The sequence below is a fragment of the Acetobacter sp. genome, from assembly GCF_047723915.1.
Classification (GTDB): Bacteria; Pseudomonadota; Alphaproteobacteria; order Acetobacterales; family Acetobacteraceae; genus Acetobacter.
In genome coordinates this window covers 1-57,671 of sequence record NZ_JBDOBQ010000012.1, presented here as the reverse complement: position 1 = coordinate 57,671, position 57,671 = coordinate 1, and the positions used below count along the sequence as shown (strand labels likewise).

General features: G+C 59.1%; 45 protein-coding genes, 1 tRNA gene and 1 pseudogene (1 of these 47 running past the window's edge). 19 read left to right on the top strand and 28 right to left on the bottom strand.

Going from position 1 to position 57,671, the window contains the following annotated elements:
- On the top strand, nucleotides 1–49 hold the end of the coding sequence (locus ABF990_RS08465; protein WP_415491625.1) for a DUF3311 domain-containing protein. 131 nt of this gene lie to the left of the window's left edge; 49 of the gene's 180 nt are visible here — the last part of the coding sequence; its start codon lies off the left edge, out of view; it ends in the stop codon at nucleotides 47–49.
- Nucleotides 46–1,521, top strand: coding sequence for a sodium:solute symporter family protein (locus tag ABF990_RS08460; protein ID WP_415491624.1), 1,476 nt, complete (start codon nucleotides 46–48; stop codon nucleotides 1,519–1,521). Before ABF990_RS08465 ends, ABF990_RS08460 begins: the two co-directional genes overlap by 4 nt.
- Before the next feature lie 80 nt (nucleotides 1,522–1,601).
- Here ABF990_RS08460 and ABF990_RS08455 read toward each other — a convergent pair whose 3' ends face one another.
- On the bottom strand, nucleotides 1,602–2,003 hold the full coding sequence (locus ABF990_RS08455) for a toxin-antitoxin system protein HicB (RefSeq protein ID WP_415491623.1): 402 nt from the start codon (nucleotides 2,001–2,003) through the stop codon (nucleotides 1,602–1,604).
- Between the two features lie 417 nt (nucleotides 2,004–2,420).
- Here ABF990_RS08455 and alkB point away from each other — a divergent pair, with 417 nt between their 5' ends.
- Together alkB and ABF990_RS08445 are read left to right on the top strand one after the other, a co-directional pair.
- Nucleotides 2,421–3,074, top strand: a complete 654-nt coding sequence (gene alkB, locus ABF990_RS08450) for a DNA oxidative demethylase AlkB (protein WP_415500801.1) — start codon at nucleotides 2,421–2,423, stop codon at nucleotides 3,072–3,074.
- A 201-nt stretch (nucleotides 3,075–3,275) separates the two neighbouring features.
- The gene (locus ABF990_RS08445) at nucleotides 3,276–4,436 is read left to right on the top strand and encodes a serine hydrolase domain-containing protein (RefSeq protein ID WP_415500802.1); all 1,161 of its coding nucleotides are present in this window, start codon (nucleotides 3,276–3,278) and stop codon (nucleotides 4,434–4,436) included.
- 27 nt (nucleotides 4,437–4,463) lie between these two features.
- Here ABF990_RS08445 and ABF990_RS08440 read toward each other — a convergent pair whose 3' ends face one another.
- The 5 genes from ABF990_RS08440 to ABF990_RS08420 form a co-directional block, all read right to left on the bottom strand.
- Nucleotides 4,464–5,927, bottom strand: coding sequence for a mannose-1-phosphate guanylyltransferase/mannose-6-phosphate isomerase (locus ABF990_RS08440; RefSeq protein WP_415500788.1), 1,464 nt, complete (start codon nucleotides 5,925–5,927; stop codon nucleotides 4,464–4,466).
- 193 nt (nucleotides 5,928–6,120) lie between these two features.
- Nucleotides 6,121–7,338 (bottom strand): acetate/propionate family kinase, encoded by a 1,218-nt coding sequence (locus ABF990_RS08435; protein WP_415500789.1) that lies wholly within the window; start codon nucleotides 7,336–7,338, stop codon nucleotides 6,121–6,123.
- A gap of 98 nt (nucleotides 7,339–7,436) precedes the next feature.
- Entirely contained in the window at nucleotides 7,437–8,567 is a 1,131-nt protein-coding gene (locus ABF990_RS08430; protein ID WP_415500790.1) for a phosphate acetyltransferase, read from the bottom strand.
- A gap of 93 nt (nucleotides 8,568–8,660) precedes the next feature.
- Nucleotides 8,661–9,308: an urea amidolyase associated protein UAAP2 gene (locus ABF990_RS08425; RefSeq protein WP_415500791.1), complete on the bottom strand. Its 648-nt coding sequence runs from the start codon at nucleotides 9,306–9,308 to the stop codon at nucleotides 8,661–8,663.
- A 16-nt stretch (nucleotides 9,309–9,324) separates the two neighbouring features.
- Complete coding sequence (locus ABF990_RS08420; protein WP_415500792.1) at nucleotides 9,325–10,128, bottom strand: urea amidolyase associated protein UAAP1; 804 nt, start codon at nucleotides 10,126–10,128, stop codon at nucleotides 9,325–9,327.
- A gap of 222 nt (nucleotides 10,129–10,350) precedes the next feature.
- Here ABF990_RS08420 and ABF990_RS08415 point away from each other — a divergent pair, with 222 nt between their 5' ends.
- Nucleotides 10,351–11,160, top strand: a complete 810-nt coding sequence (locus ABF990_RS08415; RefSeq protein ID WP_415500793.1) for a class I SAM-dependent methyltransferase — start codon at nucleotides 10,351–10,353, stop codon at nucleotides 11,158–11,160.
- Between the two features lie 234 nt (nucleotides 11,161–11,394).
- Here the strand turns inward: ABF990_RS08415 and ABF990_RS08410 are convergent, their stop codons facing one another.
- The 6 genes from ABF990_RS08410 to ABF990_RS08385 form a co-directional block, all read right to left on the bottom strand.
- Nucleotides 11,395–12,213, bottom strand: coding sequence for a GntR family transcriptional regulator (locus tag ABF990_RS08410; protein WP_415500794.1), 819 nt, complete (start codon nucleotides 12,211–12,213; stop codon nucleotides 11,395–11,397).
- Between the two features lie 124 nt (nucleotides 12,214–12,337).
- On the bottom strand, nucleotides 12,338–12,808 hold the full coding sequence (locus ABF990_RS08405) for a flavin reductase family protein (protein ID WP_415500795.1): 471 nt from the start codon (nucleotides 12,806–12,808) through the stop codon (nucleotides 12,338–12,340).
- 52 nt (nucleotides 12,809–12,860) lie between these two features.
- On the bottom strand, nucleotides 12,861–14,036 hold the full coding sequence (locus ABF990_RS08400; RefSeq protein ID WP_415500796.1) for a pyridoxal-phosphate-dependent aminotransferase family protein: 1,176 nt from the start codon (nucleotides 14,034–14,036) through the stop codon (nucleotides 12,861–12,863).
- A 107-nt stretch (nucleotides 14,037–14,143) separates the two neighbouring features.
- Complete coding sequence (locus ABF990_RS08395; protein WP_415500797.1) at nucleotides 14,144–15,520, bottom strand: purine-cytosine permease family protein; 1,377 nt, start codon at nucleotides 15,518–15,520, stop codon at nucleotides 14,144–14,146.
- Between the two features lie 48 nt (nucleotides 15,521–15,568).
- Nucleotides 15,569–16,264 carry an isochorismatase family protein gene (locus ABF990_RS08390; RefSeq protein WP_415500798.1) on the bottom strand — a complete coding sequence of 232 codons (696 nt, stop codon included), beginning with the start codon at nucleotides 16,262–16,264 and terminating at the stop codon, nucleotides 15,569–15,571.
- A 63-nt stretch (nucleotides 16,265–16,327) separates the two neighbouring features.
- Nucleotides 16,328–18,457 (bottom strand): TonB-dependent receptor, encoded by a 2,130-nt coding sequence (locus ABF990_RS08385; protein ID WP_415500799.1) that lies wholly within the window; start codon nucleotides 18,455–18,457, stop codon nucleotides 16,328–16,330.
- 1,059 nt (nucleotides 18,458–19,516) lie between these two features.
- On the opposite strand from ABF990_RS08385, the gene ABF990_RS08380 reads away from it, so the two are divergent.
- The 7 genes from ABF990_RS08380 (at nucleotide 19,517) to ABF990_RS08350 (ending at nucleotide 29,287) form a co-directional block, all read left to right on the top strand.
- Entirely contained in the window at nucleotides 19,517–21,007 is a 1,491-nt protein-coding gene (locus ABF990_RS08380) for a 4-hydroxyphenylacetate 3-hydroxylase N-terminal domain-containing protein (protein ID WP_415500528.1), read from the top strand.
- Between the two features lie 32 nt (nucleotides 21,008–21,039).
- Nucleotides 21,040–22,074 carry a leucyl aminopeptidase gene (locus ABF990_RS08375; protein ID WP_415500527.1) on the top strand — a complete coding sequence of 345 codons (1,035 nt, stop codon included), beginning with the start codon at nucleotides 21,040–21,042 and terminating at the stop codon, nucleotides 22,072–22,074.
- A gap of 288 nt (nucleotides 22,075–22,362) precedes the next feature.
- A complete protein-coding gene (locus tag ABF990_RS08370) occupies nucleotides 22,363–23,421 on the top strand; it encodes an AbrB family transcriptional regulator (RefSeq protein ID WP_415500526.1) in 1,059 nt (352 codons plus the stop codon).
- 204 nt (nucleotides 23,422–23,625) lie between these two features.
- Nucleotides 23,626–25,062 carry a purine-cytosine permease family protein gene (locus ABF990_RS08365; RefSeq protein ID WP_415500525.1) on the top strand — a complete coding sequence of 479 codons (1,437 nt, stop codon included), beginning with the start codon at nucleotides 23,626–23,628 and terminating at the stop codon, nucleotides 25,060–25,062.
- Between the two features lie 12 nt (nucleotides 25,063–25,074).
- The gene (locus ABF990_RS08360) at nucleotides 25,075–26,604 is read left to right on the top strand and encodes a 4-hydroxyphenylacetate 3-hydroxylase N-terminal domain-containing protein (RefSeq protein ID WP_415506543.1); all 1,530 of its coding nucleotides are present in this window, start codon (nucleotides 25,075–25,077) and stop codon (nucleotides 26,602–26,604) included.
- On the top strand, nucleotides 26,601–28,037 hold the full coding sequence (locus tag ABF990_RS08355) for an amidase (RefSeq protein ID WP_415500524.1): 1,437 nt from the start codon (nucleotides 26,601–26,603) through the stop codon (nucleotides 28,035–28,037). Before ABF990_RS08360 ends, ABF990_RS08355 begins: the two co-directional genes overlap by 4 nt.
- Nucleotides 28,034–29,287: an amidase gene (locus ABF990_RS08350; protein WP_415500523.1), complete on the top strand. Its 1,254-nt coding sequence runs from the start codon at nucleotides 28,034–28,036 to the stop codon at nucleotides 29,285–29,287. Before ABF990_RS08355 ends, ABF990_RS08350 begins: the two co-directional genes overlap by 4 nt.
- Nucleotides 29,288–29,611: 324 nt before the next feature.
- Here ABF990_RS08350 and ABF990_RS08345 read toward each other — a convergent pair whose 3' ends face one another.
- The 6 genes from ABF990_RS08345 to ABF990_RS08320 all read right to left on the bottom strand — a co-directional run bounded on the left by ABF990_RS08345 (nucleotide 29,612) and on the right by ABF990_RS08320 (nucleotide 36,662).
- Nucleotides 29,612–30,577 (bottom strand): LysR substrate-binding domain-containing protein, encoded by a 966-nt coding sequence (locus ABF990_RS08345; RefSeq protein WP_415500522.1) that lies wholly within the window; start codon nucleotides 30,575–30,577, stop codon nucleotides 29,612–29,614.
- 154 nt (nucleotides 30,578–30,731) lie between these two features.
- Nucleotides 30,732–32,030 (bottom strand): NAD(P)/FAD-dependent oxidoreductase, encoded by a 1,299-nt coding sequence (locus ABF990_RS08340; RefSeq protein ID WP_415500521.1) that lies wholly within the window; start codon nucleotides 32,028–32,030, stop codon nucleotides 30,732–30,734.
- A 148-nt stretch (nucleotides 32,031–32,178) separates the two neighbouring features.
- Complete coding sequence (locus tag ABF990_RS08335) at nucleotides 32,179–33,150, bottom strand: D-2-hydroxyacid dehydrogenase (protein ID WP_415500520.1); 972 nt, start codon at nucleotides 33,148–33,150, stop codon at nucleotides 32,179–32,181.
- Nucleotides 33,151–33,300: 150 nt separating this feature from the next.
- Nucleotides 33,301–34,080, bottom strand: coding sequence for an SDR family oxidoreductase (locus ABF990_RS08330; RefSeq protein WP_415500519.1), 780 nt, complete (start codon nucleotides 34,078–34,080; stop codon nucleotides 33,301–33,303).
- 129 nt (nucleotides 34,081–34,209) lie between these two features.
- Nucleotides 34,210–35,442 carry a pyridoxal phosphate-dependent aminotransferase gene (locus ABF990_RS08325; protein WP_415500517.1) on the bottom strand — a complete coding sequence of 411 codons (1,233 nt, stop codon included), beginning with the start codon at nucleotides 35,440–35,442 and terminating at the stop codon, nucleotides 34,210–34,212.
- A 119-nt stretch (nucleotides 35,443–35,561) separates the two neighbouring features.
- Complete coding sequence (locus ABF990_RS08320) at nucleotides 35,562–36,662, bottom strand: saccharopine dehydrogenase C-terminal domain-containing protein (RefSeq protein WP_415500516.1); 1,101 nt, start codon at nucleotides 36,660–36,662, stop codon at nucleotides 35,562–35,564.
- 123 nt (nucleotides 36,663–36,785) lie between these two features.
- Here ABF990_RS08320 and ABF990_RS08315 point away from each other — a divergent pair, with 123 nt between their 5' ends.
- Nucleotides 36,786–37,220, top strand: coding sequence for an Lrp/AsnC family transcriptional regulator (locus tag ABF990_RS08315; RefSeq protein ID WP_415500515.1), 435 nt, complete (start codon nucleotides 36,786–36,788; stop codon nucleotides 37,218–37,220).
- Nucleotides 37,221–37,258: 38 nt separating this feature from the next.
- Here ABF990_RS08315 and ABF990_RS08310 read toward each other — a convergent pair whose 3' ends face one another.
- The 8 genes from ABF990_RS08310 to cobU form a co-directional block, all read right to left on the bottom strand.
- Entirely contained in the window at nucleotides 37,259–38,716 is a 1,458-nt protein-coding gene (locus tag ABF990_RS08310; RefSeq protein WP_415500514.1) for a M81 family metallopeptidase, read from the bottom strand.
- Nucleotides 38,717–38,722: 6 nt separating this feature from the next.
- Nucleotides 38,723–40,192 carry an amidase gene (locus tag ABF990_RS08305; protein WP_415500513.1) on the bottom strand — a complete coding sequence of 490 codons (1,470 nt, stop codon included), beginning with the start codon at nucleotides 40,190–40,192 and terminating at the stop codon, nucleotides 38,723–38,725.
- Nucleotides 40,189–41,457, bottom strand: coding sequence for an MFS transporter (locus tag ABF990_RS08300; protein WP_415500512.1), 1,269 nt, complete (start codon nucleotides 41,455–41,457; stop codon nucleotides 40,189–40,191). The genes ABF990_RS08305 and ABF990_RS08300 overlap by 4 nt, the downstream gene beginning before the upstream one ends.
- Complete coding sequence (locus ABF990_RS08295) at nucleotides 41,444–42,850, bottom strand: purine-cytosine permease family protein (RefSeq protein WP_415500511.1); 1,407 nt, start codon at nucleotides 42,848–42,850, stop codon at nucleotides 41,444–41,446. Before ABF990_RS08295 ends, ABF990_RS08300 begins: the two co-directional genes overlap by 14 nt.
- Before the next feature lie 41 nt (nucleotides 42,851–42,891).
- Nucleotides 42,892–45,237: a TonB-dependent receptor gene (locus ABF990_RS08290; RefSeq protein WP_415500510.1), complete on the bottom strand. Its 2,346-nt coding sequence runs from the start codon at nucleotides 45,235–45,237 to the stop codon at nucleotides 42,892–42,894.
- Between the two features lie 1,071 nt (nucleotides 45,238–46,308).
- Nucleotides 46,309–46,384, bottom strand: a tRNA-Glu gene (locus tag ABF990_RS08285).
- Nucleotides 46,385–46,811: 427 nt separating this feature from the next.
- Nucleotides 46,812–48,251 (bottom strand): NAD-dependent succinate-semialdehyde dehydrogenase, encoded by a 1,440-nt coding sequence (locus ABF990_RS08280; protein WP_415500509.1) that lies wholly within the window; start codon nucleotides 48,249–48,251, stop codon nucleotides 46,812–46,814.
- Nucleotides 48,252–48,637: 386 nt separating this feature from the next.
- Nucleotides 48,638–49,195 (bottom strand): bifunctional adenosylcobinamide kinase/adenosylcobinamide-phosphate guanylyltransferase, encoded by a 558-nt coding sequence (cobU, locus tag ABF990_RS08275; RefSeq protein ID WP_415500508.1) that lies wholly within the window; start codon nucleotides 49,193–49,195, stop codon nucleotides 48,638–48,640.
- A 139-nt stretch (nucleotides 49,196–49,334) separates the two neighbouring features.
- Between cobU and ABF990_RS08270 the strand changes: the two genes are divergently transcribed.
- Genes ABF990_RS08270 through bluB form a run of 3 tightly spaced genes read left to right on the top strand, consistent with a single transcriptional unit; the run spans nucleotide 49,335 to nucleotide 51,989 of the window.
- Complete coding sequence (locus ABF990_RS08270) at nucleotides 49,335–50,417, top strand: nicotinate-nucleotide--dimethylbenzimidazole phosphoribosyltransferase (protein WP_415500529.1); 1,083 nt, start codon at nucleotides 49,335–49,337, stop codon at nucleotides 50,415–50,417.
- Nucleotides 50,414–51,280 (top strand): adenosylcobinamide-GDP ribazoletransferase, encoded by an 867-nt coding sequence (locus tag ABF990_RS08265; protein WP_415506542.1) that lies wholly within the window; start codon nucleotides 50,414–50,416, stop codon nucleotides 51,278–51,280. Before ABF990_RS08270 ends, ABF990_RS08265 begins: the two co-directional genes overlap by 4 nt.
- Before the next feature lie 55 nt (nucleotides 51,281–51,335).
- Nucleotides 51,336–51,989 carry a 5,6-dimethylbenzimidazole synthase gene (bluB, locus tag ABF990_RS08260; protein WP_415506541.1) on the top strand — a complete coding sequence of 218 codons (654 nt, stop codon included), beginning with the start codon at nucleotides 51,336–51,338 and terminating at the stop codon, nucleotides 51,987–51,989.
- Between the two features lie 166 nt (nucleotides 51,990–52,155).
- On the opposite strand, the gene ABF990_RS08255 is transcribed toward bluB, so the two are convergent.
- Entirely contained in the window at nucleotides 52,156–52,740 is a 585-nt protein-coding gene (locus ABF990_RS08255; protein WP_415492470.1) for a histidine phosphatase family protein, read from the bottom strand.
- Nucleotides 52,741–53,081: 341 nt separating this feature from the next.
- Between ABF990_RS08255 and ABF990_RS08250 the strand changes: the two are divergent.
- The 3 genes and pseudogenes from ABF990_RS08250 to ABF990_RS08240 all read left to right on the top strand — a co-directional run.
- Nucleotides 53,082–53,460, top strand: a pseudogene (locus ABF990_RS08250) (MarR family winged helix-turn-helix transcriptional regulator); the annotation flags it as partial.
- Nucleotides 53,461–53,697: 237 nt separating this feature from the next.
- A complete protein-coding gene (locus tag ABF990_RS08245; RefSeq protein WP_415492471.1) occupies nucleotides 53,698–56,001 on the top strand; it encodes an FUSC family protein in 2,304 nt (767 codons plus the stop codon).
- Between the two features lie 211 nt (nucleotides 56,002–56,212).
- Complete coding sequence (locus ABF990_RS08240) at nucleotides 56,213–56,842, top strand: acetate uptake transporter (RefSeq protein ID WP_415492472.1); 630 nt, start codon at nucleotides 56,213–56,215, stop codon at nucleotides 56,840–56,842.
- Nucleotides 56,843–56,994: 152 nt separating this feature from the next.
- Here ABF990_RS08240 and ABF990_RS08235 read toward each other — a convergent pair.
- Nucleotides 56,995–57,671, bottom strand: a 677-nt coding sequence (locus ABF990_RS08235; RefSeq protein ID WP_415492473.1) for an enoyl-CoA hydratase/isomerase family protein, incomplete at its 5' end; no start/stop codon positions are given.

The window sequence follows — 57,671 nt, the reverse complement described above, 5'->3', positions numbered from 1 at the left end:
GACCTCGCTTTTGATCTGGATTGTCTGGAAAAAGGGACGTGACGCATGAACACCATCGATCCGTGGGCGCTTGGCGTCTTCATCTTCTTTTTTGCAACCACCATTGTCATCGGCTCATCCATCCAGTGGATTCGGCGCCTGACGCGCGGCCACGGCAAAAACGCCAACGCACAGGAGGAATGGGGCCTGGGCGGGCGTGAGTTCGGCCCCTGGGTGACATGGTTCCTGGTCGGCGGTGACTTCTACACGGCCTACACGGTCATTGCCGTGCCGGCTCTGGTCTATGCCGTCGGGGCTTATGGCTTTTTTGCCCTGCCCTACACCATCATCGTCTATCCGTTCATTTTCGTCGTCATGCCACGCCTGTGGAAAATCGCGCATGCCAACGGGCATTCCACCGCGGCCGATATCATTCGCGGGCGTTTTGACAGCCGCACGCTGGAAATCGTGGTGGCGCTGACTGGGCTTGTCGCGGTCATGCCGTATATCGCCCTCCAGCTTATCGGTATCCGCACGGTGGTACAGGCCCTGGGCCTGCCGGGTGACCTGCCGCTGATCATCGCGTTCATCTCGCTGGCCGCCTATACCTGGATGGGCGGGCTGCATGCTCCAGCACTGACAGCCTTCATCAAGGATATCATGATCTATATCGCCGTGCTGGTGGCGGTTACGGTCATTCCCATGCATACGGGCGGTTACGCGGCACTGTTCGCAACAGCGGCCGACCATCCGCAGGCCATGCTCAATCCCGGCCAGGGCCTGCCCTACGCCACCCTTGCGCTGTCTTCCGCCCTGGCGGCCTTCCTGTACCCCCATACGCTGACCGGAATTCTGGCGTCCCGTTCCGCAGACACAATCCGCCAGAACGCGGTGTACCTGCCGGTGTATACGATCGTGCTGGGGCTGATCGCCATGCTCGGCTTCATGGCGCATGCGGCGGGCATTACCACCACCAACAATTCAATGGTGGTGCCCATGCTGTTCCAGGCAGTGTTTCCGTCCTGGTTTGCCGGGTTCTGCCTTGCATCCATTGCCGTGGGTGCGCTCGTGCCTGCCGCTGTCATGGCGATCGGTGCCGCCAATCTGGTAACCAGCAACCTGCTGCCCCCCCAGAAAAACCCCGTACGCACCAGCCGTATCACAGCCTTTGTGGTCAAGGTCGGCGCATTGCTGTGCGTGCTGTTCCTGAACGCCAAGTTCGCGATCGACCTGCAGCTTCTGGGCGGCGTTATTATCCTGCAAACCTTCCCTGCCCTTATCCTTGGCCTGACGCCGCTGCGTCTTTCGGCCCCGGGCATGCTGGCGGGCTGGCTGGCGGGCTCCGTCTTCGGGCTGGGGCTGTGCTGGATGGACGGCCTCAAGCCGGTTCACCCTGTGCATTTCGGCGTGATTTCGGGCAACGTCTCCACCGGTCTTCTGTCTCTGGTGGTCAATATCGTGGTTGTTCTGGTGGTCTCCCTGCTGTGGCCAGCCCGGACCACAAGCACCACCAAGACGGAAATCCTCAAGGAAGCGGCGTAACATCCCGCATCGCTGGTGGACTAGAAAAAGGGGCAGCCGCAAGGCTGCCCCCTTTCTACATGCCCCGGCGCTCAAAAACGCTACAGGCTTATGAGAATACCTGCCCCATCGGCCTGACCGCCCCGGTCATGGCTGGCGTGAAACTCCAGCGCATGCGCCTGTTCCCTGACAACACGGTACAGGTCTATGCCGCGCCTGCGGGCCGCTTCCTCCATGGCCTGGTAGATGTCTTCCACCACATAGCCGACCTGCCCGTTCCCCCGCGGTTTAAGCGGCGAACGGTTCGTTCGGCGGCATACGGCAAAAAAATCCACCAGTGCTGTCGTGCCCTGGGTCGCCAGTTCGCTCCTGGTCGATGCGTAAAAATCCACATGGGCGTTCAGCCCCATGAACACGCCACGCATAAGGCTGCCTGTTTCATTCTGGGTAACGGTCGCAGGCACGCCGCCTATAAGCATGATGTCCTGAACGGGCATAGGCATGGAAATGGGAGATATCCTTACAGGCTGGCCACAAAAACAGGACCGATGCTACACTGCGGACCCCATGCCACGCCAGAGGGATCTGACAGAACGCACCGGCCACATCCATCACACGCCCCAGACAGGCCCTATCGGCACGGGCAATGCCGGTCCTGCCAGTCACGCGCCAGAAACCCTCCGGTGGCATATCAGGCACCCGCCATAGCCCCCGACGGATCTGCCACGATATAACCGATGGCATCATGCCATGCGCCCTGGCACACCACGCCGTGCCGGGCATACACGCCAGGCCAGAGGAGGCTGTTGCATATGAAGCCGCCGCCATCACCCCACCCCGGAGCAGCCCCGGCACGCACGCCCACACCCCGCCCACACGCACAGCGGAAAAGCTCCACCACGCACCCCGGGCAGGAGCAGATGGCCCTGCTCCTGCCCGACACGCGCCCATCGCGCATGATGCTGGATGATGGCGCGCTGGTGCTGCCGGGTTTCATCACCCCCGAAGCCACACACCTGTTACGTATAATCGAACAGGTGGCGGCATTTGCCCCTTTCCGGCAAATGGCAACGCCGGGGGGCGGTACCATGTCCGCTGCCATGACCGGGTGTGGTGCCGCCGTATGGGTGACGGACCACACCGGCTACCGCTATACATCCCACGATCCGCTAACGCGCGAGCCATGGCCCGCCATGCCCCCACTGCTGGCGGAATTGGGGGAACAGGCCGCGCAGGCAGCCGGTTTTACAGGGTTCACGCCTAACACGGCCCTGCTGAACCGTTACGCCCCCGGCAGCCGCATGGGCCTGCACCAGGACCGCGACGAGGGCGAATGCAGCCAGCCCGTTGTCTCATTCTCACTGGGGCGGTCGGCCATTTTCCAATGGGGTGGGGCCAGACGCACGGACCCTGTGCGCACCGTGATCCTCCACCATGGCGATGCCGTGGTATGGGGCGGGCCAGCCCGGCTTTTTTTTCATGGAATCAAACCTCTTGGGCATGAAACCCACCCCCTGACCGGTGACTTGCGCTATAATATCACTCTTAGATACGTGGCGCGCACCACACACTAGCCCTGCCCGTCTTGCACGGGTTCCATCCTGTTACCTGACCTGTCACCACGCGCGACGCATCCGGGTCAATACAAACCGAAAGGTACCAGTCTGGTCATGTCTTCCCCTTTCCTGTGGACCCGGCGTGGCCTTGTACGATCGGGGCTTGTACCCTCCGGCCTGCTGTTTTCGGGCATTCTGGCCAACCGGCGTCGGCCTGCCATGGCAGGGACGACATTATCAGATACTTCATCCGGCACTGGCGGGTCGCAGGCTCCGGTCCCGGCAGGCACCCCATCTGGCGGGGATGAACGCTTTACCCAGGTAGAACGGATTTTTCACAACGCTATCGCGACAGGCAACACACCCGGTGCGGTCGCCGCCATCGGCCATGAAGGGCTGGTACCCTGGAAAGGCGTGTTCGGCCAACGCGCCGTGACCCCCACGCCCGAACCCATGACATGGGACACGCTGTTCGACATGGCATCCCTGACCAAGGTTCTGATTACGGCGCCCGCCATCATGCAGCTTTACGAACGCGGGATGATCGGGCTGGACGTGCCTGCCGCCCATTACCTGCCGGGGTTCGGGGCAAACGGCAAACAGGATATTACCATCCGCCTGCTGCTGACCCATTATTCCGGTCTGGCCCCAGACCTCCCGCTCGACACGCCATGGCAGGGCCGCGCACAGGCAGTAAGTCTGGTCATGGACGCCCGCCCCATCAACCCGCCGGGAGCGCGCTTTGTGTATAGCGATATCAACTTCATCACGCTGGGGCTGATTGTCGAGAAACTGACCGGTGAACCGCTGGCCCATTATGCCAGCCGCCATATTCTGGCACCTCTGGGCCTGAGACAGTCCCGCTTTACCCCACCGGCAAATCTGACAGGCCGTATTGCCCCCACGCAATATGACGAAAACGGACAGTTGCTGCGCGGTGTCGTGCATGACCCGACGGCGCGGCGCATGGGCGGTGTAGCCGGCCATGCCGGGCTGTTCTCCTGCGCCGACGACATGATCCGCTACGCACAGGCGCTGCTGGACAAACGTGTGGGCCTGCCCAGCCCTTTCCCGTTAAGGACCGAAACGCTGGTACTGATGTCCACCCCACAGCAACCGGCAGGCAGGTCCGACCTGCGCGGGCTTGGCTGGGATATCGCCACCCATTACTCCACCCCGCGCGGAGCGTATTTTCCGCCGACCTCGTTCGGTCATACGGGTTTTACGGGCACCTCGCTCTGGCTGGTGCCCGAAACACGCAGCTTTGTCCTGATCCTGACCAACCGCGTCCACCCATACGGCAAGGCATCGGTGGTCAGGCTGCGTCAGGATGTCGCCACCGCCGCGGCCCTGGCCCTGACCGCCCCCACCCCGGAATGACGGGGTGAAAACGGCCCGGCAGCCCGGTCATGGACGGCTGTAGATATCCTCTACCCGGACAATATCATCTTCACCCAGATATGCGCCGGACTGAACCTCGATCAGGGTCAGCGGTATACGACCGGGGTTTTCCAGACGGTGCATGATGCCAAGCGGCAGATAAACGCTTTCGTTCTCGTGCAGGAGAATTTCCTCTTCCCCACGGGTCACGACAGCCGTGCCGCCCACCACGACCCAGTGTTCGGAACGGTGGAAGTGCTTCTGCAGAGACAGCTTCTGTCCGGGATTGACCACAATCCGCTTGACCTGGAAACGTCGCCCCTCGATCAACCCTTCATAGAAGCCCCAGGGCCTGTAGATCAGCCGGTGGTTCTCCGCTTCAGGGCGTTTTGCATCTTTCAGCCTCTGCACAACAGTTTTGACATCCTGCGCATGCGCCTTGTCCGCAACCAGAACGGCGTCCTGCGTCACGACCACAACCACGTTCTCCACCCCGAGGGCCACAGTCAGAACCCCGTTGGTGCGGACGTAGGAGTTACGCACGTCCTGCAGGAGCACATCACCCACGGCAACGTTGCCGCCCGCGTCCTTGTCGCCCAGTTCCCACAAGGCGTCCCAACTGCCGATATCCGACCAGCCGAATGCTGCCGGCACGACGGCGGCCCGCGTCGTACGTTCGGCCACTGCGTAGTCGACCGAAATATCGGGAGCCTGCTTGAAGCTTTCCGTATCGAGGCGTTCGAAATCCATGTCGGTCTTGCGACTGGCCACCGCCTGCCTGACGGATGCATACAGGGCAGGTTCGAATTTTTCGATCTCGCTCAGGAACGTGGCGGCGCTGGCCACGAACATGCCCGAATTCCAGAGGTAATTCCCCTGGCCCACCAGTTGTTCCGCCGTGGCGGCATCGGGTTTTTCGACAAAACGGGCCACGGCGTAAACACCGTCCACACCATCGAGCGGCGTGCCCTGTTCAATATAGCCGTACCCCGTTTCGGCCCGTGTGGGCTTGATGCCAAAGGTGACGATATACCCTTTGCGGGCCGCGGCCACGGCCGCCTGCAAACCCGCCTGAAGCCCGCCATGGTCAGAAATGGCCGCATCCGCCGCCATGACCCACAGCACGGCATCGGGGTCCTGTTCGGCAACGGTGAAGGCCGCCGCCGCAATGGCGGGGGCGGAGTTGCGCCCGACCGGTTCCAGCAGGATTCGCGCGTCATGCACCCCGGCTTCGCGCAGTTGTTCCGCGATAATGAAGCGATGCTCGGCATTGCTGACGATAACGGGCGCACCCAGACCCGCCTTTTGCCCGCGCAGGGCCGTGTCCTGCAGCAGGGTCCTGTCGCCCAGCAGGGGCCAGAACTGTTTGGGGTAACTCTTGCGGGACACCGGCCACAGCCTGCTGCCCGACCCGCCGGAAAGAATAACCGGCACCACGGTGCCTGAATGGAAAACACCGCCCTGACCGGCGGGAACATTTTTGTCTGTCATGTCAAATCATATCCACCAGAATAAAAGCGGCCGTATCACTTTGCACATAAAGCCTGTCCCTGCCCACCCCAAGCGTAATGCCTGGCACCCGATCCCCCAATCCCGCACGCCAAAAGGCACAGTTACCGGAAAAAACAACCAGAACGGGCAGAACACACAACGCAAATCCAGGCCACATGTTCCAGCACAGCGATCAAGCCTGCCAGGACGTGCCGGATAAAAGCTCGGTCGTATGGAGCACGATCATCGCATCCTCATCCGTGGGGAGCACATGCACCGCCATGGCGCTGTCCGCCGTGCTGATACAGCCGTCGTTACGCCTGTTGGCGTCTTCATCGATCCGCATGCCCAGCCACGACAGGCTATGTGCAAGACGGGCCCGCACAAAGGGTTCGTGTTCACCGATGCCCGCCGTGAACACAAACCCGTCCACCCCGCCCAGTGCGCTGACCATGGCCGCCGCGTCCTGCGCCAGCCGGTAGATGAACTGTTCCACCGCCTGCACCGCCAGCGGGGAGGAACTGCCGAGCAGAACATGCATGTCGCTCGACAGCCCGCCCGACAGCGCCAGCAGACCCGATTGCCGGTAGAGCAGGGTTCGCACCTCCTCCGGGCCCAGACGGTAATGTTCCTGCAGGTACAGCACGACAGCCGGGTCCAGCGCGCCACACCGCGTGCCCATGACAAGCCCGTCCAGCGGCGAGAACCCCATGGTGGTATCCATGCTGCGCCCGTCCGACAGGGCGCACAGGCTGGCGCCGTTGCCCAGATGGGCCACCACCACACGCCCACCCGCCAGATGCGGCAATGCATGCCTCAGGTAGCGGGCCACATAGTCATAGGACAGACCGTGAAATCCGTACCGCCGGACCCCATCGGCCTCATACTGCCGCGGCAGGGCGAAGCGCCGGGCGCAGGGGGGCAGGTCGTGGTGGAACGCAGTGTCGAAACACGCCACCTGGGGCAGGTCGGGCCAAAGGTCCGCCACAGCCCGCATGGGTGCCAGGTTATGGGGCATATGCAGGGGGGCCAGCGGTGTCAGCGCATCGAGGGCTGCGATCAGGTCGGGCGTGACACGCTGGGGGGCGGCGTGGTCCGGCCCGCCATGCACGACACGGTGCCCGAGAGCTGTAACGGCCTGCCCGCCCAGAGCATGGTCGACGCTGGCAAAAATTTCCCGGAGCAGAACCGCAAACGGCACATCCGCCTGCTCCCATGCCCGTTCGGCCAGCAGCGTCCGGGCGCCGTCATGCAGGCTGAGGTGCGGCGCAACACCAATCCGCTCCACCTGTCCAGCCAGTACGGTCTCAACCGGGCCGATCACCTGCGCCCGCGCACCGGCCCCCACCCGACAGACTGAAAATTTCACGCTGGACGAGCCCGCATTCAGCGCCATGACAAGGTCAGCCATCCGTGCGCCCGCCATTATGCACCCCACAACCGCGAACACGCCGGCCCGCGAGCCGCGCCACAAGGCGGGCCGCCCGCGCTGATGTTATTCCCATCGTGTCATTCCCATGGAGCGGCTACCCCGTCAGCCGCGGCCTGAGCCAGAAAACGCGCATACAGAGCCCCCATGGCAATGGAGGCCATTCTGGCCCGCACGCTGTCTGCCCGGCTGGTCAGCACCACGGGAACGCTGGCCCCCAGTACCAGCCCGGCCGATTCCGCCTGCGTCATGTAGATCAGGTTTTTAGCCAGCATGTTGCCTGCCTCCAGATCCGGGGCGACCAGAATCTGCGCCCGTCCCGCGACGGGAGAGGCAATACCCTTGATCCGTGCGGCCTCCGGGTCCACGGCGTTGTCCATGGCCAGGGGGCCATCCAGCACACCACCGGTAATCTGGCCGCGTTCAGCCATCTTGCACAGGCAGGCCGCATCGATCGTGCCCTGAATACGCGGGTTGACCGTCTCCACGGCGGAAAGAACGGCCACGCGGGGGGCGCCAAGCCCCAGCCCCACATGCAGGTCTATGGCGTTCTGCACGATATCGCGCTTGGCCAGCAGGTCCGGGGTGATATTGATCGCGGCATCGGTCACGAAAAGCAGATCGTCATACCGGGCCGTCGCGATGATAAACACATGGCTGATACGCCTGTGCCGGCCACATAATCCGGTTTCAGGCGCGACAATGGCGTGCATCAGTTCATCGGTATGCAGGCTGCCTTTCATGAGAGCCTGCGCCCGCCGCGCACGCACCATGGCGACAGCGGCCATAGCGGCGGCCTGGGGGGTCGGGCAGTCATCGATCAGGCAGTCATGCAGGTCCAGCCCCGCCTGACGGGCCACGGCCCGGATCGTGCCCTCGCACCCGACCAGGACAGGGCGGGCAATCTTGGCCTGCGCGGCCTCTACCGCAGCTTCGAGCGCATGCTGTTCGCACGGCCAGACCACTGCCATGGCGGGCGGTGCGCTCTCCTTGATCGCGGATGCACGGGCAATCAGGCGCGTAAAGGCGTGCAGGCTGTCCGACCTGCCATCCTGCACGGACAGGCCGTCATGATGATGAACACCCTCACACTCCGGCTTTTCCACCGGCCCGGCATGCGGGCCTGCGTCGTGCGGCACTGCTCCATCCGCCGGGTGGACCGCGTAACGTCTGCCCTGGTCCGTGGGGGCGTGCCCCGTCTGCTGTGTCATGCCCTCACCTTCTCGTCCTGCCGTCCCTGAACGCCACGCCCTGCTCTTCCCGTGATGCGAGGTATCGTAACGCGGACAGGGGCTGCGCAGAAATCACGACATGCCGCAGGCTGCCAGATCATGCCCCTCGCTGATAATGACCCGGATGGGCGTGGGGTTGAAGCCGTTGCACGGGTTGTTCACCTGCGGGCAGTTGGACAGCACAACCAGCGTGTCCATATGGGCCAGCAGGTCGACATAGCCGCCGGGTTCGGAAATACCGTCATCGATCGCCAGTTCACCGTCAGGAAGAATCGGCACATTCATGAAAAAATTGACGTTGCTGACGATATCGCGCTTGCTCATGCCATAGCGCGCGAGTTCGAGCAGAAAATTCTCGCGGCAGGCATGCATGTAGCGCGTCTGCGGGCCAAAACGCACGGCGTTACCCTCGCAACTGCATGCTCCGGCCACCGTGTCGTGCCGCCCGCAGGTATCCTCCACCACGGACATGAGCACCCGGCTTTCGCTCGAATACAGGTGCGTGCCCTTTCCGACATAGGCCGAGCCCTGGTTTATCAGTGTTTCCTGCACGCTATAGCGTTCGTGATAGGCATGAGCGTTGTAGAACAGCGCGTCCACCGCCTGCTGGCTACAGGTATCCACAATACGCAGGACCTGCCCCTGCCGGACTATGGCCGACCATGGCGCGCGGGCGGGCACAATACCATCCAGCACGATCCTACCTGGCATATCGGTCATTTCTGTCCTCCCCCTGTCAGGCAAACAGCGCGTCTGTCATGTCGAACGCCCGGCGGATTTCCTCGCCTGCCAGGGTGCGTGGGTCGCCCGCGCCGGGCTGGGGCGGCTGCCAGCGCACGACATCGATCGGGGCGGGGTCGTACGTGGTGCGTGGGCTGAACGGATGTGGGCAGTTGGACACACCCACCAGCAGGTTCATTTCCGCCCGCAGATCCACATGACCGCCTGCGCGGACATCCCCTTCCCCCCACGAAAACCGTCCGCCTTCATCCACACTGACATGCGAGAAGAACGAAATGCACACCGCCATATCACGGACGTCCATCCCATGTTTGCCGACAATCAGGCGCATGTTGTCACGCGTGTTGCGCAATCGCGCATCCCCGAAATTACGGGCGTTGCTGCCCGGCGTACTACCGCCCACCAGCGTGTCGCAATAGCCGCAGCTATCGCCCAGAACCGAGGCCATTACCCGCTCCATATCCGATAACAGGACATGCCCGGCACTGATGCGCGTGGTCCATTGCTGCTTGATCGTATCGGCGGGATTATAACGTTCGCTGACATCATCCGCGTTCCACAGCATGACGGCAACACCGTGGTTGCCCCCCGCATTGATCAGCCGCAACGCCTGCCCACGGGGCAGGTGAGTACTGCAATACCACCCGCCGGGCACGCTCTGGCGGGCCAGTATCGCCGTGTCTTCCATGGGAACGGGACTGTATGGAACAGGGGGACGGGTCTCTACCTGCCGGGCATTGTCACGCATCTGCTCGTATCTGGCCCGGTACCATTCCGGACTTTGCGCATCGCTCTGCATTGAACTCCCCCCATTTACACCCCGGTCCGGCAGCGTAGTCGCAGGATCCCATGCGCAACACCCCGTACCGCACCTGTGACACGCGACATCTGGCCCTGCGCGGATTTGGTCACGACCAGTTCATGTGCTAATCGGGGGCACTCTAGCATAACAGTCTGACTACGCATAAACCCCGGTCGACTGTACAATTTCAGGACAGCATGCGGCCTGCGGATCGGCTGCATGGCGACAGAACAAGGCGATACCATGGTCCAGGACGTGCTGCCCCCCACTGCAACGGCTAACCCGTCGTCTCGTGCATCGGCCACTGCAACGCCCTGCCCCATCTGCCATGCGCCGAGCCATGACTGTTTTGAAAAGGATGGCTATACAATCGTCCAATGTACGAAATGCGACTTCCTGTTCGTGCACCCCATGCCGTCCGACGCCCAGATCATGGAGTATTATGCCACGAACTACCGGGCCGCCAGTGCGGATTTCTACCCCAAGGACCGTTCGCGGCGGTGGCGGGCGTTCTGGCGCAGCCTGCCGTTCATCCCCTATATTTTCAACCGTGACATCGCGGACCTGGGCTGCGGTGGCGGGCACATGCTTGCAGCCCTGTGCCGGTTTGCGCGCAGCGGCGTGGGGGTGGATGTCAGTGCAAACAGCATTGCCTTTGCAAAGAACCATTTTCCACGACAGACATTTTTTGCCGAAGGTCTGACGGCTTTCGCAAACCGGGGCAAACAGTTTGACTTTGTTTTTTCATCTGAATTACTCGAACATTTACGCAGCCCCGACGAATTCATGACAACCGTGCACGCCATTACAAAGCGTGGTTCGGTCGTGTACCTGTCCGCCCCCGATGCAGGGCACCACACAACCCCCGCCAACCTTGCCGAATGGTCCGATATCTGCCCGCCCGAACACCTGCAATGGTTCAATGAGAAAAACCTGAACATGCTGTTCGCACAATACGGGTTCGAACCCATGAAACGGCACCGCAAAAGTACCCCCGCCCATTCGGCCTTCTTCCGCCGCATCAGATAGCAGCCCCATACGCGCCATCCGGCTGCACCCAGGCCGGAGTTCACCCCCAATGCTGCTCGAACGGGGAACACCCCAGTTGAGTGAATGTCCCATCATACGTTCGCACTACCCGCCGCAGGTCACATACAGCGAGCCAAAGCAACTGCCCCCGTCAGAACAAGCGTGAGGTCATAACCTGGTCGCGGCACGGAGCATTTTCCGGCATGCACTGCGCATACAGTATACATTGAGTCTTTATTTGGGCAGCCCCAGGTCCAACTCGAGCAGCAGAGTATCCTCAAGGCCATGAAGGGTGCGTTTGGGCATGCAGGCCGTTTGCAGCTCGTTACCTGTGCGTTTTAAGTCCATGCGATATGTAAATCGATCCCAGCGCCACGACAGGTCCATAAGCCCGATAGGAATTCCCTTGTCATCGCGCATCAGCCGTCTCAGGTTCAGGACCGGGGAACCTTCAGCAACTTCCAATATACGAGCGATCTTGCGTGAGCAGGGAAGAGCGTTGATCGTCTGCTCAGCCGACGCGATAATGATCCCGTTCGACTGCCAGACATCCAGCAATTGTTGTTCCTGTAATATTTCCGCCGACAGGTTCTGCCCTGACCACGGCGGAATGTAGGCACAGCTATAGCTGACCGGGGACCCCAAGCGGCGACGTACCCGCTCGACCCACAAAATTTTCTGCGCTTCCGATACAGACAGCAGCTCGGCCAGCGGCTCGTCCGGCATGACCCAGGAAAAGGTCAGAACCTCCGGCGTCATATCCAGGCCGATCAGCTTGATCGCCTCTGTCTCGCTATGAACATCGGAGACGGGAGCAGGCCTGCGCGGCAGGACGCGTGCTTTCGCACCTTTGCTGCGAGAAATAAGACCTGCTTTTTCCAGTTCGTCGAACGCCTTGCGGATTGTGATGCGCGACACCGCGAAACGCTGCTCCAACGTTGCTTCACTGGGCAGGCAAGCCGCCCCGTCATAACGATTGGTCAGAATCTCGTCACGCAAAACCAGCATGATTCGCTTATAGAGCGGCAACTTGCCCGGTTCAGGAGAACGCAAAAGCCAAGATCCTTTACATTGATGGCGCGCAGCGCAATCTTCAACCCAAGTATGACATGTTTTTTACTCTGAACCAGTAATTATGACAAGCCGTCACGAGGTATGTATACCGCCTTTCATCGTCTCATCGCGCAATACGATGATAGTGACCGTGCCTGTGCAGGAGCGGTTCAAGCCCCTTGTTGACGACAATATCCATTACTGTTCCTGTTACAATATTATGGGTCGCAGCCGTATGCATGGATGCCAGACGACAGTGAAAAGATACAAGTGCATCAGCCATATGCATATCAGGACCTGACCATTCAACGCATTCAAGAGAAAACGGTGGGTATTTGAGCGCACGCCCGGCAAAGCAGTCGGCAACATCATGCTGGCCGGACGCCAGAATATTGAGTGTAAACAGGCCGTTACGCCCGATCAGCTCGTTGATCGGACTCGTTGCGCGCAAGCATGCCAGCACCATGGGCGGGTCAGCCGAAAGCGACGCAAAAGCGCTGACCGTCATGGCCATGGCACCGGCCTTGCCGCCGGTCGCAATGACAGAAACACCCGTTGCCACACTACCCATTGCCTCAAGGAAAAGTTCTTTCACGATCCTGTCCTATGTCGATAATCCATAAATTCGGGTGTATGAAATACGTGCACTATTTCATACACAAAGCTGCCGCAGCCAACCCTTCACCCAACATCACCTCATGTCCCAATGCTCTGAGCGCGCTCCCCAATGCCGCAAGTGCCGGTACTGCGTATATGGGATAGGCGGTTGGTCCCATGTGCCCCACACGCACAACCTTGCCCGCCGTGGCGCCCCGCCCGACCGAAAGCATGACGCCGTAGTCCTGCTGCATCCTGGCCAGCAAGACTTTATCATCTACGCCGGGGGGCAGCTTGCAGGCAGTGGCTGTCGGCGCCGCAAAAGCCGGGTCCCGGGCCCACAATTCCAGCCCCATTGCAGCCAGACCGGCCCTGAAGGCCGCCGCCGTCGCTGCATGTCTCGCCCAAACCCGCTCAGGCCCCTCGTGCAGATACCGGTCCAGTGCCGCATCCATACCAAACAGGTCTGACACAGAAGGAGTATAAGGAAACGATTCTTCCGGATCAGACACATTTTCCCAATCCAGCAAGCTGAGAACGGACCCGCGCGGGGCTTGCGGGTTCGCATGCATGCGTGCCCAGCCGGCAGCCGAAATTGCGACCAACGAAAGCCCCGGCGGACATCCAAGGCATTTGTTTGGTCCAGTTATGAAGAAATCGGCGCAACAGCTCCCCGGAGAGACAGCGACACCACCGAACGAGGACACCGTATCAACAATTAAAGCGGCTCCATGCGCATGAACAATTTTTCCGATCTCATCGATCGGATTGAGCGTGCTTGACGGCGTATCATGATGACAAACTGAAACAACTGAAATTTCTGGATTTTCTTTAAGCTTTTTCCTGACGTCATCTGGACTGATAATCATATCGAAGTCGGTTCTGAGTTCAAGAACTGCACAGCAGTAACGTCTGGCCCATATGCCAAAGCCATCGCTGTAGGGACCATTGACCAGATTGAGCATGACATCATCAGCCCGCAGCGCAGATGCTGCTACGGCTTCGAGCGCCAGAACCGGTTCACCTTGCAGGATGACTGGCAAACCGTCTGTCATGTCCAGAGCCTTGGCTGCTTTCCGTAGCAAGGATGTATAAAAAACCCTAAAATTCGGGTCGTAGTCATACAGGACCGGACGCGAAAGCGCCTGCAGAACCTCGGGATAGGCATTGACTGGCCCGGTTGTCAGAGCCATCAGGGTTTCACGAATTGTCGTCTCGCTTTTCATGATATTCCTACTTTTTCAGAAAATCCGTTCAAGACACGTGCTTATGAAAAATCACTCACATTTCGGATGAGGTCTTTCTACTTTCACTTTGGCATCGCTAGCGCGACCTAGCTGGCGTACTCCTCTGGCTTGCCAAAAAACGCATAAAGCAACCCAGCCACAAGCCCGGACATGACAAAGCCCAGGTCACTGCCACCGAACAGTCTGGCCGCCGTGCCAATGAACAGTCCGTTGGCACTAAAGGGCAGTCCGCATATGATCGAGACAAGCCAAATGACAAACGCACCAGGGCTGATATATCTCGACGGACCGGGAAGCTTCTCGAACTTATAGGACTCAGACAGAATAATTTTTAAAAATCCTACAATATTGATGCATATCCATGGAACGACGAAAATATTGACAATGGCACACATGGCCATCAAGCTTTCGGTCAGGTTCATGACCATAAGCCCCAGCATACCCAATACCGTCCCGCAAAGACCGTAAACGATGGCGACCGTTGGTCGGCCCATACCTTTCATGACAGCCTGCATGTTCAGGATACCATTGTAACTTACCATGGAACCATTGCAGACATGGCCGGCAAGACCCGCAGCAACAAGGGGTAGCACCAGCCATTGCGGCACGGCGGCAAGCATTTGGGGCACAAGCTGCAAGGGCTGCGATATGGAAAGCCCAATAACGACGCCAGCTCCGCACGCGATCATGCAACCCGTGAACATACCCGCTACAGCATAGCTGAAAACAGCCAGACGTGACGAATTACGTGGAAAATAACGCGTATAATCGCCCGCAAACGGAGCATAGGAAACCGCATTGCCAAAATGGGTCGCAATACTTGCAAGACAGGCAATCCATAAGCCGCCAGCCGGATAAAGACCATCGAACCGCGGCGCTCCTGTCGGCCACAGCCATATATGGAGCACCACACATGCCATGCAGGCAGTCCCGACGAGAGAGACACTCTTTTCATAGGCAACGACTGTCGCATGTCCAAGCAACGCACAGAGTATAATCAGAAGCTGGGCCAGCACTGCGCAACTTAAAAGAACCCAATGGTCCACAGACCAACCCAAAAAACGAAATAAAATCTCGAATTGTGGGGTTGTTATCCAAAATCCGAGGGCAAAATACCCCAGATCCATGATCATGACGATAATCGAGCCCAGTATTTTGCCACGCTGTCCAAAAAAAGCGCTGCTACTCACGATATTGTTCGTGCCGGTGATCGGCCCCATCAACGCCATCGCGCCCACAGCCAAAGCTCCGAGCAACGAACCGATGGCGATACAAAGCAACGAACGCCCTGGACCGAGACCGAAAGCCACCGGCACGGCACCGAGAACCAGAGAAGGAAATCCTATCTGGGCCCCAAAAAAAATACCTAAAAGATCAGACGGACGCCCATATCGCGCATCTTCCGGTATGGGACGGGCACCGAGTTGCTCGATATGGAGAATACGATCAGCGCCAACATTCATTGCCCTCGCCTTCCTGCTCTCGAGTGTATATGTTCTGATCGGGTAGTTTTATGCACCTGTCCTAGGAATGCTGTCTTTGTCCGCCACAAGACGACGATAGTATTCCAGCACATCAGCCACAGGCAGAACGTCCGCATATTTTTTGTGCATGTCGTAAAGATTGGCAAAATGCGGGCTCTCGTGCAGATCGGCCACACACTCCTCTGGCACAATCACTCTGTAACCACGAGACAGACCATCTACAACCGTTGCGCGGACACACCCCGAGGTGGAACCACCTGTTACCACGAGTGTGTCACACCGTGTCCAGACCATAAGAGATTGGAGATTAGTTTCAAAAAATGCCGAAGGCATAAGCTTGTTTATGACGTGATCATCTGCTCCCAGCACAATACGCGGATCGAGTGCCGCCCTGGAAGAACCACGCTTGATGTTTTGCAGGGAATCCGGTGTATTGTCCCGCGAGCCGAACGGACCGCAATCCAGCCCATCCTCACGAAAAGCGACGTATGTCCAGTACACCGGCAGGTCCGCCTTACGGGCAAGCCCTGCGAGTTCATTCACGTATTCAATCTGCCGCGGGTCGGTTTCATAAGCGGTGACATATTTCCCTTCCTGGGAATAGGCGCATTGCAGATCGACATTAACCAGCATGGGCTTGCGACCCGCACCATACCGCCGGTCGCGTGTGGTCTCGCGCAGCTTATGAAAAAGCTGACGTGGCGTTTCGTTCGATATTTCCATAATCCTGTCCCTTCCAATCTATTTCGGCAATCCGGTCAACATGACGGACGGTGCGTAGCATCCTTACAGATCAATCGAGAGCGACCCGGTCATGGAAAAACGCGGCTCAACGAGATATGTGTTGGGGGACACAGTATCCGCAGAGGACATTTGCCCATTCATCAGCCGCACCTGGGCAGCATTGGTGGTGACACCAGTGACACCGGTTCGAATAATAGAACCCGTGAGATTCGTGAAGTTCAGGGTAAATGTAGAGCCCTTGACGAACATGAAAGGAGGTATTTTATACCCAAGGGTCAGAGTATCAGTTACATATCCGGGCATTTTTTCATCTCGCGCGAGGGTCGTATATTGAGATGATGCATAATGGATTGTACCGTTTACAAAAAATCCTTTGTAACGATAGGTCAGTCCAAAATTGGCCATGACTTTTGGCGCCATGACAGCCCGATGACCTTTCGTTTGTATATACGATCCTTCAAGCGGAATATTGCTATCCTGGGTCGCATCCAGATACTCGACCGACGCATAGGGACTGAAACCGTAAATCGGCCTGCCGGATACCATTATGTCCACACCGCGCGACGTCTGGTTACCAGCATTCATGGTCACGGACTGACCGTCAGCCACATAAGTGGTTAAGAGCCGGTTAGTAATACTGTAATTAAACAGTGACAGATCCACAGACGCAAGGCTCCCCTGATATCGATAGCCAAGCTCCTCCTTGATGACATACTGATTGTTAGGCAGCTTGTTTGTATCGGGATTCACCGACAGATTGGTAGGACTGGGTTGGCGGAAATCGCCTTCAGCATTGAAATAGATCTGGTGGGCCGGGTTGATCTTGTAACCTATCGACAGTTGCGGGAGTGGCGCAGTACTGTTCAGGCCCAGATTGGTGCCCTGCCATCCATCAGAGGTGGAATATCTGTCGTGGTACCAATACCGTGTCATGACAAATTTGAATCCACCATCAATCGTCAGACGATCATGCAGATATTTGGCCGAATCCTTGATAAATATCGCATTGAGTTCATATCCACCGTGCGTATATTCGTTCACCGGCAGGCCATTCGGGTAATAGAGCTTATAGTTCCGGTTATCAGGATTGGCAGCACTTCCGTCCGCTCGTGTCAGCGACATGGGAAGAGAATATGTCTGGTCGTTATGATCGAACCAATACCCCAGCGAAATCGTGTGATGTGACCCGAGCCGGGCATTGACGGCAATAGTCGTGCCGATATCGAGCCAGTTATTCTGCTTGAAATAGCCGGTCAGGGGCGAATTGTCCGCTATCGATGCGCCCGAACTCGTCACATAACCATCAGACGCGTAGCCAAGCCCTGCGCCCCCTGTCGTGTATCCCATTCCACTGTAGAGATAGGGGTTGAAATCGAGGCTGAAAATCGGGGACAGCACGATATGCGTAGGAGACGAAAACGTGAACTGGTCCCAGTGCGTAATATTGTCTTTCCAGAAATTGTTATTACTCGGATCGAACGCTCCGGACCGTCCATACCCGGTACCCGTATGTTTGTAGGTATAGAACTGAGCTGCCGTGGGATAGACGGACTCCATGGCATCCGTCCGGTCCCATGAACCGAAAAGCTTGAACCATGAACCATTGGAAAAATTTTTCTCGACGCCGATATCAACATTGTAGCGACTGTTGATGCCCGCCCCCATCCAGGACCGCGCATGGGTGTTCGAGAAGGACATATAGCTGCGAACGCCGCTATTTTTGATATTACCGGTCTCCACCCGTGCGAATTCGCGCGACATATTGTTTGTCCCATAGGAAAAATCTGTCTTGGCGGCAAAATGTTCGCTGGGCGTATGCGTAACCACTTTCATGACCCCGCCTGCTGACGTGGATGCAGGCAATTCAACCGCGCCCCCACCTGGCATGACACTGATGGTGTCGATGTCCTCCGAGTCTATTGTTTCATTAACGTAACCGAATCCCGCAGTGGGGCCACCATTGACCAGAATGGTCATGTCAGCATCGGTCAGACCCCGAATTTCAGCCGTTCCTGTTGCAGCCCCGGTAACGCCGGATGTGTTTTCCGTCGCCACATTCATAGACGGCAGATTACGCACCAGATCAACAACAGAATTCTGCGGCGCTTTCATGTCAATGAACTGCCTGCCAACACTCTGGACGGTATAGGGTGCCGTCTCGTTCTTCATCATACCGCCTCCAGGCGCATGAGAGAGCGACCCTTGAACGTCGACGGATTCAGGCGTTGCCCTGGCCTGCATACTGGTGGCTTTTGGGTGAGGTCGAACAGGTCCCTCTGCATGGGAAGCAGCCTTCGACTTGGATGGCCTTACAGGAGGATGATGTCGGGAAGTCGTATGGAGCGCACTCTTTTCTGCTGCCACAGCGGGCAAAGCTGTCAGCCCGATCAAGGCGGATGACCCCGTCAGCACTGCGGCCAACCTTCGAGCACGAAAAAAAAATTCCAACCTTGAAGTCATTGTTTTTTCCTCATTGACGTCTGCCCAGCTTCAAAAGCGATGACAGTTGGATATTGCGGACAAAAGTCTTTTTCGAGATCGTAATCCTGTATTCTTTCGTTCGATCAATCAGGCCAGAAAACATTACAGGTTTACACCCGCAATCAATGACATCACCCTGACCAGCGACCGGTGCAATTCACACATCGCGATAAGTTCAGATGCGCTCAATGCAAGCGATTTACGAATGCTTTCAGTTCAGCCTCAAATCAATCGGCTATGATCACCGGATATAATAATTACGATATCGTATCAAGAGGTATGATATCTCGTGCCATACTGATGCCAGAAAAATACATTCCCTCAAAAGATGTGATATCATGATTTTTCCATCCTGAGTGGCATAGGAAAATACACTCAGCCAAGAAAAATCAAAAACCTAATATAAAAATGATAAAAAATATCTTTTCCAATAAAAAATAAAATAAAACAAATTTATATTGGTTTTATTTGATTTTTTATTGGAAAAGATATTTTTATAACTTCATAACAAGAATTACTATTTATTTTTTAATCTCAATTGTGCCCATATGCGAGCATCCATTGATTCATAAATCATTGTATTCATAGTGCACAACACAGATACGATTCGGGATCGTAATCAAACTTGACATATCAGGATTGGCGCCACATGATCCTGTCATGTGGTTTGGATTTTTCCTTCAAGGCAGCTCTGAACCCATGTTTGGCGACTGCCTACCCTTGCTTGCCATGTAAGATGGGAAATACAGAATGATGGAAAACATGCGTCGCAGTCATGTTACAGAGCCAGACTGCCTGCTCAAGACAGGCCAGGACTTCAAGGCTTCGCTGGATGATGGTCGCAAGGTGTGGGTAGGCGGCAAGCTGCTTGCGCGCGTTGCTGACAATCCAGCCTTGAATGCCGGCATAGATATTCTTGCTTCCATGTTCGATGATCAGTTCACGGATGAATTTCGCGATGTCACCACAGTCCGCGATCCTGCTTCAAAGAAAATAGTCACCCGCGCCTGGCAGGAACCCAAGACATACGGAGAGCTGATCGAGCGTCGTAAACTTATTGAATATACAACGCTAAAAACGGCTGGCACGTTTGGACGCCCGATTGATCTCGCACCGACCATTGCAATTGGAATCGGAGCCCATGTTCCTATTTTCCGTAGCCGACGTTCCGCTTACGATGGATGCCGTCCCGACTTTGCCGAGAACATACTGCGCTATATAGAATATGGTCGAGAAAACAGCATTACAGCCGCCGAAAGCCTGACAGGCCCCCAGAACGACCGGTCTTCTCCCATGGCGCAGGCAGCATCGCTACTACGCGTAACCAGCGTTGAAAGTGGTGGCGTGCGCATATCGGGCGCCAAATCCGTAGGGTCGATCGCCGCCCAAACACATGAGGTCATGTTCACCAACCTTGGTTATAAGGGAACCCCGCCCGAGGCCTGCATATGGGGAGCGTTGCCTATCAATGCTGAAGGGATCAAACTTGTCTCGCGGGAAATGCTCTCCCAACCCGGCGCCGATCCATTCGATCACCCATTGACCCGCAGGGGTGAGGAAGCCGATCAGCTCATTATATTTGATAATGTTTTTGTGCCCAAGGACCGGATTTTCAACCTGGGTGATCCGAGCCTGCTTGAGCTGTCAGGAAAAGTGACCACATGGGCGCACTGGCATGTTTTGACCCGCCTTGCGGTCAAGGCCGAGCTTTTTGTTGGGTGCGGCCAAATCGTTCTGGACGTTCTGGGTACTGGTCAGATTCCCGCAGTCCAGGCCATGCTGGCTGAACTGATTGAATATGCTCAGGTCTTGAAATCCTTTGTCATATCAGCGGAAGTGCAGGCCAGACATATGGAGACGGGCATACTCGCCCCCGACACAAACCTCCTGACGGCAGGGCGGCTGTATTCCATCCGTTATTATCCGCACATTATCCACACACTTCAGGAATTATGTGGCCAGGGACTCGTCATGAGATTTGGAAAGTCCGCTTTCGAAAATCCGGATATCGGCCATCATCTTGCTGAACTTCTGCCCGGCCGTGGTGTAAGCGGCATGCAGAAAGAGCAGATCATGAATTTTATATGGGATATGACAGGCTCTGCTCTGGCAAACCGTGTTGCTCTGTTTGAAAATGTGAATGCCAGCCCTGCACCACGCCTGCGGGACAGACTGTTCCATGAATTCAACCGGGACGAAATGGTCGGAAAAGTCAAAAAAATCGCAGGTATAGAGTATTGAAACATCTAACTTGATAATACGAGGACGTTCACATGACAAATGATTTTGAAATGGTGGAACTATTCCGCGAGGAACTTCTGCTCTGTGCGGTCAAACCTGATGAAACCGTTATCGTTCTCAAGGAAGGCGAAGTCCGGGCCGATTACGCAAGATGTTTTCTTCTGGCTGCACGGTCTTTAGGCGCCAACGCTTTTGGCGTGACCGTGCCACCGCGCACTGCACGATCCGCCAAGACCATGGTCGGCCGCACGGCGATCGAAGGCAATACGACAATCGTTGATGTATTGAAAACAGCCGACTTGATCATTGACCTTATGGGCATGCTGTTTTCGGCCGAGCAGAACCAGATTACGGCAAGCGGCACACGGGTTCTGATGGTGCGCGAACCTTTTGATGTCCTACGTGAAATGTTCCCGACAAAGCAATTGCGACATCGCGTTGAATATGGCGAACAGCTACTGGGATCAGCCAAGGTCATGCGTATCACATCCCCGGGCGGGACCGATATTGAATACACTCTGGGCGATTATCCGGTCCTGACCCAGTATGGCTACGTCGACACCCCAGGTCGCTGGGATCATTTTGCGACGGGACAGGTCCTGACACAAGGCAACGATGGCACAGTAAAAGGCACTGTGGTCCTGATGCCGGGAGATTTTGTCCTGACGTTCAGAAAATATCTCGAACAACCGGTTACCTTGCGGATTGACGAGGGATACGTGACCGGAATCGAAGGAAAGGGTCTGGATGCAGAACTGTTGCGTGGCTACATGGAAAGCTTCAATGACCCACGGGCATATGCCGTCTCTCACATCGGTTGGGGGCTGTCGGATAAGGCCAAGTGGTATCATGCCGCCATAACGCGACAAAGAGATGAGGAAATTGGGGCCAACTCACTGTCATTCTACGGCAATGTCCTGTTTTCTCTTGGACCGAATACAGAATTGGGCGGAAGCAATGATACGGCATGCCACCTTGATATACCCATGCGCAACGCATCACTCTGGCTGGATGGCACACCCATTGTCACAAATGGCGATATCGTTGTCCCTGAAATGAAGGCGTAAGACAAGCTGGCAACCAAAATGTAAGGAAGTTACACTGCCTTACAGATGCAGTTAACAAAAATGAACTGTTTTTATACCGGGGTATTTTTATTCAGAAATACCCCGACACTGTTGTTCATTGAACTGCATTTCATTGGTCTGCACGACTGATCGATGTCGGTTAGTAGAATTACCATCCCGCATACTCAGAACAGCTAATACCCTTACCACAAAAGCTGCTTTCGGTACACAGCGAGCTGTATGGCCAAGGCCTGTCATGCGGGTGTCTATGCCGTAGGAATACAGAATATGAGAGTGGCATTTTTGGTCAACTCTGGATTGCGTTGGACTGCCCTTGTCTCGGGATCCTTGCTTCTGGCGTGGTTAATGGAAAAAGCAGGTATGCCGGCAGCTTTCCTCCTGGCGCCTATGATTGTCGCCATTGGTGCGTCGCTGAATGGCTTTCATTTCCATATCAATAAGATACTTGTACTGTTGGCACAGTCTATAACGGGCTGTCTGGTCGCCAGTTATCTGACACAGAAATCGGTCCGCTTCATCTGGTCTCACCCGGTGCTGATGGTTCTTTCTGTCGCAGGAACATTTGTCGCGGCCATGGTATGCGGTCTGGTTCTCGCCAAGGTGACCCGCCTTCCCCGGGAAGTAGCCTTATGGGGATCCATGCCTGGCATGGCCGCGACCGTGCTGGCCATCGCGGAGGAGGAAGATATTGACGGACGCGTCGTAGCTCTGGTCCTTTATACGCGCGTTCTTCTTGTCGTGGCCCTGGTCTCTGTCCTGGCATCCGTGTTCGGACATGGAGGACCGGCACATCTCCAGTTGCTTCAGGAGGCGACGTTTTCATCCACAGCGCAATGGGCAATTCTTGTTCCTGTTATTGGAATTTCAGTCCTGATCGGTCGTACTGGCGTCTTCCCTCTGGCAACAACACTCATACCCGTTGTTCTGATCTCCATAATAGAGACAATGCTCGGACGCAGGCTACTGGTACCGTTTTATCTGGTCCAGGCAGCATTTGTTGTAATTGGCTTTCAGATTGGCTTGCGATTTACACGAGACCTGATTCGCAAAGCGCTGACAATCGTGCCCATGATTATCATGTCAAATACCCTGCTGGTCATTTTCAGTCTGGGAGGTGCAAAGCTGCTCAGTTGGCTTTTTGGGCTTGACCTGGTCACCGCGACTCTTGCCGCTGTTCCCGGCAGTTTTGAAAGTGTGGTTGGCCTCGCTCTTTCTAACAATGCCGATATGTCAGTTGTTTTTGCATTACAGACCGCACGTATTTTTTGCGTGGTCTTCATTGGCCCGGCACTGGTGCGCTGGACCATTAAAAATGTGACGTGGTAGGACGCATTAACCTGTAATATATTACAGAGAAAAGATGTTATGGATTACTCTTCCTTCATCAGGGCAAATATAAGATATTTCAAATATTCTATATAAATAAATGTTTTTTCCAATAATTTATCATTCATAGCAGCAGCGATGGTTTGACAATCCTGTTATGTTATGATTACGATATTACGGTATCGATATGATGGGGTCAGTCGCATGGAAAACCCGGTATCCGACAAAATAGGCTATATCGAACAATGGGGTGCCACCCCTCTGCCGGAAAGCGCTCGACATGGCCGGGCAAGCGATCTGCTGAGCGTCTTTTTCGGCTCCCAAATGAACTATGCATCTCTTCTGCTTGGTGCACTCCCCTTTACCTTTGGTCTTGATCCAATTCAGGCATTGAGCGCGATTATTGTCGGTGCTTTTCTGGGCGCGCTGGGTGTAGGGGGGATGGCGATGATGAGTGCGGTCACCGGCGCCAACAGCCTGATGACCAGCATGGCTTTTTTCGGCGTGAAAGGACGGGTGACTGGCTCCGTCATCATTCAGGTTATCGATATCGGCTATTTTGCGATCGGTATCTGGGTTGGCGCACCACAGTTACAAAGTGTCTTCAATGCACTTGGCATTCCGTCATCTGTAGTGCCACTGGGCATGTGCATCGTCCTGTGCGGCCTGCTGGTTATTGGAGTCGCCCTTTTGGGACATGCCACCATCGTTGCCTATGAAAAACTGGTTTCATGCTGCGGCCTTATTTCTATTCTTGTGCTTGCCGGTTCAGTGTGGATGTGGCCGGCCGGCACACCAGAGACAGCCGGTTACGCAGGGGGCAATGTCTGGACTGCGTGGATGCTGGCAGTTTCCTGCCATTTGGGAAATGCCATTTCCTACGCGCCGTTCGCGGGAGATTATGCACGTTATCTACCACGCAAAACCCAGCCAGCAGCGCTATTCCTTGGCGCAGCCTCGGGTATTTTTATGGGCTGTGTGACGGCATGCGGCTTTGGTCTGTTCATGGCCTTACGCGTCCCCCACCCGGTTAACCTTACGGGAGAAATGCTGGCCTGTCTTTCTCCCATGCTTTTGTTGCCGGTCTCGATTGGCGCACTGGCCGCAAATAGCTGTAACGGCGCTATGGTCGTTTACAATGGCGTGCTCAATCTGCATGCACTGCTTTACCGCCAGCGGCGCTCATCTGTCGCGATCCTGTTCGGTGGAACCGGTTTACTGCTCGGATATGTCGGGCTTGTGATGCTACGCATGGCGGATGGGCTGATGGCACTTAGTGCTATCGTCAACCTTATCGTCACGCCGTGGGTCGGCATCAATGTGGTTGGATATTTCAAGGTAAAGGGGCAGTTCGATATTGGGCCCATGTGCGATCCGCACGGCGCGTCACGCGTCTATCGCTACCATAATGGCGTAAGCCTGGCGGCGGTCAGCGCGTGGTGTATTTCGGTCCTGGTCGGTCTGCCTTTTTGTGCCAACGATTTTTTTACGGGATTTGCCGCGGCGTGGATGGGCGGTGTGGATTGTGGCTTTGTTGTCTCCGGTATTTCCGCAAGCTTGATCTACCTCGCCTTTGGACGCCCCGACACCGTGAATACACCAAGAACCGTGCCGCACGCGACACGCGTTTTCATGATCTAGCAAGGAAAGGTTATGGCATTGGACAAGATTATTGCACCCGCTGAGGATTACGCACTCGGCCAGAATCTGCAAACCACGCCGGGCACGGCATTGCGTACAGGCGAGCAGTTCAAGCGTTCGCTCGATGACGGGCGCAAAGTCTGGGTGAACGGTGAACGCCTCGAGCGTGTCAGCGATAACCCAGGGCTTGCCGCGGGTATTGACCTGATGGCTGGCATGTTCGACGACCAGTTCAGCGCCGCACACCGCGACGAGACGACTTATGTCGATCCACAGAGTGGACTTCGATCTTCGCTTGCATGGCAGATCCCGCGCACCCGGGAGGATCTGGCCGAGCGGCGTAAGATGATCGAATATACTTCCCGCAAGACGGTGGGCACGTTTGGGCGTCCGCCGGATCTGGCACCGACAATCGCTGTCGGATTGTATGCCTATCTCCCCATGTTTCGCAGTTATCGGTCTACATTGGACGGCTGTACGCCGGATTTTGCCGAAAACGTCGAACGCTATGTGGAATTCGGTCGCCGCACGAACCTGACCGCTGCCGAAAGCCTGACCGGCCCGCAAAATGACCGGTCCTCCGGTTATGCCGCCGCCGCTTCTCTTCTACGCGTGACATCAATTACAAAAAACGGAGTTTATATTTCCGGCGCGAAATCAGTCGGTTCGGTCGCCGCACAGGCAAACGAAGTGTTTTTCTCCAATCTTGCCTATCCTGGCACGCCGCCCGAAGCCTGTGTATGGGGAGCCGTACCAGCCGCATCTGACGGTATACGGATGATCTCGCGCGAGATGGTGTCCCATCCGGGAGCTGATCCCTTCGATCATCCGATCGCCCATTTGGGCGAAGAAGCCGATCAGCTCATTGTTTTCGATAATGTCTTTGTCCCGCGTGATAGAATTTTCAATCTCGGCGATCCGGAGCCGATTGGTTTTTATGGACATATCTGTGCCTGGGCGCACTGGCATGTCCTGACCCGCCTAGCCGTGAAAGCCGAGATTTTCGTGGGGTGCGGAGAACTGGTGCTGGACGTGCTCGGCACAGGGCGTATTCCTGCAGTGCAAGCCATGCTGGGGGAGTTGATAGAATACGCCCAGACCTTGCGTGCCTTCATTATCGCGGCCGAAGCCAAGGCAACGCCCACACAAGGCGAGGTCATGCAGCCTGATGTGTGTATTCTTACGACAGGCCGGTTGTATTCCATCCAGCATTATCCGCGCATCATCCATGTCCTGCAGGAAATGTGCGGCCAGGGCCTGGTCATGCGCTTTGGAAAGAGAGCTTTTGAGAACCCGGAAATTGCAGAACGTCTGGCTGAATTGCTGCCTGGTCACGGTGTCAGCGGCGCGGTCAAGGAACAGCTTATGAACTTTATCTGGGACCTGACCAGTTCGTCTCTTGCCGGGCGCGTCGCATTGTTCGAGAATGTTAATTCCAGCCCTGCACCACGCCTGCGAGAACGCCTGTTCCGCGAATACGACAGGCACGATCTGGCCGATCTTGTCCGTGATCTCTCCGGCATGCCTCGGAAGACCGCATGACCCCACATGAATATGCCGCGTATAGCGCGGTTGAACTTGCCGCGCTCGTCAGGGCGCGTCAGGTTACCCCGGAAGAGGTACTCAATTGTGCTTTAAGACGTGCACGTGACCTGGACCCCACGCTCAACGCCATTGCGCACTGGCTGGATGATGATGCGCGCAGCAGCCTGCCTCACGTGCCGCTGGATGCGCCTTTTGCAGGTGTACCCTTTCTTGTAAAGGATACGGGCGCAGGCGTGCGTGGCGCCCCCATGACAAGCGGCAGCCGTCTGATGGCTGGGTTTTGCTCTCCCGCCGACACGACCCTGGTGTCGCGTTACCGCGCGGCTGGTCTTATGATCTTCGGCAAAACCAATACGCCCGAGTTCGGTCTCAGCTTCACGACAGAACCGCTCGCCCAGGGTGCTACGCGCAATCCGTGGAATCTGTCCTATTCGCCAGGTGGGTCTTCTGGCGGATCGGCAGCAGCGGTCGCAGCGGGTATCGTGCCGGTGGCTCATGGCTCCGATGGTGCAGGCTCCATCAGATTACCCGCATCACACTGCCATCTGTTTGGCTACAAACCCAGCCGGGGCCTTATGCCTTTCGGCCCGGTGCAGGGGGAAGGACTTGCGGGTGTTTCAGGCGTACATGCGCTCAGCCGTACCGTACTGGATAGTGCATGCCTGCTGGACGTGTCTTGCGGCGCTGAAATCGGTGATCCTTATGCCAGCCCGCTCATGAACGGTTCGTTCGCGACAGCCAGCCAACGGGACCCGGAAAAGCCATTGCGTATCGGCTTTTCAGTTCGCACACCGTTCAATGACGCGGTCGACCCAGCCTGTGAACGCGCAGTTATGGACGCGGCGCGCTTATGCGAAGACCTTGGCCATCATGTCGAGGAAGCCTCTTTCAGCGGAGATGCGCAGGCCATAAAGGATTCGTGGCTCGTTATTGTCAGCACGGCGGCCCTGCACAGCATCCGCCGGCGGGAAGCGCAACTGGGCGTGGTACCTGGATCGCGACTGGAACCTGTTAACGCCGCATGGATGGCGTGGGCGTCCACGCTGAGTGCCAGGGATTTCTATGCTGCTTTTGATATTGCACGCATTACCGGGCGCCAATTGGGCCAGACCTTTACGCGTTATGACGTGCTTCTGACACCCACAGCTGCAACACCGCCGCCACCGTTAGGCGAACTGGCCTGCATAGATAACGATTGCATGGCGTTTTATGATCGTTTCTGGGGCCACGGTCCCTTTACGGGACTCTATAACCTGACCGGTTGCCCGGCCATGAGCGTGCCGTTCCATATTGCATCTGACAACCGCCCCGTCGGAGTACATTTCGGCGCTGCCCTTGGAGCTGACATGACCCTTATGGCATTGGCGGGCCAGTTGGAACGTTCACGGCCCTGGCATTATCGCTGTTACGGAATGGAGAACGCGGCATGACCACGGCACAGTCGACGACAGGGAGCCCCGATCAGGCCAGAATGGCGCTGACCCGCGCCACCCATGCAGTCAGCACTTACAATGGTACCGTGCAGGCCTGGGTGCATCTGGATTTGGATCATGCCGCCCGACAGGCAACACGGCTTGATACTGCTGCGTCAGGCCTGCTGTATGGCCTGACATTGGCTGTCAAGGACGTGATCGATACAGTGGATATGCCCACGGCCTATGGTTCTGCCCTGTATGACGGGTTCCAACCGGCGGGCGACGCCAGTTGCGTCGCCCTTGCCCGCGCTGCCGGCGCCCTCGTTCTGGGCAAAACAGTTTCGACCGAATTCGCCTTTATCGCACCGGGGGCTACCCGGCATCCGCTCGATGCCTCCCGCACGCCGGGGGGTTCTTCAAGCGGTTCGGCGGCAGCCGTGGCCTGTGGCATGGCCGATATCGCACTCGGTACCCAGACATCGGGATCCACCATCCGTCCGGCCGCATTTTGCGGCATTGTCGGCTACAAGCCGAGCTATGGCTATATTGACCGCAGCGGCGTGAAAACACTGTGCGAAAACCTTGATACCCTTGGTCTTTTTGCCCGGACTGTAGACCCGCTGGCGCGCCTTGCCACGGTATTGAACGGACGTGACATGCTCGCTGGATTTCCACCTGTCACCCCCCGGATCGGACTGTTTCGCCCACCTGGCTGGGCATTGGCCCAGAACGAAGCGCGAGAAGCCGTCGAGACAGCGGCACGCCGTCTGGCCGAAACGGGAGCGCATGTTACCCTGATAGACGACCCAGGCAGCCATGAGGCCCTGCTTGACGCGCATACGACAGTCATGGCGTGGGAAGTGCCACGTGCGCTGGCATACGAACGCCTTGCCGGAACCGAGCGGCTGAAGCCCCAGACCCGGGAACGTATCCAACTCCAACCCGGGCTGAACGCAACAGCTTATGACAGGGCCTGGCGTGTGATTTTCGAGGAACGAGCTCGCTGGCAACCCGTATTGGAAGGACTGGATGCCATACTCAGCCTGCCAGCATCCGGTGAAGCACCAACAGGATTTGCCACCGGTGACCCGATCTTCAACCGTGCGTGGACGGCACTGGGAGTGCCATGCATAACGCTCCCCATTGCCAAGGGCTGCAATGGACTCCCGCTCGGCCTCCAATGTATTGGCGCCATGGGCTCGGATGCCAGACTTATTGCGACTGCCAGATTCATTGAAAACTGTCTTGGTACAGACATGATATGAACCAAGGCGCTTCTTTCAGTTCGTTTCAGTCACAGCACAGACATCACGTTCTACACGACCAACACCTGCTCATGAGAGCAGGCATTTACTCGCTATGCGCGGCATACAAAAAGCTTGTCGCTGTTTGACGAGCGAGCGACACAGTCAGGCAAACCGGGCCTGCTTCCCCACGCCTGCCGGGCACTGAAGGCACGCGGCTTCCGTGTCCGATCGGGTACCTTCCGCCATGCCCGCACCCAAAGGTACATGACGCATATCAGCCAGACAGGTCTACCCCGTGTGCTTCATTCCTGTGTGGTCGACAAAATGAAATACCCTTCATCCTCAGCTTCTCAAGGTTTCGTAGTCGTTGAAACACGTTGCCGGAGGAGCGGGGATGAGAGCATCGCTGTAATCGGAACACTCCGAGCATATCCACCTGATAAACATGTTCACGACTGGATCGTGTGATTTTTCGACCGGCGTTACAACGTAATACGAACCACGTGAGCGTATTTTTCCCGGAACAGCAATACAGAGCGAACCATCCTCCAGTTCACGTTCCACAAAAATGGCCGGCACAAGTGCAACCCCTACGCCCGCGACAGCAGCTTCGACCGCGGCGTTGAACTGGTCAAAGACGTGCCCTTTGAACGAAGAGGCCATGTTCACCTCCATCTGTTCGAACCAGTATTCCCACAAAGCAGGACGCGTCGTAAGCTGTATCAGTTGCGCACGGTGCAGGTCATGCGCACTCTGGAGCCGCGTTTCCGCTTTGTAGCCCGGACTGCATACAGCGATCAGTGTCTCGTCGAACAGATGATGCAAATAACCGCCCGGCCAGACCGGCGCACCGTAATGCACGGCGACATCGCAGCCTGTGCCTTCAAAATTGAAGGATTCGAAAACAGTTTTGACATTGATCCGTAATTTTGGATGCGCCTTGAAAAGACGGGGCAGGCGCGGCACCAGCCACCGCGATGAAAAACTTGAAAACATATGCAGGTTTATCGTATTTTCTCCGCTTCCGTAGGAAAGAACACGATACGTCGTTCCGGCTATCTGTTCCAGAATGGACGCGACCGAGGGCAGGATGGACTGAGCCTGCCGTGTCAGGACAAGACGCTTGCGGCGGCGGTCGAACAGGGAAACACCAAGAGTTATTTCCATGTTGCGCACCTGTTTGCTGATCGCACCCTGCGTCAGACACAGCTCCTCAGCCGCGGCGCTGAAATTCTGATGCCGGGCAACGGCTTCGAACGCAAGCAGTTCTGGTATGGACGGTATCAGACGGCGGGGTAGCAGCATCATATCCTCCTCTCCATAACATATTCCGACAAGACCTTACCGGATGTACCGGACCGGACTCCCTCTTGGAAAGACATCGAAAATTCTTGCCAGAGCATTGAGTTTCCGGCTTCCATGCTCACCCTGCAAGACATGTCTTTTCTCACCTGACACACCGTCAGATCCTGAAATGTCTGAAACGGGCCGGATCATAAGGAGCCGCCTCCGCCACGTGTTCACCATCGGCCATCCGCCCGACAAGCTCCGCCGTCCAGGGGGCGCTGGCCAGACCCAGATGGCCATGTCCGCTGGCGTAAAGCACCCCAGATACAGATGGAGAAAACCCGATAACAGGCAGGCAATCCGGCGTGGATGGCCGGTTTCCCCACCAGCGTTGCACCGCATTCCTGTTACGGGCGGTCATATTCGGCAGACCCTTGGCCAGACAATCCAGAAGAACGCGCGCCCTTCTCCAGTCGGGCGATGCGCCCCGGGGGGCAAACTCCACCTGCCCGGCGGCGCGCAAACCCGCACGCATGGGTGTAATGCCGAATTTCCGGTCCGACATCATAACCGGTACGGACGGCGCCCCGGCCATTGCGGGAACCTGCACATGATAGCCCCGTTCGCTGAAAAGCGGAATCCTGTCGCCCAATGCAAGAGCCAGTTCCCTTGTCGCGATACCTGCCGCCACAACAGCTTTTTCACAGGGAATGACGCCTCCTGCATGGCTGACCCCGCGCAATACTCCGCTTGCCGCGGCAAAGCCGTCCACACGGGTGGTCAGAAAACGCACACCACGGCGCTGTGCGTATTGTGCCAGCGCTGTCACGTAAGCGCCGGGGTCGGTGCAATGCCCGCCGCCCTCGATCAAAGCGCCATACCGGTAATCCTCGCTCAGGCCGGGGCACAGAGCCAACAGCCCTGCCCGGTCCAGTGTCGTCCAGCACACACCGTTCGCGCGCCGCAACTGCCAGCCCAACGCGTCTGCCGCGAAAGCCTGCTCGTCCGGATATACGACGAGCAGCCCCTTACCCTCGATCAGTTCCGCAACACCCGCCGCTGTTGCCAAAGCGATGTGCCGGGCCACAGAATCGTTCAGAAAAGGACGTAATGCCGCGGCAATCCGCTGCACGCGTGCTTTCGTTGCTCCACAGGCAACAAATTTCAGCAGCCACGACCAGGCCCCGGGCAGAGCGGCGATCCTGATCCGCAGCGGACCAGATGTATCCAGCAGGTAACCAGGCAGCTTTTTCCACATCCCCGGCATGGAATGCGGCACGACCGAACCGGGATTAAGCCAGCCGGCATTGCCGTAGCTTGCGGCATCGACACTGCCGGCCTCAGCCGAGGTCAGAACACTGACCTCGTAACCACGCCGTCGCAGTTCCAGCGCCACCGTGACACCCACGATCCCTGCGCCAACAACCACAACATGCGAGCCTGAACGGCCTGTTTTTGCCTCACCCATCATCATGCCTTCTTCAGTTCCACACATCTGGCCCCGCTCTGCCCCAGCATCTGGCCGCCACCCTGAAAAATCGTAAGCCCGCATGTCAGCATCGATCCGGTTCCTTTCCTTCAGGGGGCGTTCCCGCCATGCGGCGTCTGCTATGGCCCCGTGGCTAGACGATCTGGTTTTTCAACCCGCTACCCTGTTCCAGCGCATGGATATTGTGCAGCAGAATATCAACCACATTGCGTTCGTAAAACTGTGTCTCCCCCGCCGCATGCGGAGTTATCACGACATTTTCCATGCTCCAGAGCGGGGAGGACACGGGCAATGGTTCCTCCACGAACGTGTCCAGCGCTGCAGCCGCCAGTCGGCCCGTCTGTAACGCCTCAATCATGGCGGCCTCATCAACCACCTTGCCGCGCGCGACATTGATCAGCACAGCACCTGGCCGCAGCGCCGCAAACGCCTGCGCCCCCATCAGACCGAACGTCTCAGGCGTGAGCGGGCAGGTCAGGATGACCACATCGACCTCGGGCAGGGCTGCAAGCAGGTCGTCTCTGCCGATCATGCGAATTCCCGGAGATGGGTCGGCACAAACCGTGCGCCGCATGACCAGAACATTCATATCGAACGCCCTGCACAGCCGCGCCACCCGTGCGCCTATGCCCCCATACCCGACCACCAGCGCGGTTTTCCCGCTGAGTTCCTGCAACCTGGTTGCGGGGTCGCTGCTTGTGGGCCGCCAGTAAGACTTTGCCTGGTCGTCCCGCGCCTCGTACAGACGGCGCGAGAGAGTCAGCAGCAGGCCCAGCGCATGATCCGAAACGGCCTTGGCGTTCACCCCCTGCGCGCTGCATAAATGCACGCCCCGCTCACGAAACAGGTCATGTCCATAATGATCCACCCCGGCGCTGACGGACTGCACGAGTTTCAGCCTGGGTGTCCAGTCCAGAATACGATCCTTCCAGAGCATGGAAACAACAAGTATTTCCGCGTCTGCGGCAACTTTTTCAAGTTCGGCAAGTGTCTGCACCTGCACGCAGGGGGGTGGATTGGGCCTGCGCTCCAGTTCGCCCTTAAGGTCATAATGGGCATGCGCGACACAAACACGGGGTTGATTACCACTCCAGGGGGATGTCATGTTTTCTTTCCATCATGCATGAGATAAAAAAGGAAAAATCCTTTCCATGACAGGATCTGTTCCTTTCATATCCATCATGCACGCTCCATCGCCGCAGTAGGGGGAAAAGCCGTCCGGTAACCATTCCAACATAGAATAGATCGAATCGGGCTAGAACACACCACGATAATCCCCGCCGTCAACAAGGAGGCTCTGGGCCGTAATGAACCCCGCCTGCTCCGAACAGAGGAAAGAAACGGTCGCTGCAACTTCCTCCACTTTTCCGAATCTTCTGGCGGGATTGGCTAATGCCCTTTCCTGCCACAGGGTATCGTAACTTCGGCCTGTCTGATGCGCGAGTTCCCGTACATGGGCGTGCTGCGCGTCTGAATCGATAATACCCGGCAGAACGTTGTTGATGGTCACGTTATGTCCCACGACCTGACGGGCCAGACCTGACGAAAACGCCACAAGCCCCGAACGCGCGCCATTGGAAAGTCCCATTTCCGCCTGCGGACTTTTGACGCTGCGCGAGACAAGGTTGACAATACGACCGAAGCCGCGTGTCGTCATGCCGTCAACCGCGCGGCGGATCATGTCGATCGGGGCCAGCATCATCATGTCAAGGGCGGCCAGCCAGCACGACCGGTCCCAGTCCCTGAAATCTCCGGGGGGCATTCCTGCGCCATTATTGACCAGAATATCGGGTTCGGGACACGCCTCGAACACCCGGGTCCGGGCCGCGTCGTCGGTAAGGTCCGCCGCTACGAACCGGGCTTCCACGCCCGAGGCCGCCGTGATGGCCGATGCTGTTCGGGCAAGACTGCCCGCATCTCTGGCAACCAGTGTGACGTTCACGCCTTCCGCGGCCAGTTGCATGGCAATGGCCCGCCCCATACCCCGACTGGCGCCACAGACAATAGCCCGACGTCCGGCAAGTTGCAGATCCATGAATGATATCTCCCCTGTATGACCTGAAAGGCAACATGATCTGCCTTTGCTGTTAATCCCTGCAATCATTCACCCTATAACGGGCCCTGCAAAGCCTCCCCCGCGATACATCAGGCCCCGGCATTCCGGTCAGGGTGCAAGAAGCCGCCGCACGCCTGTCGTCATGCGTGCGAGCGCCCTGGCGATCATGTCCTCCGATGAGGCATAGGACAGCCGCATATACCCTTCAGCACCGAAGCAGGATCCCGGCACAACGGCAACGTGGCATTCGTTCAGAAAATACTGGCACAACGCCATGTCGTCGGTTATGCCCCGTTCCCGCACCACCTGCCGCGCCAGAAGCGTTCTGACATCGGCAAACGCGTAAAACGCGCCATCAGGGCAGGCACATCGCACATCCGGAACCGCATTGAGAAGATCGACGATCATGTCACGACGTTGCCGGAAGTGCCTGCAATGCTCTGCTACACTGTCCTGCGGTCCATCGAGCGCCTCAATCGCCGCGACCTGGCTGATGGAACATGGGTTGGATGAACACTGGCTCTGCACAACGGCCATTGCCGCAATCATCCCGGCCGGGGCGGCCGCATAGCCTATACGCCAGCCTGTCATGGAATAGGCTTTTGACACGCCATTCACGATCACAATACGGGGGCGCAGGTCGGGGCATACAGCCGCCATGGTTGCGAACTGTCCATTATTGTAACGTACATGCTCGTAAATATCGTCGGATATCACGCCAACATGAGGCACATCACGCAGGACTGTACCAAGGGCCTGAAGATGCTCACGACTGTAGATCGCACCTGTCGGATTGGATGGGGAATTCAGCAGAAGCCAGCGTGTTCTTTCTGTCACCACGTCGCGCAGGGCAGTAGCTGCAAGCCGGAACCCCGCCTCTTCCGGACAGGAAACGCTGACAGGCACGCCCCCTGCCAGCCTGACCATGTCCAGGTAACTGGTCCAGCACGGAAGCGGCACGATCACCTCATCGCCCGGATTGAGGGTGGCCATGAGGATATTGAAGAGAACCTGCTTGGCACCGGCCCCCACGCTGATCTCGGCATCGGAGAATGTCAGTCCGTTTTCGCGCAGGAATTTACGCCTGATCGCCGCCTTGAGCGCTGGCGTACCATCCAGTGCGGTATATCGGGTCTGGTTGGCAAGGATCGCGCCAATCCCGGCCAGCCTGACATTATCGGGAGAGGGAAAATCAGGTTCGCCGGTATTGAGCATGATCATGTCATGCCCCTGTGCCGCCAGCGCCCGGGCCTGCGCGCCGATCCTGATAATTTCCGAAACGCCGATCCCTGCGAGTTTTTCCGCCGTAAAAAATTCCGGCCACTGTTCCATACGTGACATACCACATTCTTTATTTGCAAAAACTGACCGATAAATAATGGACATGTCAGACACGAAATTTTCCATTCAATTTTGACAATACCACTCTGCCGACCCGGCCTGCGCGGCCAACGTGTCAGTCAGGCCGCCTTGAGATGCCCGGTCCGGCCGCCCTGATAAAATGCGCCGAAACGATTTTCCAGGAACAGCGCAAGCGGAATATCTTCCTGCCTGAGCAGACCGTGCTGCGGTATACGTCCCTGCGCCAGCAGGTCCAGAACCGCGCAGATCGCACCTGCCGTGGTAATCTGGATGGCGGTGCGGGGCTGGCCCTGCACACTTGCGGCATAGACGCGCCGCACGAAACTTTCCTGTGTCAGCTGCCCGTTCTTCCAGCCGGTCACGGACACGAAAATCAGCACCATGTCCTGATCGGTCAATGGCACGGCATGTTCCATGATATCTTTCAGAACCGCCCTGCGTTCCGACAGCCTGAGATCCTGCAAAAGAATTTTCATGATCTGGGCATGACCCGGGTAGCGTATGGTGCGGTAGTTCAGTTCCCGGACGGCGCCGTCATATGTCTCGCACAGGGAACCCAACCCGCCGGAGGTATTGAAGGCCTCATACGTCACGCCATCAACCCCCAGCGTTTCGCATTCCTCCAGCGCAGGCACAAGACGCTTATGCCCGTCGACAATGGCTTCACATGGTTCGATATATTCGTTGATGACGCCGTCCGTGCTCCAGGTCAGGTTATATCCCAATGCATTGGACGGAAATTCCGGCAGGGCGCCCACACGCAGGTGGATGGTGTCCAGCCTGTCGAATTTCTGGGCGATGTCATGGGCGACAATGGACACAAAGCCCGGCGCAAGCCCGCATTGCGGGATAAAGGCTGTTCCGGCGGTAGCTGCCAGTGCACGCACGGAGCGGGTGCTGGCGACATCCTCCGTCAGGTCCAGATAATGCACCCCGGCCTTTGCCGCGGCGGTGGCGATCCGTGTCGTCAACGCATAAGGGGCCGCGGACAGAACAGCATACTGGCCCTGCATGATCTTATCGAGAGCGCCTTCGGTGCCGAGATCGGCACAGTGCCGGGCAACGCCCGCAGCGTCAGCCCGATCCAGCCTGTCCTGATCGTGATCGACCAGCGTCACAGCATAGTCGTCCGTTCCAGACAGAAAGGCGGCAATGGTCGCGCCGATCTTGCCTGCGCCTGTCACGAGTATTTTTTTCATCGGAACCTTTCCAGCATCAGTGCCCGCAGGGACATGGGACAAGGAAACGCTTCCGGAATCAATTGGCACTCTGCCGCGCCGGAGCCCCTTTCTTTCGGCATTTTGCATGGTAGTATTGTCAGTATGACTCCTGACACTGTTGACCAGACCCTGATCGCCCTCCTGCGCAAGAACGCCCGCATCAGCACCGTTGCTCTGGCGCAACGGGTTGGCATGTCGAGAACGACAGTCCAGAGCCGGATCGAACGGCTTGAACAGGCCGGTGTCATCCTTGGCTACACCATACAGACCATTCCCGAGGCGGATGAGGTGGTCAAAGCCCATGTCATGATCACGGTGGTGCCGCGCCTGTCACGGATGGTCGAGACTGCCTTGCAGCAGATCGGAGAAATTCGTGAATTGCATGCCGTCAGCGGTGAAATAGACCTGATCGCGGTCATTGCCGGCCCGTCGACCGAGAAAATCAACGATGTCATTGACCGGATCGGACAACTGGAGGGCGTGCGGCGCACGACATCCTCCATCCTCCTTTCCACCCGGCTGAACAGAAAAGGCTGAAGCCTTTCACAGGCTGAAATATTCCTCGCGCACAAGCGCTAGAGGCGCTGCCCCAGCGCAATATTCAGGCTTTTGCGCCGGCTTGTTGACAGGCTCAGTCTGGCAAAATCGGGATTTGCCGCGCCGGGTACCGGAACATACAGAATCCTGCCGGTCAGCGCCGAAAAATCCTTGTAAAAATGCTGCGCCGATTTCACGACGACCAGACAGCCTTCGAGCTGGCACCCCATATCCAGAAACGCCTGACGGGTATAGGTCTGCCGCCTGACTGAAACCAGAACAACCTCCACCCCGTCCACCGCGATCCGCGCGGCACGCCCCATTACCGTGCGGTCTCCACTGTAACCGTGCTGGACAAGCTCGGGAGAGAGCGACAGCACCCTGGCTGTCACATCCAGCGGATAATGAGAACACACACCGCTCTTTCCGCCCAGACGCATCGGCAACAACGCCCCCGCACCCGCCAGAAAACACATATCCACCGCCACAGGGTCCCACAGGCAGCCCAGAACCGCACGCTCCACCCCGGCCTCGAGCAGATGCTCCAGCATATAAGTACTGTCCGAAGGAGCCCCGCCACCCGCATTATCCGAAACATCGGCAATGACCATTGTTTTTTGCGGCTCCTGCTGCCGCAGGGCAAGGGCGTCGGCCAGGGCGGCATATCCGCCCCCTTCCGGACTTTCCAACGCGCGAACGCGCTCGCCCACGTCGCGAGCAGTCCGCCGCGCCAACGCCATGTCGGCATCGGTAATGACAAGCACATGCGCGCCCACATGCTCGACATCCGCCCAGGGAAAACCATGGATGAAGGACACAGACAGAACGCCCGGCCGCCGCTCCATGTCCCGCATGGCCTGGACAAGGCCGCGCACGGGCTCTACAGGCGTGCGCCAGACGCCCAGCAGCCCGCAGTCGAACACCGCGCGGCAGGGCCTGACCTCGCCCCGGGCGGCACGCAGGGACAGGTCGAACACCTCCGCCGCCGTGGCGTCGACATCGGTGTGCGGATATTCCTTGTAGCTGACAAGAATATCCGCGCTGTCCATCATCAGGGGCGTAAAATGGGCGTGCAGGTCAAGTTCGCACCCCAGAGCGACGTCCGGCCCCAATATCTGGCGGACATGGGCCAGAATATCGCCTTCGCAGTCCTCATACCCTTCAGCCACCATGGCGCCATGCAGGAATAAAAGCACCATGTCGACCCCCTGCTCCGCGCGCAGGTCGTCCAGAATGAAGTCGCGCAGCGTCTCATACGCCACCCGCGTGGTCGTCCCTGCCGGGGGAGCAAAGGCGCACAGGCTTTCCACGACCTCCATACCCAGCAGCTCCGCCTGCTTCCGCCAGCGGATAAGGGGTATGTTGGCAAGGTTGGGCTGGCTCTGGCTGCCACGCCCACGCGACCACGCAGGGTTATCCGTAAAGCTGGAAAGCCCTGTCGGAATGGGGGAAAACGTGTTGGTTTCCGTCAGCAATGTCGCGATAAAGAGTTTCATGGCATCTCAGCGGGGCTGCATTGCCGGGAGCGGGTCGGCAAAGGGAAAGCGGACCGGTGCACGGATATGGGCCGCCGCGTCCAGGCAGCAGGTTTCACGGTAACGCCAGGACACAAGCTGCACTCCCGCCGGTAACCCGTCCGTAACGAACGGCGCCATGCGGGATGCAACCATCCCCTGTTCGGGCATTGGGACTACGGGAACCGCAACACTGGGCAGCCCCAGAAGCGATGTTGCCAGCAAAGGGCTTTGTGCCCGGACAAGGGTCATCAGCCCGTCGGCAGAGACAATATCCGCATCCGGGCGGATGGGATCGTCCCAGGACACAGGCATGAGAAGCAGCGGCCAACGGGCCAAAAAGCGCCGCCACGCCCGCAGCAGGCCAAGCCTGCGCTCAAACCCCGCAAGAGCCGCCGCCGCCTCACGCGGGGGAAAGCGCTGCTGGATGAACCCCACAAGCGTCCTGACAGCGGGACTGCCCGCCTGCACCAGCATGTCGAACCCGCCCCGGTTCCTGTCGTCGTAGGTCAGGTTGCACCACAGATCTGCTGCTTCCTCAAATGCGGGGGGCGTTGCCTCCTCCACCACATACCCAGCGTCCTGGAGGGTGCGGGCGGCGGCCAGCAGGGCAGCCCGCACCCTTGGCGCGGGGGCAAAGCCCGTTCCGTCGCCCGTAAAGAGCGCCACCGGCGTATGGGCGGGTGGAACCGACGGGGCCAGACCGACGGGAATACCGAGCGGGTCATCAGGCGTTTCGCGCATGATAGCGCCCAGAATCAGCCGCGCATCCTCCACCTCGCGCGTGATCGGACCGTTAACGTTGGTCATCTGCCCGATCATGCCGCGTTCGGCGCTATCCGTGGCGTTGAAGAACGGTACAAGACCCGGTGTCGGCCGCACGCCCACCACGCCGCACGCCAGGGCGGGGTAACGGATCGAACCGCCATTGTCATTGCCGATACTGGCCGGGCCCAACCCGCACGCGACAGCCGCCGCAGATCCACTGCTGGACCCGCCAGCGGTATAGGCCGCGTTCCAGGGGTTGGAGACACGCCCGTGCAGGGCGCAGTCGCTGTCCCAGCGCATCGAGAATTCAGCCACATTGGCCCGCGCAAACGGAATGGCGCCAGCGCGCCGCAACAGGGCCACGACCGGTGCATCGTCACGCGCAATCCGGTCTTTCAGGGCGACAGCCCCATTGGAGGTCGCACAACCCTGCTGGTCGATATTGAGTTTGACGCTTAACGGCACCCCATGGAGCGGCGGCAGGTCGATACCTGAAAGAACGGCGTCATCCGCCCGGCGCGCCGCCAGCAGCGATGCCTCCTCCAACACTTCGGGCAGCGCGTTGATCTGTGGGTTGACCGCCCGCACCCGTTCCAGAACCGAGGTCATGACCTCCACGCAGGACACGTCACGGGCACGAATGGCAGCGGCAAGCCTGGTGGCACTCCAGCGCCATAAAGCATCGGTCATGGGGGAGAAGGCTCCTGTGTGGCAAGATTGGCCCCGCGCGCTCCGGGGCGGAACAGGGCATAGGCCATGGCGGCTACAGCAAGTATCAGGGCAATCGCACGCAGGCCTGGGCCGGTCGTGCCCGTCATGTCCTTGAGTTGACCGACAATAACCGGCCCCGTAACACCGCCAAGCAACCCGAAAGCATTGACACCGGCAAACGCCACGGCCCCCACGCGGGACCGGCCATGGTTGATCGTAGCCGTCCAGAACATGGTGTATGCTACATACAGCGCGGCCATACCGCAGGCCAGGCTGGCAATCTGCCCGGCAAGCCCCATGCCGGCCCGTGTCGAGCAGGCAAGGGCCAGGGCGGCCATGAGACCCCACATGGCGCAGCGCACACGTTCATGAGAATAGGTGAACAGCACCATCGCCCCCATGCTGAACGCGTAAGGCACGGCATAAAGCCAGCCAGTAGCCATAAGCCCAACACCGCCATGCGCCGTTATAATCAGCGGAAGCCACAGATTGAGCGCATACATGCCGGTTATGAGACTGAAATAAAACAACGCCGGCAGAACGAGCGAACGCACCGACACCTGTGCCGCCTGCGCGACGGTTGCGCCATGATGTGTCGCCAATGCATGCCGCTGTTCAGGGGTGAGCCACCGGGCCGTGTCGGGGCTTTCGGGCAGGGTTGCCATGACAACGGCCCCGAGCACGATAGCGGGCAGCCCTTCAAGCGCGAACATCCACCGCCAGCCTTCCTGCCCCATGACGCCGTCCATGCCAGACATGATCGCGCCAGAGAGCGGCCCCCCGATCACAGCGGCCAGAGGAGCGGAAATCTGCTGAAATGTCAGGGCCCGGGTAATGCGGTGCGGCGGGTACCAGCACGCAAGATAATGAAAGCAGCACGGCGCGAACCCCGCTTCGCACACGCCAAGCAGGAAGCGGCAGGCATAAAAACCGAATTTGCTGTCAACACAGCACATGAGGGCCGAAAACAGACCCCACGCCACCATAATACCCCCCAGAAACGGACGCAGGCCGATACGGAGAGCAAGAGCCGAGGCCGGAACCTGGAACAGCACGTACCCTATGAAGAACATGCCGCCGATCCAGCCGAAATCCGCCCCGCTGAGGTGATAGTGGTGCAGGATACGCAACGATGCGAAAGAGATATTTGCCCGATCGATGGAATTGAGCAGATAGGCTGCAAAAAGCGGTGGCAGAATACGCCTGTTGATGGCGCGAAAAAGCCTTGCATCATCGTGGTGCATGCATGCCTCCGGCAAGACCATGCTGTCCTGCTCCACCGCGGCCTGTCAGGCAGAGCGCCAGATAGCACAGGGCGACAATAAAAAAGCAGGCCAGCGGGCGCAGGGTGCTTTCAGGCAGGACACGAAACACCACAACCCCGACACCAACCGCTGCAACCGCCCTGAGATTGAACCCCGCGCTATACCAATACCGCCCGTTCCGCGTGTACAGAGCCGGCACATCCAGCTTCTGCCGCCGCACAACCAGGTAATCCGCGATCAGAACCCCGGTCACCGGCGCGAAAATCGTGCCGATCCAGGCGTGGAACTGCACCAGATTGGAAAGGGCATTGCCCAGCATGGAAAGCGTGAGCCCCAGAATGGCGACAAGAATGGTCGCGTACAACCGGCTGATACGCGGCAGCAGGTTACAGACCGACAGCCCCGACGTGTACACATTGAGCGCATTGATCGTCCAGTTATCGAAAACGACCAGCAGAATGACAAGGCAGTTTGTCTGAAACCCCGCACCGCCATCCATGACAACGCTCAGCACGTTGGCGTCCCGCCCGGCGGTCAGTGCCGGGCCTAGCGCACCAAAGGCGGAAGCCAGCAGACTACCGGCGACAATGGCACCTGTCATGGTCAGGTACAGTCCACGCCGGCTTTTCATGTGTCGTGTAAAATCGGCCGCATCCGGCGCCAGGGTCATCCAGACGCTGGCATACACATCCACCCAGGTGGCGATCAGCAGCCATGACGGCCAGACCACCGTCCCCGTCACGGGCTCGGCGGTCAGGGACAACGACCCCACGGGCAGCCGGGTAATCAGAAAAAATATGATCCCAACCTTGATAGGCGTTGCCACGCCCGACAGGGTCTTGAGAACCCTAAACCCGAAAATACCTACAAGAGCCTGCGCAAAACCGAACAGTAGCGCAAAAAAGGTAAGGGATATGGCATGACCGGTCGTAAGCCGCACAAATTCCTGTATGGACAGACACCCCACCAGGTTCTGGAATGCAAAATTATAGATCGAGGCCAGAACGCGCGTCAGGGAACAGAAATAACGCGCCCCCATGACCCCGAACGCGGAACGGGTCGCAACCTGCCCCGGAATACCGTAGTCACACCCGATGCGTGCGAGAATAATGCAGAATATGGCAGCGCTCAATGTGCCAGACACCTGCACGCCCACCGCCCACAGATACGGCAGCCCCGCGCAGACGGAAAGTCCGGCGCGCATGATGGCGCCGGGGTTGAGGCAGATATTGAAGAAAATGACAGCAACAGCCCCAAACGTGGAGCCCCTGTCCGCAAGAGGGATCGGCTGTATGCCGTAATGCTCGACCAGTTCTTCTGAGTGTGCAAGACCTGCTTGGTCTGGCTGCCCGGTTGCCTGCGAACTGTTCATACTACCGCCCGTCCCTGTGGACCACGCATGGTCATCCCCGCTCAGAAATTGGAACTGATGGTTCCAAAGAACATACGCGGCGCTCCCATCAGCAGGGTCTGGTAATCTCCCTCCATCGGGCTGCCTCCCTGGCCACCCATCATGGAAACATAAGTCGTGTTGAACAGGTTGTTGACATTGAATGATGCGGTCAAGCCCTTGAGATGCCACAGATCGCCGAAGTCGTATTTGGCGCCCAGCGTTGCCAGCCAGTATCCCGGCACCCATGTATCGTTCAGGTAGCTGAGCGGACGACGACCGATATAATTGGCATCCAGATGCACCGTGGCATGACGGAATTCATACATCGCACTAGCTTTGTACATAAGCTGCGGATAATCGATAACCTTTTTGCCCTTGATCGGATAAACTGTCCCGACCTCGTTCAGGTTACTGTCATACGTTGAATGATTATAGCTTATGGAATTGAAAATGCTCAATCCTTTGAGCGGCCGCACCGTCACCCCGGCATCCACCCCGTTCATGGTAACGCCACCTACGTTCATGACCGTCGTGACCGGATTGATTGACGACCCCGTAACACTGGCCTGCAAGCGGTTCGAAAAATCCACGTGATACCCGATGACCGATGCCGAAACAATCGGGTGATTGAAACGCCAGCCTACCGAATACACCCAGTCTTTTTCAGGCTTGATGGAACTGCGGGCATTGTCGAACGCCGTCTGGGATACCGCAAATGGAGATGCCGCCAGATGGTACCCGCTCTGAGGATAGCTGCGCATGTTCTTGGAAACATCGAAGAACAGACTGTTATAGGTCAGGAAATGCCATTCCGCGCTGAAATGGGGTAAAAAAGCGTCTTCCGCCGTAAGCCCCACACCACCCGCGATCTGGTCCGTACCGGTATAGGACGGCGTATTGGCCGTTGCGGACACGCGCGTGGTGCTCATCATGGATTTGAAACCGGCGTGCAGGATAAGAGAGTCCACCGGACGCCAGGAATCCTCGATAAACCCGACAAACGTATTTGTATTGTAGGTCTGCCCCCATAGTTCCGCGAAGGGGTTTTTCCAGCTCCGATAAGGGTCCGGCTGCACGCCCGGCGCCCATACGGGATCGTCGTAGCCATACATGTTGCTGATATATTTATTGTTCTCATACCATATGCCGGCCCGCATATGATGTTTGCTGATATCGTATTCGACATTGCTGGTCAGGCCAAAACGCTCGATCTGCGGCATTTTGACAATTTCCGACAAGGGCGCCCCAGTGCCGGGAGACGCAAGATAGGGGTCGGACCATTCAGTCGCGGACTGTTCACCATGACCGTAAATAACCGTGTTCCAGCGCAGGTTATCCGTCATCTGCAAATGCAGGTTCAAGCCACCCAGGTAATCGGTCTCGGTTGTGGTGCCGGTATACCACGAAACGTCCTTGGCATCGCTAACAAGATTTTCATGGTGAGAATATATGCCCTGCGCCGCCAGATAGGCCGAATGGTAATCGGGATAATAGTAATCTACCCGCGAGCCAAGCTTGTTGATCATCTCCAGCGATTCAGCCTGATAGGCATATTGCGCCAGGTTGGACCAGTCGAAGAAGATGGAAATATTGCTGCTTTCACCGATCGGCTGCAGAAGCTTGGCGTTAACCTGCTGCACGAACTGGTCGCCATATCCTTTCCATTTGTCGCCGTCATTGCGCATATAAGAGACAAAGAACCGCGTGCCCGATGGCGTCAGGTCGCCGCTGTCGGCACGGATAAAGGTATGGTACATATTATAGCTGCCGAACGTCTGGGAGATATATCCCCCAGCCTTGTGCGACGGATCGCGGGTGCGGATTTCAATCCCGCCGCCCAGGCTGTTGGTACTGGGCATGGACAAGGCACCCGCCGCCTGCGACACCTCGACCTGCGCAATATTCTCCGATGACGCGGCCTGGTAGACGTTCAGACCGTTGTAATTGCGGTATCCCGTCTCGCCCAGGGGCACGCCATCAAGCGTGAAACCGATCTGGGTCTGGTCGAACCCGTGCATCATCAACTGCGTGCCCGACGGATCCAGCCCCTGCGCGTCGTCCGTTGCGAACATGACACCGGGCACCTGTTCCAGCGCCTTCATGACGCTGGTGCCCGGTACCGCGTTGGCAAAGGTCTTCATCGTCACGATGGTCTGGGCGGCATGCGTTTCACGGCGGCCACGCACGCGCATTTCCTCTGCTGCGCCAGCATTGATACTTCTGGGTGCCGCCGCACGCTTTGCCGCCCTGGCTGGCGCTACAGCAGCCGGACGCCCCGCTTTGGACGCACCGGACGTATCGGTAGCAACCGGGGTCGCGCCAAAGGCGGCCGGCGCCACCCAGGATGCGGTCGAACACAGAATCAAGCCACAAAAAAGCCGTTCACATGTCCGCTGTGAACCCGAACCGGACAGTGGACGCCGAAACAGTGAAAAAATCATTCTGCCCTGCCCTTTCCAATAGCTAGGGGGCCGTCGCCATTCCATTTCTTTAACGAAACGTAATATTCTTTTCTCGCACGGAACATCTGTCAAAAGCGTGCTTTTTCTTGCCACAAAAAGTTATGTTACTATTCCGAAATAGCTCGACTGCAATCACGTTGACGCGGGCGCGTGTTGGTATCGCACTGGTGTCGGTGAGAGCCTTCCTTCTTTGCAACTCCCGCTCCCCAGTCCCTTCCAGCATGTCGCCATCACACGACAAATACCCTTGTCCGGTAGCCAGACGGCGCTGGCGCATCACCCCCACATTGTTCCGACTTCATTCCGAATAAATCAGGTTCCCACGGATGGAGCCCATGCGCACCATATTTTTAATTCGAGTTCGTAACTAATAAGTGTTGCTGGTGAAAATATGTAAAATTCACACACGAAAGATCACAGCCCACGTAATGCAAGAACACGAATAACTGGTTTTTGATCTCATCTGCCCCCTTCCACGCCACAGATCAAAAAGAGAAGATGAGGCAGGCGATGCGCCATATTTCCAGAAGCCGCAAACATCAGCCGGATCAAAGGCAGGAGAATCATGAGGAAGAGACACGTCACACCGGATAGATGGAACCTGCCCTATTGCGGCACTATCCGATATCCATGATCAGTCTGAACTGACCTGTGCAGCGTTTTCATTATGCCAACGTCGAATCCGTTCGACGGTTGGGCGACCTAGCCAGATGTGCTGGTCATCGGCCAAAACCTGCCCGCGAGCCAGGCGATCATGGGCGGCCGCGCACTATTTCAAGTGCTCCGGGGCATCATGGTTCGCTATGGCTCAGAGTCGCTTGATCGGGTCGCCAGTTGGCTTGCCACCGACCCGACGCGTTTGCCGGATATTCGATCCATCTTAGCTTGTGAGCATCGCTGATGATTTTGAGATATGGCACTCCAGCTGGGCCAGAAACATCTGTCCAGAAAATGGAGAATATCTTGGAAAATCAATGGTGTCCCATACGGGATTCGAACCCGTGTTGCCGCCGTGAGAGGGCGGCGTCCTAGGCCTCTAGACGAATGGGACAGGCATGGACGTGAGCGCTACCTACGAGAAAATCGCGCCCGACACAAGTGCTTTCACCCGGCATGGAAATTCATAGGGAAGCACTGCCGCACTCCGGGTCCGCCAGTCACAATAGCCGGGGAATACCGCGGCCAATGCCGCGAACACGGAACCTGGAGCTACCGGGCCCTGCGTTCGGGCCTGCTCCGGCAGGATATGCAGGAGCAGGAAAAGCGTTCTGCCCCGGCAGATCGTAACTCCTGTTGCCAGCGCCCCTTCCCTTGGACCCCAGCCCTGCGGGGCGCGCCATACGATATGGCAATGCCATATGGCAGGAGGGGAGGGACGGAGAATTATCTCCGCAGGACATCACAGCCGCGCGGGGGAGGGTGCCCGTTCTCCCCGCGCGCGGATCAAGCCGCAGTTATGGGCACCCTGACCCGCCCGGTCAGAATTCGGGGCGGGCGTGTTCGCTGCTGACCAGACGGATGATGGTATGGGCGCGCAGGGCGTCGGGGCCACCTTCCGTGCCGTAGCCGGAATCCTTCATGCCGCCGAACGGCACTTCAGGCGCACCAAGACCGTGGTGGTTGACGGCCACCATGCCCGCTTCCAGCGCCTCGCCCAGCAGACGTTCGGTCCGCTCGTCACGGGTGTACACATAGGCCGCCAGACCGTAGGGAAGCCGGTTGGCTTCGCGCACAGCGCTTTCCAGTTCGGAATATTCGTCCATGATGGCGATGGGGCCGAAGGGTTCCTCGTTCAGCAGGCGCATGTCCAGCGTGGGCTTACGCACCAGCGTGGGCGGGAAGAAAAAGCCCTTGTTGGGCATGGCAATCTCGGGCTGCCAGATATCGGCCCCTTTCTGCCGTGCGTCATCCACCAGTTCGGTCAGTGCCTTGAGGCGGCGCTCATTCACCACCGGGCCCATGGTCACGCCGTCCTGCAGGCCGTTGCCGACCTTGATCGCGCTCATCTGGGCCTTGAATTTGTCGACGAATGCGGGCGCCACGTCGCGGTGCACCAGGAACCGTGTGGGGGCAATACAGACCTGGCCCGCATTACGGAACTTGGCCGCAACCAGACGTTCGGCCGCCAGGTCCAGATCGGCGTCGGGGCAGACAATAACCGGGCCATGACCGCCCAGTTCCATCGTGACCGGCTTCATCTGCGCGCCCGCCAGCGCCGCCAGATGCTTGCCCACCGGGGTAGAGCCGGTAAAGGAAATCTTGCGCACCACGGGATGGGCGATCAGGTATTCGGAAATTTCAGCCGGTTCACCATAAACGAGTGACACGGCACCGGCGGGAATACCCGCATCGCAGAAACAGCGGATCAGTTCGGCGGGGGATGCCGGGGTATCTTCCGGGGCTTTGACAATAACCGCGCAACCTGCCCCAAGGGCCGCACCCAGTTTGCGGGCAATCTGGTTGACGGGGAAGTTCCAGGGCGTAAAGGCGGCCACGACACCAACCGGACGGCGCAGCACGCGCTGTTCGACATTGGGCACGCGGGCGGGAATAAGCTCGTCATTCAGGCGACGGCCTTCTTCACCAAAATATTCGATGATCCCGGCAGCACCGTTGATTTCCATCACGGACTGGGCCAGCGGCTTGCCCTGTTCGCGGCTCATGATCCGGCCGATCTGTTCGGCGCGTTCGCGCAGCAGGTTGGCGGCCTTGCGCATGATCACAAAACGGTCCCATGCGGTCAGCGCCCGCCAGGCCGCAAAGCCGGTAGCGGCACCGGCGACGACATCGTCCAGGTCGGTCTTGCCCGCATGGGCGACATGGCCGATGGGTTCCGCCGTTGCGGGGTCCAGCACGGCAAGGGTCCGGCCGTCAGCCGCATTCCGCCACTGGCCACCGATCAGAAGTTGCGTGTTCACTGCATGGTCCGACATCTGTTTCTCTCATCTAGCATCCCGGCAGACGCATGGCTCAGGGACCGCACCCATCAGCCTGTCCGGGCTATAAATGGGCTGCCCGAACCCGCGCTCAAGGCCCCGATTATCCCGCGCGCCGTGGTTTCATGGCCGGCAGACTTGCACAGAAGCGACGAAAGCGTAAAGGCGAGGACGCAAAAGCAACGCTGAACATGGCCACAAACCGGGCCGCGCGGCACGCCATGGGCTGTCTTTTGGGCAACATGAACCCGGTCGGGATCATGAGTCTGATAACGCGGCCAGCGGAAATCTGTCGCGGCAGCATGAGCGGGCATTCCCCATAGCGAAAACGCCGTCAGACCTGTCTGGCTGATTTTTACGACACGCCCTTAGTCCACCCCATCGTCCTTGAGCGTAAGCGGCAGCCCTGCTGCCACAAACATAACCCGGGAGACCTCCTGCGCAATCCGCTGGTGCAGTCGGCCCGCCTCGTCACGGAAACGGCGGGCCAGACTGTTTTCTGGCACGATGCCCAGCCCCACCTCGTTGGCAACCAGAACGGTCGGGGCCTGTCGCGCGGCCAGACCGGCCATGAACGCCGTCGTTGCGCCCTGCACGTCACGCTCTTCCAGCAGCAGGTTGGACAGCCACAATGTCAGGCAGTCCAGCAGCACGGGGGTCTGGGCATGCCGGTTGAGCACGGTCTGCACATCCAGCGGTTCTTCCACCGTCAGCCAGCCGGTCGACCCGCGTTCGGCCCTGTGGCGCAGAATGCGTTCGTGCATTTCCTCGTCCCAGGCGCGGCCGGTGGCCAGATACACCCAGGGCGCGGGCAGGGCTGTCAGCATGGCCTCGGACAGGCGACTTTTGCCCGAACGCGCGCCTCCCAGCACAAGGACCGTACCCCGCAGGCCCGTATCGGTCGGGGAAAGAGGCGTCATGCCCATGATTTTCGTGCGCTTTCATTTCCGTTGCATGGCGGTCGATAAAAGCACAAAACTAGCCCCCATGCCGCCCTTTATAAAAGCCACAGCCCCGCCCGTGCCCGAAACTGCCCCACGGCCTTTGCCCGCGCCCCCAACGTCCATGCAGGCATTGCGCGCCCTTTGCTCAGCCCTGCCCCAGGCGGACAGAAACGCACAGAACGCCATTGCCGCGCGGGAGGCCACATTGTGCAAACCCGCAGGCAGTCTGGGCCGGCTGGAAGGTCTGACACGCTGGCTGGGCGGGTGGCAAAGGCGGCCCACCCCCCGGCTGGACCACGTGCATGTACTCATTTTTGCCGGCAATCACGGGGTTGCGGCACGGGGCGTGTCGCCCTGGCCGCCCGAAGTCACGGCGCAGATGCTCGCCACCTTCAGCCATGGCGGGGCCGCCATCAACCAGATCGCCCGCAGCGTGGGGGCCACGCTGGATGCGGTCCCCGTCAACGCACTGGACCCCACGGCGGATTTCACCACCCGGCCCGCCATGACCGAGGCGGCGTTTCTGGCCGCCGTGGCCACGGGTTTCGACACTGTGCCGACCCAATGCGACCTGCTCTGCCTGGGCGAAATGGGGATTGGCAACACCACGGCGGCCTCCGCCCTGGCCGCCGCATTAAGCCCGCCGGAAACCGGAACCGGCACGCCGGGTCAGTGCTGGGCGGGACGGGGCACCGGGCTGGATAATGCCGGACTGGCGCACAAGGCCCGGATGATAGACGCCGCCCTGGCACTGCATGGCCCCGCACTGGAACTGGAACCCGGGCTGGAACCAGAATCGGCCCGGCACCGGCCCGACCCGCTGGAGGCCGCGCGGCGACTGGGCGGGTATGAACTGGCTGCCCTGCTGGGTGCGACACTGGCCGCGCGGCACCGGAACATTCCCGTTCTTCTGGACGGGTTTGTCTGTATGGCCGCCGCCGCCCCGCTGGCCCTTATGGCGGGCACCAGCCCCGGACACCCCGATGGCGGACTGGCCCATACCTGCCTGTCGCATTGCGCGACCCAAACCGGACAGACCCGCAGGCTGGCGGATTTCCTGGGGCTTGACCCCCTGCTGGGCCTTGGCCTGCGCCTGGGGGAAGGCTCGGGGGCGGCTCTTGCCGTCTCGGTACTGCGGGCAGCCCTTGCCTGCCACACCGGCATGGCCACATTCGAACAGGCCGCGGTAACCCACAGGACATGACCCGCCGCTCCGCCCGTCACACCATGGCGCTGCTGCGTCTGCACCTTGCCTGCGGGCTGGGACTGCTGACACGCCTGCCGGTGGAACGCCTTCTGCCCCCCCGTTACAGGGCGAGCGCGGGCAGGCAGACGCCGCTACCATGGCCGCTGGGGCGCTCCATCTGGTGCTGGCCGCTGATCGGGGGGGCGCTGGGTACTGTAACCGGCGGCGTTCTGGAGCTTTTGCGACTGGTGCATGTGCCGCCTCTGGTCGCGGCCTGCATGGCGCTGGCCGCGCAAACCCTGCTGACAGGCGCCCTGCATGAAGACGGTCTGGCGGATCTGGCCGATGCCGCAGGAGGGAGCACACGCGAACGCAGGCTGGACATCATGCGGGACAGCCATCTGGGCAGCTTTGGCACCATTGCGCTGGTTCTGGCCTTTGGCATACGCGCCGCAGCCCTGGCGGCCCTGGCCGCCCACACTGGCTGGGCAGGTGTGATCGCCTGTGCCGTGGCAGGGTTGCTGAGCCGTGCCGGCATGCTGGTCCTGCCAGCCCACCTGCCCCCCGCCCGGACGAACGGCCTGGCCCACGCCCTTGCCCCCCTGCCGAGCGCGCCCCTTGCCGGAGCCCTGGGCGGCACATGCGTGCTGACATTCGGGCTCATGACCCTGTGGGAACACCACGGGGGCGAGAGCGGCGGTCCGCACCCTGTAACCCTGGGCCTTGCCCTCCTGCCCCCTGCCGCCGCCTGCTTGGGGGTAGTGGTTGCGGCGGGCACCGCACGCCGCCTGCTGGGCGGCTATACGGGCGATGTACTGGGTGCCTGCGTCGTAATTGTGGAATGCCTGGTTCTGGCAACCTTTGCCGCACTGGCCGCGTAAGCCCGATGTGACCCAATCCCTTGCCGATGGACGCACTTGCCAGCATGATACGGCCATGACCGCCCCTGCCCATTGTCCCGCCCCGTTCCCCCCCCAGTTACAGGAAGAGCTGGACCAGCTTTTTGTCTGGCGGCGGGACGTGCGCCATTTCCATACCGAACCGCTGCCCGAACCGGTGCTGGACCACCTTTTGCGCACGGCCTGCATGGCGCCCTCCGTGGGGTTGAGCGAACCATGGCGCTTTGTGCGGGTGGACAATCCGCACCGCCGCGCGGCGATCCGGCGTAACTTCCTGCACTGCAACGCCCTTGCGCTGGAAGGCCGCAGCGGCGAGGACGCCCAGCGTTACGCAACGCTCAAGCTTGCAGGGCTGGATGATGCGCCGCACCATATTGCCGTATTCTGCGACACCAATCCCGAACAGGGCCGGGGTCTGGGCCGTTCCACCATGCCGCAGACCACAACATGGTCCGCCGTCATGGCCATTCATACCCTTTGGCTGGCGGCAACCGCGCGGGGGATCGGTGTCGGCTGGGTCTCCATTCTTGACCCGCACGAGGCGATCAGCACGCTCAGCATCAATCCGCACTGGCAGTTTCTGGCCTATCTGTGCGTGGGCTACCCGGCGGAACCGTCGGACACGCCGGAGCTTGAGCGCCGGGGCTGGGAACGGCGCAACCCGGCCAGACGCCGCTGGCTGCACCGCTGACATCGCGCCCGCTAGCTACGGCACGGGGCTGAACCAGCGCTGACACCACCACCCTGCCGCGCCCTCGATCCCGCCTGAACTTCCCAAACCGTTCGGGCTGCGGAATTTAGGGCCGCAGGAGAACACGACCGCACCGGGCCTGTCGCGGCCGCAACCATCGCAAACATCAGGGCGACTCGTGCGCGTATTCGGGGAGTGCCGCCTGATGGTGCGGCACCATGATGACACGCGCAAACCCCTGCGGCATGGAGGGGGCGAGCAGGTGCGGCTCCCGCCCGTGGGCAAGGGCCGCCAGAATGCGCAACGGCCCGCCATGCGACAGCACAAAGGCGTTATGCCCGGCCTTGTGGATGTCCTGCCAGAAGGCCAGCGCGCGCTGGTGCAGCGCCTGCCCGCTTTCGCCCCCGGGCGGCGCAAAACCCGCGGGATCGGCCGCCCAGGCATCCAGCGCGGCGCGGTCTATATCCTGCCATTTCCGCCCCTCCCACATACCGAAATCCAGTTCCGCAAGACGCGGATCGACCCTGACTTCCATACCCGTGGCATGGGCGACAAACCGCGCCATATCGCGGCAGCGCTGCGCTGGTGACGTGTACAGGACACGGCACAGAACGCCCTTTGCCAGCACCGACAGACCGGAGGCAATGGCCTCCCACCCCGGTCGCAGGGCGACATCGGTCCGGCCGTAGCAGACCCCTTCAGGCACCAGAACAGCCGCGTGCCTGACCAGCATTACCGGAAATTGCCGCATGCCCCACCTTTATCGTTGCGTCGGAACCAGCCAACCAGCCCCGCACGGCCAGCGCAACCCATTGCGTGACATAACCGCTCACCCTTGCGCGACCGTGGCCGCCGCCCTGCAGCCCCGGCCCCCTTGGGCATGCACGAAACAGACAGGCAATGCCGTTCAGCCACAGGGCCAGCCTGCGCGCAACACCGGCTTACAGGGCCCACGCAGGCCGGAACCCGTCAGGAACCGGTGCGGTTTCCATTCCGTGAGGTCGGGCATGATTGACCCCAATGCCCAGCATGCTAGTATCTTTGTATAAATTTGCCATATCAAATATATTCGTACTAACAAAAGAGACAGTCATGACTGATCTGCGCGTATCCCCCGCGTTGGATGAAACCCGCTTTCCCGGTATGGCGCTGACATTGCGCGTCGCGCGGCTGGCAACGTTATGGCGCACACGCCTGGACCGGGCGCTGCGCCCGCATGACATGACACTCGCCCTCATGCGCCCACTTGCCTACCTGACCATGCTGCCCGAAGGCGCTACCCAGAGCGAACTGGCCGCCGCCATGAACGTGGACTGTTCGGCCCTGGTGCGCGTTCTCGACCTTTTGCAGAAACAGGGCTTTGTGTCCCGCCAGCCCGACCGGCAGGACCGCCGGGCCAAAAGACTGATGCTGACCCCGGCCGGGCACGCCCGCTGCGCGCTGTTCCACCGCATCGCCGCCGAGCTGGAGCGTGAAAGCTGCGAAAGCCTGAACGCCGGGACCATCGGGCACCTGATAGAGGGGCTGACCACGCTGCTGGTGTCCCATAACGCTCAATCCCAGTACGACCAGTCCCAGAGCGACCAAAGTCAGAACGACCAGATCCAGCACGATCAGGTTCAGAACGGCACACCCCCCGCCGGACCGGGCCCCGGCGGAAAAACCACCACGGCCCATGCCCCGCAGCCGCACACCCCCCAGGCCCGCAATGTCCACCCAAACTGAGCCCTACCCCCCACACCCCCACCGGCTGGCCGCGCTCCATGCCGGGCTGACCCGTGTGCTGGCGGCAACCCCCTTCGCGGACGACGCAAGCTGGGCGGCCTTTCTGCGCACGGCGGCCTATACCGGGCGTACGTTCCTGGCCATTGGCATTGCCGTGTTCTGCGCCTTCATGTTTCAGCTTCAGTCCCCGCTGAGCGCTGCCACCACGGTGCTGATCGTGGCAAACCCCACGGTGGGGGCCATGGTGTCCAAAAGCCTGTGGCGCGTGGTGGGCACCATTATCGGGGCCACCATCGCCGTGGGGGTCATGGCGGCCTTCGTGCAGGCGCCGGTCCTTTATTTTGCCGCCCTGTCGGTTTTTGTCGGCATTGCCTGCTCTGTCGCCACGTTCCTGCGGTTCTTCCGGTCCTACGCAGCGGTGCTGGTGGGCTATACCATTGTCATTATCGCAGCCCCTGCCTTTGCCGAACCCGAAAACATCTTTCTCTCGGCCATGAGCCGCCTGTCCGCCGTGGTGGTGGGGGTTGTGGTGACGGCGTTCGTATTCATGACCACATCGCCCCGCAAACCAAGCGGGGTGCTGAACAAACTGGGTGACGCCTTCCGCGACACGATCCGCCATGCCTGGATTTTCCATATCGCGGAAAGCGAGCGCACAACGACACGCCACCCTTCCCTTGCCCCCACGGGAGAAGAGGCCGTTCTGCAACTGCTGGAAGAACGCGAAGAAGCCGAACCGGTCCCGAGCTTTCGCAGCCTGCCCCAGCCGGTTTACGACAGCCGCGCGAAATTGCTGGCCTATATGGCGGGTCTTGCTCCAGCCATCGAATACGCCGCCGCCGACGACCCGGACATGCTGGCCCGGATCGGCAACCTGCGCCTGGGGCTCAGCCGCCTGACAGGGCTGATTGTCAGCTACCATCCCTACTGGCTGACCCTGGCCGAAGCAGGGGACGAAACCCATGATGTGCATGCCCTTATGGCCGACACGCTGGCCCGCATCCTGGAGTTGACCCAGCCCCCCACCTGGCTTGAAAACCCGGCCCCGCTTTCGGCCTGCCTGCATGACGCGCTCAAGGCGCTGGAACAACTGACCCGGCGTGACCCGGCAATCCCGCTGGCCCCGGCCACGCTGGCGGCTTTGGACAATACGCGTGATGCACTGGTGCAGATGGACCTGGCCCTGTACAACCTGACCAGCCTGCGCCGCGAAAAGGCGCGCGCCGCCATCGTGCCCTACCTGGAATGGCCCATGGCCCTGCGCAATGGTGCGCGCGGGGCGGCCATTGCCATGCTGGCGGGTATGCTGTGGTACGTTTTCCACTGGAGCACCGGCCCGCTGCTGATCCTGTATGTTGTGGCGGCGTCCAGCCTGCTGGCCACCCTGCCTTCCGCCGCCAAGGCCAGCCCCATGATGGCGGCGGGCACCGCCCTTGCCGTTCCCATGGGCTTTTTGTGCCACACGCTCGCCCTGCCGCGCATAGACGGCTACCCGCTGCTGTGGCTGAGCCTGTGCGTGTTCCTTCTGCCCGGCGTGTGGTTGCAGTTCCACCCCCGGCTGGGCCTGCCCGCCTTCGGGTATGTCGTGTTTTTTCTGATGATGCTCTCCGTCACCAACCCCATCGTCTATAACGACCTGGAACTGACCAACAACTGGATGACCATGCTGGCCGCCTGCGCGCTGCTGGCCCTTGTGTTCCGCGTGATCCTGCCTGCCGACCACCGGCTTGACGCAGCGCGCCTTGTCACCTCGGTCACACGCGGGGTGCAGAAACTGGCACGCGCACCCCATAACCGCGCCATGCAGTGGGTGGCGTGGGAGGGCCTGCAACTCCAGAAAATTTCGCGGCTGATGATGCGCCTGTCCTTTATCCCCACAGGGCTGGACCGGCAGGGTTATACGGACGCCGCCTTTGCCGCCCTGTCCCTTGGCAGGCTTATTGTTCGGCTGCGCTGGAACGCCACCCATGCCAGCCTGGACCCACTGGCCCGCAGGACACTGGATGCGGCTCTGGCGTCTTTTTCCACCCTGCGCCAGGACCCCGCCGCCACCGCCGATACGCTGCGCAAGGCGTCCTTCGCCATTCGTTCCATCCCGCAGGAGGAGGAAGGGCTGGCCCTTACGCGTGAACGCACGGTGTCATGCCTGGAACAGGCGGCCAACATCATTATGGCTGTGCCCGGATTTTTCCACCACAACGGTCCCATCCAGCACCCCGGCCACGCACGGCGCGCGGCCGAGGCCGTGTCGGTCATGCCCGAACAGCCAAGCCTGCGGCTTGGATAGGCCAGAAAAAACACCGACCGAGCGCCTGCCAGAGCATCTGCGCCATAGCCGGAAGGCGAATGGCGTGCTATGGAGGAACAAGAAAGTTCCATAACTATAAAAGAATTTTCAGTGAAATTTATTTTACCGGCTTAAATCCGATTTTAGCGAACCGAAACGCCATTCATGTCTTATATAACTGTCATACAAACAATTATTAAGAAGACGTACCATGGCACATATCGGCTCCACCGAGTTCGTTCCGTCCCGGCCCAAGGCTAATCCGGCCCCGCTGGGACTTGTCGCGTTCGGGCTCACCACCATTCTGCTTAACCTCCATAACGCAGGCTTTCTGCCCATGGGCTCGGCCATTCTGGCCATGGGTCTGGTGTTTGGCGGGCTGGCCCAGATTCTGGCGGGCATGCTGGAATTCGGCACCGGGAACACGTTCGGGCTGACAGCCTTCATTTCCTACGGCGCGTTCTGGATTTCCCTTGTGGTGCTGATCGCCATGCCGTCCACGGGCATCGTTGCCGCCAGTACGCCTGCCATGGTGGGCAGCTACCTGCTGCTGTGGGGGCTTTTTACGCTGATCATGTTTTTCGGCACCCTGCGGGCAACACGCGCGCACCAGGTTATTTTTGCCTCGCTGACGGTTCTGTTCGCCCTGCTGGGTCTGGCCGACCTGATGGCCATTCCGTCCCTGGCCGTCATTGGCGGGTATGAAGGGCTGTTCTGCGGCCTGTCGGCTGTCTACCTTGCCGCCGCCGAAATTCTGGAAGCGCAGTTCGGCCATGAAGTCCTGCCCGTGGGGCGGGCAAGCCCCGCACCCATGACCTTTGCCGTTCCTGTCGCGGCCTGACCCTGCAACACCCGCCCGGTACGCATGCCGGGCGGGTGCATTGCTTTGGAGTAACCTGAACACGGGGGCCGAAGGGCCCATTGAGCGCAACACGGTCAAGCTATCTGGCAGGGAGGGAGCCCCAACGGCTCCCTCCCTTTTTTGGTGACAGATCAGGCAGACGCGATCTCGCGCAGGTCCGTCCGGGTAATGGCGTCCAGGCTGGCGGGCTGCCAGGCCGGAGCATTGTCACGGTCCACCAGACGCGCCCGCACACCCTCGACAATATCCGCCCGCCCCAGCACACACCGCACCAGACGGCGTTCGATCTCGAACGCCTCTTCCAGCGAGCGGGCCTGTCGGGCCCGGTGCCAGCCATGCCATGTCGCATGGAGCGAAAACGGGCAGGCCCGCGACAGATCGTCCAGATCCTGGCGGGCGGCCTCCAGCGGGCTGGCGCGCAGGCGCTCCATGGCACCTGCCAGGTCAGGCGCAGCGTAGCAGCTCTCCAGTGCGTATCCCGGCCCGGCCTCTGCCGTCAGAGTCGCAGGGCCTGTCGGCAGGGCGGCAAACACCTGCTCAGCCGTCTCCACCGCCAGACTGTCCCGCACCGCGTCCAGACTATCCGCGGGCACCAGACGGTCGGCCAGACCCAGCCGCACCGCATCCTGCCCGGTCATGCGCTGGCCTGTCAGGGCCAGGCGCAGCCCTTCATGCCCCGGCGCGCGGGACAGCAGCCACGACCCGCCGGCATCCGTCACCAGCCCGATGGATGTTTCGGGCATGGCCAGCACGGAGCGCTCGGTCACGATACGGTAGCCGACATGACAGCCGATACCCACCCCCCCAC

Bases quoted from the DNA above. Each gene is read 5' to 3' on its own strand.
- ABF990_RS08460 (WP_415491624.1), top strand. From the start codon at position 46: ATGAACACCATCGATCCGTGGGCGCTTGGCGTCTTCATCTTCTTTTTT.
- ABF990_RS08455 (WP_415491623.1), bottom strand. From the start codon at position 2,003: ATGCCTATGCCCGTTCAGGACATCATGCTTATAGGCGGCGTGCCTGCG.
- alkB (WP_415500801.1), top strand. From the start codon at position 2,421: ATGGCCCTGCTCCTGCCCGACACGCGCCCATCGCGCATGATGCTGGAT.
- ABF990_RS08445 (WP_415500802.1), top strand. From the start codon at position 3,276: ATGGCAGGGACGACATTATCAGATACTTCATCCGGCACTGGCGGGTCG.
- ABF990_RS08440 (WP_415500788.1), bottom strand. From the start codon at position 5,927: ATGACAGACAAAAATGTTCCCGCCGGTCAGGGCGGTGTTTTCCATTCA.
- ABF990_RS08435 (WP_415500789.1), bottom strand. From the start codon at position 7,338: ATGGCTGACCTTGTCATGGCGCTGAATGCGGGCTCGTCCAGCGTGAAA.
- ABF990_RS08430 (WP_415500790.1), bottom strand. From the start codon at position 8,567: ATGACACAGCAGACGGGGCACGCCCCCACGGACCAGGGCAGACGTTAC.
- ABF990_RS08425 (WP_415500791.1), bottom strand. From the start codon at position 9,308: ATGACCGATATGCCAGGTAGGATCGTGCTGGATGGTATTGTGCCCGCC.
- ABF990_RS08420 (WP_415500792.1), bottom strand. From the start codon at position 10,128: ATGCAGAGCGATGCGCAAAGTCCGGAATGGTACCGGGCCAGATACGAG.
- ABF990_RS08415 (WP_415500793.1), top strand. From the start codon at position 10,351: ATGGCGACAGAACAAGGCGATACCATGGTCCAGGACGTGCTGCCCCCC.
- ABF990_RS08400 (WP_415500796.1), bottom strand. From the start codon at position 14,036: ATGAAAAGCGAGACGACAATTCGTGAAACCCTGATGGCTCTGACAACC.
- ABF990_RS08395 (WP_415500797.1), bottom strand. From the start codon at position 15,520: ATGAATGTTGGCGCTGATCGTATTCTCCATATCGAGCAACTCGGTGCC.
- ABF990_RS08390 (WP_415500798.1), bottom strand. From the start codon at position 16,264: ATGGAAATATCGAACGAAACGCCACGTCAGCTTTTTCATAAGCTGCGC.
- ABF990_RS08385 (WP_415500799.1), bottom strand. From the start codon at position 18,457: ATGATGAAGAACGAGACGGCACCCTATACCGTCCAGAGTGTTGGCAGG.
- ABF990_RS08380 (WP_415500528.1), top strand. From the start codon at position 19,517: ATGATGGAAAACATGCGTCGCAGTCATGTTACAGAGCCAGACTGCCTG.
- ABF990_RS08375 (WP_415500527.1), top strand. From the start codon at position 21,040: ATGACAAATGATTTTGAAATGGTGGAACTATTCCGCGAGGAACTTCTG.
- ABF990_RS08370 (WP_415500526.1), top strand. From the start codon at position 22,363: ATGAGAGTGGCATTTTTGGTCAACTCTGGATTGCGTTGGACTGCCCTT.
- ABF990_RS08365 (WP_415500525.1), top strand. From the start codon at position 23,626: ATGGAAAACCCGGTATCCGACAAAATAGGCTATATCGAACAATGGGGT.
- ABF990_RS08360 (WP_415506543.1), top strand. From the start codon at position 25,075: ATGGCATTGGACAAGATTATTGCACCCGCTGAGGATTACGCACTCGGC.
- ABF990_RS08355 (WP_415500524.1), top strand. From the start codon at position 26,601: ATGACCCCACATGAATATGCCGCGTATAGCGCGGTTGAACTTGCCGCG.
- ABF990_RS08350 (WP_415500523.1), top strand. From the start codon at position 28,034: ATGACCACGGCACAGTCGACGACAGGGAGCCCCGATCAGGCCAGAATG.
- ABF990_RS08345 (WP_415500522.1), bottom strand. From the start codon at position 30,577: ATGATGCTGCTACCCCGCCGTCTGATACCGTCCATACCAGAACTGCTT.
- ABF990_RS08340 (WP_415500521.1), bottom strand. From the start codon at position 32,030: ATGATGATGGGTGAGGCAAAAACAGGCCGTTCAGGCTCGCATGTTGTG.
- ABF990_RS08335 (WP_415500520.1), bottom strand. From the start codon at position 33,150: ATGACATCCCCCTGGAGTGGTAATCAACCCCGTGTTTGTGTCGCGCAT.
- ABF990_RS08330 (WP_415500519.1), bottom strand. From the start codon at position 34,080: ATGGATCTGCAACTTGCCGGACGTCGGGCTATTGTCTGTGGCGCCAGT.
- ABF990_RS08325 (WP_415500517.1), bottom strand. From the start codon at position 35,442: ATGTCACGTATGGAACAGTGGCCGGAATTTTTTACGGCGGAAAAACTC.
- ABF990_RS08320 (WP_415500516.1), bottom strand. From the start codon at position 36,662: ATGAAAAAAATACTCGTGACAGGCGCAGGCAAGATCGGCGCGACCATT.
- ABF990_RS08315 (WP_415500515.1), top strand. From the start codon at position 36,786: ATGACTCCTGACACTGTTGACCAGACCCTGATCGCCCTCCTGCGCAAG.
- ABF990_RS08310 (WP_415500514.1), bottom strand. From the start codon at position 38,716: ATGAAACTCTTTATCGCGACATTGCTGACGGAAACCAACACGTTTTCC.
- ABF990_RS08305 (WP_415500513.1), bottom strand. From the start codon at position 40,192: ATGACCGATGCTTTATGGCGCTGGAGTGCCACCAGGCTTGCCGCTGCC.
- ABF990_RS08300 (WP_415500512.1), bottom strand. From the start codon at position 41,457: ATGCACCACGATGATGCAAGGCTTTTTCGCGCCATCAACAGGCGTATT.
- ABF990_RS08295 (WP_415500511.1), bottom strand. From the start codon at position 42,850: ATGAACAGTTCGCAGGCAACCGGGCAGCCAGACCAAGCAGGTCTTGCA.
- cobU (WP_415500508.1), bottom strand. From the start codon at position 49,195: ATGGGCATGACGCCTCTTTCCCCGACCGATACGGGCCTGCGGGGTACG.
- ABF990_RS08270 (WP_415500529.1), top strand. From the start codon at position 49,335: ATGCAGGCATTGCGCGCCCTTTGCTCAGCCCTGCCCCAGGCGGACAGA.
- ABF990_RS08265 (WP_415506542.1), top strand. From the start codon at position 50,414: ATGACCCGCCGCTCCGCCCGTCACACCATGGCGCTGCTGCGTCTGCAC.
- bluB (WP_415506541.1), top strand. From the start codon at position 51,336: ATGACCGCCCCTGCCCATTGTCCCGCCCCGTTCCCCCCCCAGTTACAG.
- ABF990_RS08255 (WP_415492470.1), bottom strand. From the start codon at position 52,740: ATGCGGCAATTTCCGGTAATGCTGGTCAGGCACGCGGCTGTTCTGGTG.
- ABF990_RS08245 (WP_415492471.1), top strand. From the start codon at position 53,698: ATGTCCACCCAAACTGAGCCCTACCCCCCACACCCCCACCGGCTGGCC.
- ABF990_RS08240 (WP_415492472.1), top strand. From the start codon at position 56,213: ATGGCACATATCGGCTCCACCGAGTTCGTTCCGTCCCGGCCCAAGGCT.